Raw genomic sequence first — 56,986 nt, forward strand, 5'->3', positions numbered from 1 at the left:
CGCATCCGTGGTGCTGCCCATCGTCGTCGAGGCGGGCGACGGCCTGCCCGGCCGCGTGCTCGGCACGACGGTGCAGCTCGAGCAGGGCGTCACGCGCGAGCTCGACCTCGCGCGCATCACGTCGGCGCCGAACCCCGACGAGGTCGCGGGGTTCTCCTGGTCGATCGGTGCCGCCCCCGAGGGGTTCTCGGCCACGGTCGACGGCTCGATCCTGCGGCTCGACGTCGCCCCCGACGTGACGCCCGGAACGGTCGGCGACCTCGAGGTGCAGGTCACGGGACCGAGCGGCGATGGCGCCCCGGGCACGCTGCAGCTGCTCACGATCTCGTCGACGAAGCCGCTCGCGCAGCCGCAGCCCGACCGCATCGAGGTCGTCCGCGGCCAGGCGGGCTCCGTCGACCTGCTCGCGAACGACGAGGCGACGAACCCCTTCCCCGGCGACCCGCTGCAGCTCGTCGCGCTCGACGAGGCGTCGGTGCCGCTCGGCGTCGCCGTGACCCGCGCGCCGGGCTCGAGCGTCGTGACCGTGTCGGCGAGCGAGGTCGCCCAGGTGGGCACGACCACCGTGCGGTACCAGGTCGTCGATGCGACGAACGACCCGCGACGCGCGGTGTGGAGCACGTTGACGATCGTGGTGCGCGACGTGCCCGATCGCCCGGCGCCGCCCGTGCAGGCCACGGATGCCCACGTCGACGGCGGGCTCGTCGTGCGGATCGTGCCGCCCGGCGACGGCAACAGCCCCATCCTCGGCTACACGCTCGTCGGCCCGAACGGGTACCGGCACGAGTGCGGCCCTGCGACGACGTGCACGCTCACCGACCTGCCGGTCGGGGAGGACGTGCGGCTGCAGGTCGTCGCACGCAACGCCGTCGGCGCGAGCGCCCCGTCGGCGCCGTCCGAGCCGATGCATGCCGACCGCCTCCCGAGCGCCGTCACGGGCGTCTCGGCGACGCCCACGAGCACGCCGGGCACGAGCGTCGTGCGCTGGGCCGGCGCGTCGACGCCCGCGGGCGCCTCCGCCATCACCGGCTACCTCGTGCGCGTGCAGGGCCCCGGCGTCGACGCGATCCAGCGGCTCGACGCCGCCGCGCGATCCGCGACCGTCGGCGGCCTGCAGCCCGGGCAGGCGTACCGCGTCGACGTCGCGGCGACGAACGACGCGGGCGTCGCCGACGCAGCATGGCGCTGGTCGACGCCCTACGACTTCACCGCGGTCGGCCCTCCCGGCCAGACGACGGTCGTGCTGACGGGGTGGGATGAGACGTCGGGCATCGCCTCGGTCTCGTGGGCCCCGCCCGCCACGGGCGGCGCTGCGCTGCAGTACCGCATCGGCACCGTGCCCGAGGGCCAGCAGCCGCCTGCGTGCGCCGCGGGCGGCGGTGGGCGCGCCGAGACGTCGGGCACGGCCCGCGTGGCGTCGGGGGAGCGCGCGCAGGTCGTCGTGATCGCCGACAACGGCTACTTCTGCTCGTCGTCGGTGAGCCAGGTGGTGTACGGCGTGCCCGGCGCCGTGCCGGGCTCGGCGGTGTCGGTCGGCGTGAGCCAGGACGGTGGCCGCGCGGCACGCGACGTGCGCTTCGACCGCATCGCGCTCGCGCCCGGCATGCGTCTGCAGGTGCTCGTGCCCGGACAGGCGGGTCAGCCCGACGCGTGGGCTGCGGTCGTCGAGGGGCAGTTCGTCACGCCGCAGCCGATCCAGACGACCTACGGCCAGGACACGACGGTGCAGATCCGCCAGTGCGCGGCGAACGGCAACCAGCTGACGTGCGGGCCCGCGTCGTCGACCTCCTCGGTGACGCCGCTGGCGCTCGCCGCGTCCGCGACGCAGTGCTCGTGGGGTGCCGCGCTGCCGCAGCAGCTGCGGGTGTCGCTGCCCGTCAACGGGCCGAGCTGGCGCGCGTCCGCGACGGTGCAGTTCCGCTCGAGCCCCGACCAGGCCTGGTCGACGAGGCCCGAGGTCGAGTACGTCGAGGGGCAGACGCCCGTGCCGTTCGGGTCGACCGAGGTGCGCGTGCAGGGCGAGGTAGCCTCGTCGGGACTGGGCGGCGAACCGTTCGAGCACGCCGCCGGCACCGTCGAGCGATGTGGGATGTAGGAGCGAGATGACCGACGACGTGAGCGCCATCCGCGAGCTGGGCGACCGCATGGCCGAGGCGATCGAGCCCGTGCTCGTCGGCAAGAGCCACGTCGTGCGCCTCGCGCTCGCGGCCATGCTCTCCGGCGGCCACCTGCTCGTCGAGGACAACCCCGGCACGGGCAAGACGTCGCTCGCGCGCGCCCTCGCCGCCTGCATCGACGGCTCGGCCTCGCGCATCCAGTTCACGCCCGACCTGCTGCCCGGCGACATCACGGGCGTGAGCATCTGGGATCAGTCGACGGCGCGCTTCACCTTCCACGAGGGCCCCGTGTTCGCGAACGTCGTGCTCGCCGACGAGATCAACCGCGCGAGCCCCAAGACGCAGTCGGCGATGCTCGAGGTCATGCAGGAGGGGCGGGTCACGATCGACGGCAAGCCCAACGCCGTGCCCTCGCCGTTCATGGTCGTCGCGACGCAGAATCCGATCGAGCAGTCGGGCACGTACCGCCTGCCCGAGGCGCAGCTCGACCGCTTCGCGCTGCGCACGTCGATCGGGTACCCGGACCACGCGTCGACGCTGCGCATCCTCGAGGGATCGGCCGAGCCCGTCGACCCGTCGTCGCTCGCACCCGTGATCGACACGGCGCGACTGCACGAGCTCATCGCCGTCGTCGCGCGCGTGCACGTCGACGCCGCCGTCGCCGACTACGTCGCCCGCATCGTCGAGGCGACGCGGCAGTCTGGCGAGGTGCGCCTCGGCGTGAGCGTGCGCGGCGCGCTGTCGCTCGTGCGCACGGCACGCGCGTACGCAGCGCTCGACGGCCGCGACTACGTCACGCCCGACGACGTGAAGGCGCTCGTCATCCCCGTGCTCGGCCACCGCATCGTGCTCGAGCCCGAGGCCGAGCTCGACGGCATCACGCAGGAGACGATCCTGCAGCAGCTCATGCTCTCGACGCCGCCGCCGCGAGGACGCGACCGCTCGTGATCGAGCGGCTGCGACGCGCGACGCACGTCGTCACCGGCTGGGGATGGACGCTCGTGGGCGTCGCGATCGTCGGCGGACCCGTGGGCGTCGCGCTCGGATGGGTCGAGCTCGTCGTCGCCGCCTCGGCGGCGCTGCTGCTCGTGGTCGCCGCGCTGCCGTGGGTCGTGGGGCAGCGCGACGTCGACGTGCGGCTCGCGCTCTCCACGGAGCGCGTGCCCGTCGGGCAGCCGGCGCACGCGACGCTGTCGGTGCGCAGGCCCGGCCGCATCTTCGCGCCGCGCGCGATCGACGTGCTCGTCGGCGACGTCACGTACCGCGTCGACCTGCCGCGGCTCGAGTCGGGCGACGAGACGACGCAGCAGATCGTGCTCGACACACGCAGACGCGGTCGCGTCGTCGTCGGCCCTGCGACGGTGCTGCGCACCGATCCGTTCGGCATCCTCGAGCGCACGCACGTGCTGACGCTCGCCGCCGAGCTCGTCGTGCACCCCCGCGTCGCCCGCATCCCGGCGGTCGCGGCCGGGCTCGTGCGCGACCTCGAGGGCGAGTCCGCGGCCGAGCTGACGGCCGACGACGTCGCGTTCCACAGCCTCCGCGACTACCACCCGGGCGACGAGCCGAGGCACGTGCACTGGCGGTCGACCGCGCGCACGGGCCAGCTGCTCGTGCGGCAGTTCGAGCCGTCGAAGCGCAGCGACACCCTCGTGTGCGTCTCCACGTGCGGCGACGACTACGGCGCCGACGACTTCGAGCTCGCGCTCGAGATCGTCGCGACCATCGCGACCGGTGCCGTCGCCGAGCGGCGCCGCGTGCGCGTGGTCGAGAGCCCCGCATCCGGCCGCCTCGACCCGGCGCCGATCGACGCCCGCACGCGCGACCGGGTGCTCGACGGCCTCACCGACCTGAGCCTCGACCGCAGGCTCGGCATCGTCGACGTCGTGCGGTCGGTGGCGCTGTCGCCGCAGGCCTCCGTCGCGTGGATCGTCGTCGGCAGCGCCGCGCCGCCGCGCAGGCTGCGGGAGGCCGCGGGCCTGCTGCCGCCGGACGTCGCGCCGATCGTGCTGCGGGCGGATGCGCTCGCGCCGCCCTCGGTCGGCAGGCTCGCGCGCGTGCCGGTGCTGACGATCGGGCTGCTCGAGGACCTCGCCCGCGGCCTGCGCTCGGACGCGCTCGCATGACGCAGTGGCGGCTGGCGGCGCTCACGACGAGCGTCCTCGCGATCCTCGCGGCATGCCTGCCGATGGGCGCGCTGTTCGGCACGACGCGCATCGTGCCGCTCGTCGCGACGGCGCTGCTCGTCGGCACGGGCATCGCGGTGCTCGGCTGGTGGCGTCGCTGGCCCGCGCTGTGGCTCATCCTCGTCGGCCTCGGCGCCTTCCTCGTCGTCGCGCCGCCGCTCGCCGCGCCCGAGACGCTCGCCGGCTTCCTCCCCACCCTCGAGTCGTACGGCGTCGTCCTGCCCGCGGTGTGGCAGTCGTGGCGCGACATCCTCACGATCGCGCCTCCCGTGGGCGCGGGCGGCGGCCTGCTCGTCGCACCGCTCGTGCTCGTGCTCGTGGGCAGCGCCGCGTCGGGCACGATCGTGCTGCGCGTGCATCGGGCGGAGCTCGCGGGCATCGTGCCCGTCGCGATCGCGGCGTGGACGATCCTGTTCGGCCCGCGCGATCCGTGGGCGCCGGTGCTGCACGCGGTGCTCGTCATGTCGCTCGTCGTCGTCCTCGTGTCGATCGTGCGGCAGGCGCGTCGGCGCCGCGCCGCGCCGCGCACGCTCTCGACCCTGTGGCGGCGGTCGGTCGCGTCGCTCACGGTCGCCGCCGCGGCGATCGCGTGCGGCATCGTCGGTGGCGCGGCATCGCTCGGCGAGCGCGCCGTGCTGCGATCCGATCCCGTCGTGCTCGACACGAGCGAGCTCGACAGCCCGCTCTCGGCGTTCCGCGCATCCCACGTGCCCGCGCGCCGCGACGAGACCGTGCTGATCGCGACGGGCATGGCGGCGGGCGACCGCCTCGTCGTCGCCGTGCTCGACGCGTACGACGGCGTCGTCGCGGGCGTGTCGGACTCGGCCTTCGTGCGCATGCCGTCGGTGCCGCCGACGGGCGACGACGTGCTCGGCGTCACGATCGAGGACCTCGACGGCGTGTGGATCCCGCATGTCGGCACGCCGGAGGCCGTCGGATTCGTCGGGCCCCGTGCTGCGGCGCTGCAGTCGACGCTGCACGCCGACGCCGGCACGGGCGACCTCCTCGCGACCGCGGGGCTCGAGCCGGGCGACGCCTACGAGGTGTCGTTCGAGCGCGGCGCGGCGGTCGACGAGCTCGCCGGGCTCAGCCCTGCCGGCTCGCCGCAGCTGGGCGTCGTGCCACCGGCCGACGCGGTCGCCTGGCTGTCCGGCTGGACGCAGGATGCGTCGACGCCCGGCGAGCGGCTCGCGGCGCTCGTCGAGGGCCTCGCGACCGATGGCTATCTCAGCCACGGCGCCGACGACGAGCCGGCGAGCCGCGCAGGCCATTCGCTCGCGCGCATCGACGAGCTGTTCGACGGCGCGATGATCGGCGACGGGGAGCAGTACGCGGTCACGGCGGCGCTGCTCGCCGAGCAGCTCGGCTTCCCCGCGCGCGTCGTCGTCGGCTATGCGCCCACGGTCGCCGACGGCGAGCCGACGACGGTGGTCGCAGGCGACCTCGACGCATGGATCGAGGTGTCGACGCAGGAGGCCGGCTGGGTCGGCATTCCCGTGACCCCCGAGGCGCGACCGGTGCCGGAGGAGGAGGCGACGGCGCCGCAGCCGTCGACGCAGCCGCAGCCGCCCGCGGGTCCCGTGCTCCCGGAGGGCGGGCAGGAGAGCGGCGAGCAGCCGGCGGATCCCGTGCAGCCGCCTGCGCAGGCGATCGAGGACGCGACGCTGCGCGTCGTGCTCACCGCCATCGGGCTCACGCTCCTCGGGTCGCTGATCGTCGCGTCGCCGGTGCTCGCGGTGCTGGGCGCGAAGCTCCTGCGACGCAGGCGGCGACGGCTCGCCTCGTCGCGGGCCGATCGGGTCGACGGGGCGTGGCGCGAGCTCGTCGACGCCGCGGTCGATCGCGGCCGAGCGCCGCAGGCGGGAGCGACGCGACGCGAGTACGCGCGGGGAGACGACGAGCAGGCGTTCGCGCACTCGATCGACGCGACGATGTTCGGTCGGGCCGAGCCGGGCGACGAGGCGGTCGAGCGAGCGTGGGCCACGCGCGGGCGGCTCGTGGAGGCGCTCGACGCGGGCACGTCCCGCCTCGAGCGGATGCGCGCGCGGCTGTCGCTGCGCTCCTTCCGGCGACGCTGAGCCCCGCGGCGTCCGGCCCGCCGGGCCTCCACAGGCGCCCGCGCTCCACAGCTCCGCGGGCCTGTGCCGCGCACGGTCGGTCGCCCACGACATGGTGCTCGCGTGCGCGACCGACTCCAGCTGCCCAGCCCGCCCGCCGATCCGCCTGCGCCGTCGTTCCCGGTGCTCGCGAGCATCGCACCCGTCGTCGGCGCGGGAGCCCTCTGGATCGTCACGCAGCAGCCCACGACGCTGCTGCTCGCCTTCCTCGGGCCCGTGATCGCCGTCGCGAGCCTCGGCGACGGCCGCATCCAGCGTCGGCGGGCGCAGCGGCGCGAGGCCGAGCGGTTCGCGCGCGAGTGCGATGCGCTCGACGAGCGCATCCGCGCCGCGCACGCGCTCGAGGCGCGCGAGCTCGCCGACCGGCACCCGGACGCCCGCGCCTGCGTGCGCGCGCCCGTCAACCATCCGCATCGGTGGCGGCATGCCGACGGCGACGCCGTGCCGGTCGTGCTCGGCGTCGGCGGCGTGCCCTCGGGGTCGGCGCTCGAGGCGTGGGCGCAGCAGCAGCCGGAGGAGGTGCAGCACCGCGCCGACGCGCTGCGGGCGCACGCGGCCACGGTGGAGGCGCCGCTCGTCGTCGACGCGCGGCTCGGCGTCGGCATCGTCGCGGGGCCGGGCATCGGCGACGCGCACGCGCGCAGCCTCGTGCTGCAGGTGCTCGCGACCCTCGCGCCCGAGGCGGCGACGGTGGTGGTCGAGGCGGATGCGTCATGGTCGTGGATCGATGCCGTGCCGCATCGCGTCGACCGCTCGGTCGTCGAGGGGCGCACGCTCGTGCGCGTGCTCTGCGAGGTCGCCGAGGTGACGGTGGCTGCGGCACCGACCGCGACGGGGCTGCCGCGCGACTGCCGCGTCGTCGCGACGGCATCGCTCGCCGAGGTGCGCTCGGGCGAGCGCTCGTGCACGCCCGCGCTCGTGTCGCTGCGCGAGGCCGCCGCCGGGGCCGCGCGGCTCGCGGAGGCCGCGGCCGCCGCCGGGCTCGGCGGGCAGGCGGCGCTGCCGTCGCTCGTGCACCTCGCCGACCTCGCGCAGGAGGCGCCCGGCGTGCTGCCCGCGACGTTCCTCGCGGGGCCCGATCCGCTCACGATCGACCTCGCGGTCGACGGTCCGCACGCCGTCGTCGGCGGCACGACGGGCTCCGGCAAGAGCGAGCTGCTCGTCGCGTGGATCGCGGCGCTCGCGCGCCGCCACGACCCGTCGGAGCTCGCGGTGCTGCTCGTCGACTTCAAGGGCGGCGCGTCGTTCGAGGCGCTCCGCGACCTGCGGCACTGCGTCGGCGTCGTCACCGATCTCGACGAGCACGGCGCCGAGCGCGCCATCGAGAGCCTGCGAGCCGAGATCCGGCACCGGGAGCGCACGCTGCAGTCGCAGGGCGTCCGGTCGATCGAGGAGGCGTCCGGGCTCGGCAGGCTCGTCATCGTCGTCGACGAGTTCGCCGCCATGCTCCACGAGCTGCCCGACCTGCTGCGCCTCTTCGCCGACGTCGCGGCGCGCGGGCGATCGCTCGGCATGCACCTCGTGCTGTGCACGCAGCGGCCTGCGGAGGCCGTGCGCGACGGCGTGCTCGCCAACTGCGGCGTGCGCATCTCGCTGCGCGTGCCCGACGAGGCGGATGCGATCGCGGTCACGGGCGTGCCCGACGCGGCGCACATGCGGCTCGACGAGCGCGGGCGCTGCGTCGTGCGCATCGCGGGGCACGCGACGATGCATGCGCAGGCTGCGCTCGCCGAGCCCGCGCTGCTCGAGCGCGTCGTCGCCGACTCCCACGCGCACCCGGCACCGAGGCGCCCCTGGTGCGACCCGCTGCCCGCGCGCATCCCTGCGGCGTCGCTGCCCGACCTCTCCGACGACGCGGGCGATGCGCTCGTCCTCGGTCTCGTCGATCGGCCGGCGGCGCAGCGCGTCGACCCGCTCGCGTGGCGGCCCGGCGTCGACGGGCCGCTGCTCGCCCTCGGCGCCGCAGCGAGCGGCAAGAGCGCCGTGGCCGACCTGCTCGCCCGCGCGGGCGGCGACCTCGTCCGCGACGAGGAGGCGCTGTGGGATGCCGTGCACGAGCCCATCGCGCCGGGCGTGCTCGTCGTCGACGACGTCGACGCGCTGCTCGCACGCCTCGACGACGAGCACGCGCACGAGGTCGCGGCCCTGCTCGCGCGCCGCATGCGCGAGGGCGCAGGGCTCGGGCACGCCGTGGCGCTCACGGCGCGGCGCGTGACCTCGACCATGGGGCAGCTCGCGCCGCTCGCCGACATGCGCGTGCTCCTCCGGCTCGCGTCGAGGCAGGAGCACGTGCTCGCCGGCGGCGTCAGCGACCGCTACGACGCGACGCTGCCGCCGGGTGCCGGCTGGGTGGCGGGGGAGCGCGTGCAGCTCGGGCTCGCCGACGAGCCCGCCGTGCCACGTCGCGCGCAGCGGTTCGCGCTGCCTGCCGGGCCCGTGGCGATCGTCGTCGCGAGCGGCGACGACGTGCCGCGCGGGCTCGGCGCCACCGGCACGCCGGCCGCACCCGGCGAGGTCACGGTCGGCACGGTCGGCGAGTGGGAGGCGGCGTGGGGCGTGCTCGACCGCCTGCGCCACGACCGCCCCGTCGTCGTGCTCGGCGTCGACGACCGCACCGTGCGCCAGGTGCTCCGCGGCGCACCGCTCTCGCCCGCCCTGCGCGGCGCGCGTCGGTGGATGCTCGAGCGCGGCGTGGCGCGCAGGCTCGCCTAGTGCGTCGCGTCGAGCGGCGCGTGCCGGGCGGGGTCTGCGAAGGGCAGCGCGACGGTCGGCGCGTCGCCGAGCGCGACCTCGGCGAGGTGCTCGCCGATGGCGGCGGCGTGCTTGAAGCCGTGGCCGTTGCACCCGCCGCCGACGAGCAGCCGCGCACCGACGCGGCCGACGACGAACTGGTGATCGTCGGTGCGTCCGTACATGCAGGGCCGCGTCGACACGGGCACCGGATCCACGCCGGGCAGCGCGCTCGCGGCGAGACGCGACACGAGCGCAGCGTCGGCGGGATGCTCGCTGCCGACGAGGGAGTCCGGCTCGACGGGCACGAACGCCGGGTCCTCGGCGGGTCCGAGCTTCACGAGCTCGCCCGGCAGCGCGCCGTGGCCCCACATCCACGCATCGCCGACCGCGGCGACCACGACGCCGAGGGCGTCGGCGGCGAGCGCCGACTCCTCGCCTGCGCGCGGCGCGAACCACGTGACGAGCGTGCGGATCGGCGTCACCCGCAGGTCCGGCACGAGGGCACCCGTCCAGGCGCCTGCCGTCACGACGACCTGGTCGAACCGCTCCTCGCGGCCGTCGACGCGCAGGATGCCGTCGGCCGCGTCCGACGCGTCGACGTGCGCGTGCTCGCGCAGGTCGGCGCCCGACGCCCGCGCCGCCGCAGCCGCGGCGAGCAGCGACGGCTCGGCCGCGAGGATGCCGGCGGCGGGGTCGACCACGCCGACGGCGTCGTCGGCGACGCGCAGCGCCGGCCAGCGCTCGCGCACCTCGGCCGCGTCGAGCACCTCGTGCGGCACGCCCGTCGCCTCGGCGACGGCGAGCGACTCGCGCACGAGCGCCGAGTCGGCGGGCCCGACGGAGACGCCGCCCGTGACGGTCAGGAGGCGCTCGCCCGAGACGGCCTCCAGCTCGCGCCACAGCACCGCCGACCTCTCCGCGAGGGGCACGAGGCCCGGGTGCTCGACGCACAGGCGGCGGTACAGGCGCGTCGCGCCGTGCGACGAGCCGCGATCGTGACCGATGGTGCCGCGCTCGAAGCCCACGACGTCGGCGCCCGCGGCCGCGAGCCGCCACGCCGTCATGGTGCCCCACGCGCCGAGGCCGACGACGGCGACGCGCGTCATGCGGTCACGGTCGCCGGCCACGGCGATGCGGGCGCGTCCGTCACAGGGCCGCGAAGGCCTCGTCGATGACGCCGACGGCGTCGCGCAGCTGCTCGTCGGTGATCGCGAGGCTCGGCAGGAAGCGCAGCACGTTGTAGTCGGTGCCCGCCGTCAGCACGAGCACGCCCTGCTCGCCGGCCGCCTTCGAGATCGGTGCCGTCGGCACCGGGTCGCCCGTGGCGGGGTCGACGAGCTCGATCGCGAGCATCGCGCCGTGGCCGCGCACCTCGGCGATGACGTCGTGCTTGGCCTGCAGCTCCTCGAGCAGCGGGCGCAGCACGGCCTCGACGCGCTGCGCCTTGCCGTTGAGGTCGGCGGACTCGACCTGCTCGAGCACGGCGACGGCCGCAGCGCAGGAGACGGGGTTGCCGCCGAAGGTGCCGCCGATGCCACCCGTGTGCACCGCATCCATGATCTCGGCGCGACCCGTGACGCCTGCGAGGGGCAGGCCGCCCGCGATCCCCTTCGCCGACAGCACGATGTCGGGCACCCAGCCGAAGTGCTCGGACGCGAACGTCCTGCCGGTGCGGCAGACGCCCGACTGCACCTCGTCGGCGATCATGACGACGCCGTGCTCCGTGCACCACTCCTGCATGGCGGGCAGGTAGCCGTCGGCGGGCACGATGAACCCGCCCTCGCCCTGGATGGGCTCGACGACGAGGCACGCGAGGTCCTCGACGCCGACGTGCTTCTCGAGGTACCAGATCGTGCGCTTCGCGGCCGCGGCGCCGTCGAGGCCGTCGCGCAGCGGGTACGAGCCCGGCGCGTGGAAGATGTCCGAGGCGAGCGGCCCCATGCCGGCGGCGTACGGCGCGGGCTTGAAGTTCATCGTCATCGTCAGATTGGTGCGGCCGTGGTAGCCGTGCTCGAGCACGGCGACCGCGCGGCGGCGCGTGGATCGGCGGGCGATCTTCACGCCGTTCTCGACCGCCTCCGAGCCCGAGTTCACGAAGAACGAGCGCTTCTCGAAGTCGCCGGGCGTCAGCTGCGCCAGCAGCTCGGCGACGCGCACGTACGACTCGTACGGGGTCGTGCCGAAGAGCGAGTGCGTGAGGCGCGCCACCTGCTCCTGCACGGCGGCGACGACGGCCTCGTTCGTGTGGCCGACGGTCGTGACGCCGATGCCGCAGCCGAGGTCGATGAAGCGGTTGCCGTCGACGTCGGTGATGATCGCGTCGTGCGCCTCGGCGATGAAGACCGGCAGCTGCGCGGGCACGCCCTGCGGCACGAACCTCGCCTTGCGCGCGAGCAGCTCCTGGCTGCGCGGACCCGGGATGGGGGTCGTGACGGAGCGGGACTGGGATGCGAGCACGTCGGTCATGCGCCAATCGTACGCGCGCTCGCGGCGCGCGAGGGCGTGCCTGGCTAGCCTGGGTGGCATGCGTCACGAGTACCGCGTGGGAGTCGAGTGGACGGGCGCGGGCGACGCCGGCACCGAGGGGTACCGCTCGTACGTGCGCGACCACGTCATCCGCGTCGACGGCCTCCCCGACATCCTCGGCTCCGCCGATCCGACCTTCCGCGGCGACCGCACGCGGCACAATCCCGAGCAGCTGCTCGTCGCCGCGCTCGCGCAGTGCCACATGCTGTCCTATCTGCACCAGGCGGTCACGCGCGGCGTCGTGGTGACGGCGTACGACGACGACGCGCGCGGGTTCATGACGACGTCGGGCACGGGCGGCGCCTTCGACCGCGTGCTGCTGCGTCCGCGCGTGACGGTGCGCGACGCCGCCATGGCGGAGGTCGCGCTCGAGGCGCACCTGCAGGCGTCGAGGGACTGCTTCATCGCGTCGTCGGTCGCCTTCCCCGTCGAGCACGCCCCGACGATCTGGCACGACGGCGAGCTCGTCGCCGGGGAGCCCGCGGCGGACGCCGAGGCGTGAGGCGCATCCTGCTGCTCGGGTCGACGGGCTCGATCGGCACGCAGACCATCGAGCTCGTGCGCGCCCATCCCGAGCGCTTCGAGATCGTGGGGCTCGCGGCGGGGTCCGACGCCGCGGGGCTCGCGGCCCAGGCCGATGCGCTGGGGGTGCGGGCGACGGCGCTCGGGGGTGCGGATGCGGTGCGGCTCGTGGAGGACGTCGCGTGCGACGTCGTCGTCAACGGCATCACGGGCTCCGCTGGTCTCGCGCCGACGCTCGCCGCGCTCGCGGCGGGCCGCACGCTCGCGCTCGCGAACAAGGAGTCGCTCGTCGTCGGCGGCGAGCTCGTCACCGCGTCGGCGGCGCCCGGGCAGATCGTGCCGCTCGACTCCGAGCACTCGGCGATCGCCCAGTGCCTCGCGGCGGGCCGTGCCGACGAGGTGCGACGGCTGGTCCTCACGGCGAGCGGCGGACCGTTCCACGGCTGGAGCCGCGAGCGGCTCGCGTCGGCGACGCCGGCGGACGCGCTCGCGCATCCGACGTGGTCGATGGGGCGCGTCATCTCGACGAACTCGGCGACGCTCGTGAACAAGGGCCTCGAGGTCATCGAGGCGCATCTGCTCTTCCGCGTGCCGCTCGACGACGTCGCCGTCACGGTGCATCGGCAGTCGATCGTGCACTCGATGGTCGAGTTCGTCGACGGCTCCACGATCGCCCAGTGCTCCCCACCCGACATGGCGCTCGCGATCGCGCTCGCCCTCGACTGGCCGACGCGCGTGCCCGGCGCCGTGAGCCCGCTCGACTGGACGCGCGCGTCGACGTGGACGTTCGAGCCCGTCGACGACGACGGCCCGCTCGCGGGCATCCGCCTCGCCAGGGAGGCCGCCGCGCGGGGTGCGACGTCCCCCGCGGTGCTGAACGCCGCGAACGAGCAGGCCGTGCACGCCTTCCTCGAGGGCCGCATCGGCCTCCTCGAGATCCTCGACGTCGTCGAGCGCGTGCTCGACGCCCACGAGCCGCAGGCCGTGACGCTCGACGCGGTGCTGGATGCGGAGCGCTGGGCCCGCGCGGCGGCCGACGCGCGCATCGCGGCCCGCGGCTGACGCGACGGCGCCGCAGCCCGGGCCGGCTGCGCCCGCGCGTCCGCGACGGCGACGCGGCTCAGGCCTGCGAGACCTCGACGTCGATCTGCGCCGCGTCGAGGGCGGCGACGACGGCGACGGCGTCGTCCCAGTAGGGCTCGTAGTGGTACGGATCCTGGTTGACCTGCACGGTGTGCGCCACGATGGTCGGCGCCATGCCGTCGCGCGCCGCGACGTCGTCGAGCGCCTGGTAGAAGAGCACGGCCGAGCCGTAGGCATCCATCCGCACCTCGTAGGCGCCCCAGTTCGTGCGCTGCTGGAACAGCCCGCGCGAGTCGGGTCCGGCGGTGTCGCCGAAGTCGACGACGACGAGGCTCGACTCGCCCATGGCGGTCATGACCGCGATGGTGCGGTCGCGGTCGGACAGCCCGAGATCCTCGCCCGCCTGCAGGATGATCGCGGCGTTCGTCAGCTGCTCGCGATCCCACCCGGCGACGGCTCCGGGCACGTCGCCCGTGACGGTCGCGGTCTGCTCCCACGGCTCGATGCGCGGCTGCAGCGCCCACGCGAGGACGACGATCGCGAGCGTCGCGGCCGCGACGACCGTGGCCGCGACGCCCATCCGCCGACGATCCTGCGCGAGCTCCCGCGCGCGCGCCGCGGCCGCGCGGGCCGACGGGCGGCGGCCGGTCGTCGTGCGACGACGCGGGGTCGTCGGCCGGCGACGCGTCGTGGTCGGCATCCGGCAAGGGTAGGCGGCGAGCCCATGGGCCTGCCATGCGCGGTGCGTGCCACGACCCACAGCATCGGCACGTAGCATCGGCAGACGATGGATTCGGTCCTGCTCTACGCCATCGGCGTCGTCATCCTCGTGATCGGCCTCGCCGTGTCGATCGCGCTGCACGAGGTCGGGCACCTGGTGCCCGCGAAGCGCTTCGGCGTGCGCGTCGGGCAGTACATGATCGGGTTCGGCCCGACGCTCCTCTCGCGCCGTCGCGGCGAGACCGAGTACGGCGTGAAGGCCATCCCGCTCGGCGGCTACATCTCGATGGCGGGCATGTTCCCGCCCAGGCGCGAGGGCGAGGCGGCGCGCACCGCGTCCACGGGCTTCTTCGACACGCTCGTGCAGGATGCGCGCGACGTGTCGGCGGAGTCGGCCGAGGGCGTGGGGGAGGAGCGCACCTTCTACCGGCTGCCGGTGTGGAAGCGCATCGTCATCATGCTCGGCGGGCCGCTCATGAACCTGCTGCTCGCGGTCGTGCTCTACGCGATCGTGCTGTGCGGGTTCGGCGTCGCGCAGCCCGGCACGACCATCGCGTCGCTGTCGGAGTGCGTGATCCCCGCCAGCCAGGAGCGCAGCGACTGCACCGCCTCCGACCCTGCCGCACCGGCAGCCGCCGCGGGCATCGAGCCGGGCGACGTCATCGTGGCGATCGACGGTGCGCCCGTCGAGGGCTGGGCCGACGTGCAGGCGGGCATCCGCGACGACGCGGGGCGGGAGCTCACGTTCACGGTCGAGCGCGACGGCGAGCCGCTCGACCTGCAGGTGACCCCGCTCGCGAGCGAGCGCTACGTGACGGATGCAGACGGCGAGATCGTCGAGGTCGACGGCGAGCCGCAGGTCGAGACCGTCGGGTTCATCGGCATCGGCCCGCAGTACGAGATCGTACGGCAGCCCGTCAGCGAGGTGCCCGTGGCGGTCGCCGACAACGTCGTGCGCGTCGTGCAGGTCATCGCGACGCTGCCCGTGCGCCTCGTCGAGGTGGCGCAGGCCGCGTTCGGCGGCGGCGAGCGCGACCCGGAGGGGCCGATCTCGGTCGTGGGCGTCGGTCGCATCGCCGGCGAGATCGCCTCGCTCGACCAGGTGCCGATCGCCGAGCGCGCGTCGTCGATGCTCAGCATCCTCGCGTCGCTCAACGTGGCGCTGTTCGTCTTCAACCTCGTGCCGCTCATGCCCCTCGACGGCGGGCACGTGCTCGGCGCGCTGCTCGAGGCCCTGCGGCGCGGATTCGCGCGGATGCGCGGCAGGCCGGATCCCGGCCCGATCGACACGGCTCGCTGGGTGCCCGTGACCCTCGCGGTCACGATCGTGCTCGGCCTCATGAGCGCGCTGCTCATCTACGCCGACATCATCAACCCGATCTCGATCCTCCCCTGACCGCTCGCTCGTCGGCCTGACCGGTCGCCCGTCGGACCCGACCGGTCGCTCGTGGGGCCTGACTGGTCGCTCGTGGGGCCTGACGAGCGACCAGTCACCCCGACGAGCGACCAGTCCGGCACCGGGGCCGGGGCCCGCACCGCAGCCGTAGGCTTACGGACATGGCCGCCATCAACCTCGGCACGCCGCAGGCTCGCACGCTCGCGCCGCGCCGCGCCACCAGGCAGATCCGCGTCGGCAGCGTCGCGGTGGGCGGCGACGCACCCGTGTCGGTGCAGTCGATGACGACGACGAGGACGACCGACGTCGACGCGACGCTGCAGCAGATCGCCGAGCTCACCGCGACCGGCTGCGACATCGTGCGCGTCGCGGTGCCGACGCAGGACGACGCGGACGTGCTGCACGTCATCGCGAGGAAGAGCCAGATCCCCGTCGTCGCCGACATCCACTTCCAGCCGAAGTACGTCTACGCGGCGATCGACGCGGGCTGCGCGGCCGTGCGCGTGAACCCCGGCAACATCCGCAGGTTCGACGACCAGGTCGGCGAGATCGCCAGGCGCGCGAAGGCCGCGGGCGTCAGCCTCCGCATCGGCGTCAACGCGGGCAGCCTCGAGCCGAGCCTGCTGCAGAAGCACGGCAAGGCGACGCCGGAGGCGCTCGTCGAGTCGGCCGTGTGGGAGGCGAGCCTCTTCGAGGAGCACGACTTCCACGACTTCAAGATCTCGGTGAAGCACAACGACCCCGTCACGATGGTGCAGGCCTACCGCCTGCTCGCGGAGCGCGGCGACTGGCCGCTGCACCTGGGCGTCACCGAGGCCGGCCCCGCCTTCCAGGGCACGATCAAGTCGGCGACGGCGTTCGGCATCCTGCTCGGCGAGGGCATCGGCGACACGATCCGCGTCTCGCTGTCGGCGCCGCCCGCCGAGGAGGTCAAGGTCGGCCTGCAGATCCTGCAGTCGCTCGGCCTGCGCGAGCGCCGCCTCGAGATCGTGTCGTGCCCGTCGTGCGGCCGCGCGCAGGTCGACGTCTACACGCTCGCCGACGAGGTGACCGAGGGCCTGAAGGACGTCACGGTGCCGTTGCGCGTCGCCGTCATGGGATGCGTCGTCAACGGGCCGGGGGAGGCCCGCGAGGCCGACCTGGGCGTGGCGAGCGGCAACGGCAAGGGCCAGATCTTCGTGCGGGGCGTCGTCGTGAAGACCGTGCCCGAGGCGGAGATCGTCGCGACCCTCATCGAGGAGGCGCGTCGCATCGCAGCCGAGAACCCCGACCTGCCCTCCGGCGAGCCGACCGTCGTCACGGCCGGCTCGTGACGCGGCTGCGCGCCTCGCGCATGCGCGTCGTGCAGCATCCCGCGCAGCGGCGCACGCTCGTCGTGCTGTCGATCGGCCAGGCGCTCGGCGGCGTCGGCAACGGCGTCGCGGTGGGGGTCGGCAGCCTGCTCGTCGAGCAGGTCACGGGCGATGCGGCGTTCGCGGGGCTCGCGGCGACGCTGCTCACGCTCGGCGGCGCCGTCCTCGCCGTGCCGCTCGCGCGGCTCGCCGTGCGCAGGGGGCGCAGGGCCGCGCTCACGTCGGGTGCGCTCATCGGCCTCGCGGGCACCACGACGATCGTGGTGGGCGGCTCGCTGGGCAGCTGGCCCGTCACGCTCGCAGGCTTCCTCGCCCTCGGCGCGTCCATGGCGGTCAACCTGCAGTCGCGCTTCGCGGCGACCGACCTGTCGGTGCGCACGCATCGGGGGCGCGACCTGTCGCTCGTGGTGTGGATGACGACGGTCGGCGTGGTGGTCGGCCCGCAGCTCATCCCGCCTGGCGACGCGATCGGCGTCGCCGTCGGCCTGCCGCACCTCGTGGGCGCCTACGTCATCGTGGGCGTCATGCAGGCGCTGACGGCGGTGGCGCTCGCGGTGGGGCTGCGACCCGACCCGCTCCTCACGGCGCAGGCGATGCGGGCGGGGGATGCGCGGGCGGCGGCGACGAGCGGCGGGGCGGTGTCCGCGGGCGGCCGGCGCCCGGCCGTCTCCGCCCGTCTCCTCGACCATCCGCGCGCCCTGCTCGCGATCGTCGTGGTCGCGAGCGGCCACGCGACGATGGTGGGCATCATGGCGCTCACGCCCGTGCACCTCGAGCACTCCGGCCACTCGCTCGCGGGCGTCGCGATCACGATGAGCGCGCACACGGCGGGCATGTACGCCCTCTCGCCCGTCTTCGGCATCCTCGCCGACCGCGTCGGCAGGCTGCAGACGATCCTCCTCGGGCAGGCGCTGCTCGTCGGCTCGATCGTCGTGAACGTGCTGCTGCCGACCGATCTCGCGCCGCTGTCGCTCGCCCTGCTGGGCCTCGGCTGGAGCGCGGCGACGGTCGCGGGCTCGACCCTCGTGAGCGAGAGCGCGCCCGAGTCGGCGCGTCCGCGCATCCAGGGCCGCTCGGATCTCGTGCAGGGCCTCGCGGGCGCGGCGGCGGGCGCCGTCGCAGGCCCCATCCTCGGCGTCGCGGGCTACTCGGGCCTGTCGCTCGCGATGGCGGCGTTCGTCGTCGCGGGATGCGTGGCGGCGATCGCGGCGTCCCGCACGCCCCGCGCCGAGGACGCGCCGCCGCTCGCGGAGTCGGCCGCCGCCCAGGCGGCACCCAGCGGGCCGCTGCGCGATGCCACTACCGTCGATGACGCACGACGCCGACCTCTGGAGGATCACACGTGAACGCAGTGCCGGGGCGCGCGCCCATCACGAAGGACGAGCTCGCCAGGGGCGGGCAGCTGATCCGGGCCGTGCAGCAGTCGTTCGCGTCGAAGGTCGTCGGCCAGGCCGACCTGCTGCAGTCGCTGCTCGTCGCCGTGCTCGCCAACGGTCACGTGCTCATGGAGTCGGTGCCAGGGCTCGCGAAGACGACGGCGGCGGCGACGCTCGCACGCGCCGTCGACGCGACGTTCCACCGCATCCAGTGCACGCCCGACCTGCTGCCGTCGGACATCGTCGGCACGCAGATCTACGACCAGCACGACGGCACGTTCCGCACCCAGCTCGGCCCCGTGCACGCCAACTTCGTGCTGCTCGACGAGATCAACCGCTCGAGCGCGAAGACGCAGTCGGCGATGCTCGAGGCCATGCAGGAGCGGCAGACGTCGATCGGCGGCGAGTCGCATCCGCTGCCGCGCCCGTTCCTCGTGCTCGCGACGCAGAACCCCATCGAGCAGGAGGGCACGTACACCCTGCCCGAGGCGCAGCTCGACCGCTTCCTGCTGAAGGAGATCCTCACCTATCCGTCGCCGACGGAGGAGGCCGAGATCGTGCGGCGCATCGAGTCGGGCGTCTTCGAGACCGACTCGACCCCCGTGGCCTCCGTCGAGGACGTGCAGTACCTGCAGGAGCTCACGAAGCGCGTCTACGTCGACCAGGCGATCGTGAACTACGTCGTGCAGCTCATGTACGTGACGCGTCACGCGAAGGACTACATCGGCGCGCAGCTCGCGGGCTACATCGAGTACGGCGCGAGCCCGCGAGGCTCGATCGCGTTCACGCAGGCGACGCGTGCGCTCGCGCTCGTGCGCGGCCGCGACTACGTCATCCCGGAGGACGTGAAGACGCTGCGCCATTCGATCCTGCGGCACCGCATCATCCTCGGCTACGAGGCGGAGGCGGATGGCGTGACGAGCGAGCAGGTCGTCGACGCCATCTTCGACGCCGTGCGCACGCCGTAGGGGCTCCCATGCAGCGCAGGCTCCAGAAGGTCAAGACGAAGATGGCGATCCACGCCCATCGTCGGACCTTCGAGCTGCTCGACGGCAACTACCAGTCAATCCATCACGGCCGCAGCCACGACTTCGACGACCTGCGCGAGTACGCGCCGGGCGACGAGGTGAAGGACATCGACTGGAAGGCGACGGCGAGGTCGACGACGCCGCTCGTCAAGCGGTACATCGCGTCGCGGCAGCACAACGTCGTCGTCGTGGTCGACACGGGCCGCAACATGGCGGCGACGGCCGAGAGCGGCGAGTCGAAGGAGGACGTCGCGATCCAGACGATCGGCATCCTCTCCTACCTCGCCGTCAAGCACGGCGACCGCGTCGCGATGTACGCGGGCAACGCCGAGCACACGGGCTTCACGCCCGAGGGCGGCTCGGAGGCGCATCTCGAGCGCATGCTGCGGATGCTCGACGACCAGATCTCGCTCGACGCGCCGGAGAGCGACCTCCAGCACGTGCTCGAGCAGGTGTCGAGGAGCGTGCGACGCCGGTCGCTCGTCGTCATCGTCGCCGACGACCTCGCCTACACGCGCGAGCTCGACCAGATCCTCGGCAGGCTGCACGTGCGCCACGAGGTGCTGTGGATCTCGATCGGCGACGCCGACCTCATGGCGCGCGACGCCAAGGCGCCCGCGATCTTCGGCGTCGCGGGCGACGCGCCGCTGCCCGACTACATCCGCCGCGACAAGAGCCTCATGCGCGCGTTCGACGAGGGCGTCGCGCAGCGCCGACGCACGCTGCAGCAGGAGCTCCTGTCGCTCGGCGTGGCGGCCGAGCGCATCCCCTCGTCGCAGGAGGTCATCCCGGCGCTGTTCCGGCTGCTTGAGAGGCACCGCCGTGTTCGTCGTTGACGCTCCCGACCTCTACGGGCCGTTCGCGTATCAGCCGTGGTGGGTGCTCGGCGTGCTGCTCGTCGTCGCGCTCGGCGGCGCGTACTACGTCGTGTGGCTGTGCACGCGGCCCCGTGGCGTGCTCGTGCCCCCGCCGCCGCCGCCGCGCAAGGTCGACGTGCGCTCGTTGAAGCAGAAGTACATCGCGATGATCGACGAGGTCGCCGACGAGCACGCCGCCGGCGAGCTCGACGCGCGCGCGCTCTCGCAGCGGCTGAGCCTCGTGCTGCGGTTCTTCGCCCACGAGTCGACGGGCGTCGTCGCCGAGGTCATGACGCTCGAGGATCTCGCCGACGCCGACCTGCCCGCCGTGCACGGCGCCGTCGCCCAGTACTACCCGTCGTCGTTCCGCCGCACCGCGCGCCACGATCCGGCTGCGGCGATCGACATCGCCAGGAAGGTGGTGTCGACGTGGATGTAGGGCTGCTGCTGTGGTGGTGGATGCTGCCGGCGCTGCTCGTCGTCGGCGGCGTGGTCGTGGCGCTCGCGCTCGTGCGCCGGCGCAGACGCGAGCGCGGCAAGCCCGTCGCCCACATGGACAGGCTCACGGCGCTGCCGCGCTACCGGCAGGCGTTCGCTCGCTACCGCGCGTGGTCGGCCCTCGGGCTCGTGCTGCTGATCGTCGCGGGCCTCGGCACGGCGTTCGTCGCCGCGCGCCCCGCTGCCGTGAACGCCAACCAGAACGACGACTACAAGCGCGACATCCTGCTGTGCCTCGACGTGTCCGGCTCGATGATCGACGTCGACGCCGAGATCCTCGGCGTGTTCCAGGAGATCGCCGCCGGCCTCGACGGCGAGCGCATCGGCATGCGCATCTGGGATGCGTCGAGCGTCATGGCGTTCCCGCTCACGAGCGACTACGACTACATCATCGACCAGCTGGGGCGCTACCAGCGGGCGTTCCAGGGCACCCTGGGGCCCGACGAGCAGTTCAACTACGCGGCTGGCACCGCGAACGGCAACGGCGCCTCGCTCGTGGGCGACGGCCTCGCGTCGTGCGCCCTCGACTTCGCCGACACCGACGACACCGACCGCCCGCGCTCGATCATCCTCGCGACCGACAACATGGTGAACGGGCAGCAGATCTTCTCGCTCGAGCAGGCGGGCCAGCTCGCGATCGACAACGACGTGCGCGTCTACGCGATCAACCCGTTCGACTGGGGCGGCGACCCGGTCTCGGCGCAGCTGCAGAACGTCGCCGAGACGACGGGTGGGGCGTACTTCGCGCTCGACTTCGCCGACACGGTCTCGAGCATCGTCGAGCGCGTGAACGCCATCGAGGCCGGCTACATCGAGACGCCGCCCGAGGTGCAGATCGTCGATCGCCCGGGCCCGATCCTGCCGCTGCTCATGGTGCTCGTCATCGGCATCTGCATCGTGGCGTGGAGGGTGCGACTGTGACGTTCCTGCCGGACATCCCCGTCGGCGTCCTCGCCGTGGTGGGCCTCGCGCTGCTCGGTCTGTGCGCGTGGCGGCTCGTCGCCGAGCGCGGCAGACGCGTGCACTGGATCCGCCGCACGGCGATGGCGCTGCTCGTCGTCGCGATGGTCGCGCGCCCCGGCGTGCCCGGCGGCGAGGTGCCGACGGGGTCGATCAACGTCAACGTCTTCCTCGTCATCGACACGTCGCAGTCGATCGCCGCGGAGGACTGGGGCCAGGGGGAGGCCCGCATCCAGGGCATCCGCGACGACGTGCGCGACGTCGCGTACGCGTTCGCGGGCTCGAACATCTCGGTCATCACGTTCGACTCCGAGCCGCAGCTGCGGGTGCCGCTCACCGACGACGGCTCGGCCGTCATCGAGCTCGTGAACGCGCTGCGGCCCGAGATCGGCTTCTTCTCGCAGGGCTCGTCGATCTCCGTGGCGCGCGACATGCTGCGGCAGGAGATCGAGCGCGCCGATGCGTCGCATCCCGGTGCGCCGACGCTCGTGTTCTACATGGGCGACGGCGAGCAGACGGCGGATGCGCCGCCCGAGCCGTTCGACGACGTGGCACCGCTCGTCGACACGGGCTTCGTGCTCGGCTACGGCACCGAGCAGGGCGGGCGCATGCAGGTGTCGGCGTTCGAGCAGTCCGACCAGCCCGAGTACGTGCAGGATCCCGCGGGCGGCGAGGCCGTCAGCCGCATCGACGAGGGTGCGCTGCAGGAGATCGCCTCGCAGCTGGGCGTGAGCTACCTGCACCGCACGGCCGACGTCGACCTCGCGCCGTCGCTCGACGCGATGACGTCGCAGCAGGGCGAGGTCGACCTGTCGCAGTACGAGGAGGCGCGCCTCGACCTCTACTGGGTGCTCGCCGTGCCGCTGTTCGCGCTGCTCATGTGGGAGCTGTGGGTGTTCGCGTCGGCGCTGCGCCTGCGGTCGGGGTCGGGCTCGAGGAGGGCATCGTGACGAGCACCGTGGAGCGACCGAGCACGCAGGCCGACGGCCCGCACGTGCCGCCGCCTGCGCGCCCGAGGGGCCGCATGACCGACGCGGGCAGGCGCCGCCTGCGCAGGATCCTCATGCTCGCGCTCGTGCCCGTCGCCATCGCGGGGCTCGTCGTCGCCGGCAAGCTCATAAGTGTGAACGCGTTCGCCGACGCGTCGCAGAACGCGTACGAGCGCCGCGCCTTCCAGGAGGCCGAGGCGCAGGCGCGCGGCCTGCTCTGGTGGAACGTGCTCGAGCCGTGGAAGGCACCGTTCGACGTGGGGGTCGCGCTCGCGATGCAGGGCAGCCCCGAGCAGCTCGAGCAGGCGCGCGCGCTGCTGGAGGAGTCGCTCGCGCTGCACGGGGCCGAGGGGTCGAACGAGGCGTGCATCATCCTCACGAACATCGTCTACGTGGTCGAGAAGCAGGGCGACCAGGCCCGCGAGGCCGACGACGCGCAGACGGCCAACGGCCTGTACCAGGAGGCGCTCGACGTCATCGCGGCGGCGCCCGAGGGATGCTTCGCCGAGCCGACGAGCATCCAGGCCGACACGGGCGAGCAGCTCGAGCAGTCGGTGCCGCGCATCGAGGAGAAGATCGAGGACGAGTCCGGCGGGGGCGGCGACGAGTCCGAGGAGCCGAGCGAGGGCGAGGAGTCCGAGGAGCCGTCCGAGGGCGGCGCGGAGGAGCCGCAGACGCAGCAGGAGCAGCTCGAGGAGCAGAACCAGCAGGCGCAGGAGCAGCAGCAGCAGCAGGACGAGTACGCCGACCAGCAGGGCGAGGGAGGCTCCGGCGGCGTCGAGCGCCCGTGGTGACTCGTAGGATCGTGGGGTGATCCGGCTCTCCCAGCTCTTCCTCACGACCCTTCGCGACGATCCCGCCGAGGCGGACGCCGCGAGCCATCGGCTGCTGCTGCGCGCGGGCTACATCCGCCGAGCGGGCTCGGGCCTCTTCGCCTGGCTGCCGCTCGGTCTGCGCGTGCGACGACGCATCGAGGAGGTCGTGCGCGAGGAGATGACGGCCGCGGGTGCGCAGGAGGTGCTCTTCCCCGGCCTGCTGCCGCGCGAGCCGTACGAGCGCACGGGCCGCTGGACCGAGTACGGCGACGGCATCTTCCGCCTCCAGGACCGCAAGGGCGCCGACCATCTGCTCGCGCCGACGCACGAGGAGGTCTTCACGCTGCTCGTGCAGGACGTCGTGTCGTCGTACAAGCAGCTGCCGCTGACGATCTACCAGATCCAGGACAAGTACCGCGACGAGACGCGGCCTCGCGCCGGCCTGCTGCGCGCGCGCGAGTTCACGATGAAGGACGCCTACTCGTTCGACGTCGACGACGCGGGTCTCGCGGCCTCCTACCAGGCGCAGCGCGACGCGTACGAGCGCATCTTCCGGCGCCTCGGGCTCGAGTACGTCATCGTCGCGGCCGACGCGGGCGCGATGGGCGGCTCGCGCTCGGAGGAGTTCCTGACCCCGACGGCGATCGGCGAGGACGCGTTCGTGCGCTCGGCGGGCGGGTACGCCGCGAACGTCGAGGCGTTCACGACGCTCGCCCCCGAGCCCATCCCGTTCGACGACGCACCCGCGGCCGTCGTGCACGACACGCCGGCGACGCCCACGATCCAGACCCTCGTCGACCACGCGAACGCGCACCAGCCGCGCGAGCGCGCATGGACGGCCGCCGACACGCTGAAGAACGTCGTGCTGCGCCTCACCCACCTCGACGGATCGCGCGAGCTGGTCGTCGTCGGCATCCCCGGCGACCGCGACGTCGACGAGAAGCGCGCGGAGGTGGCGTTCCAGCCCGCGACGGTCGAGGCGGCCACCGAGGCCGACTTCGCCGCGAACCCCGGGCTCGTCAAGGGCTACATCGGGCCCTGGTCGCCTGCGGGCGCCGTGCTGGGGGAGGAGTCCTCCACGGGCATCCGCTACCTGCTCGACCCGCGCGTCGTCGAGGGCACGACGTGGCTCACGGGTGCGAACGAGGACGGCAGGCACGTCTTCGGCCTCGTCGCCGGTCGCGACTTCGCGGGCGACGGATGGGTCGAGGTCGCCTCGGTGCGCGAGGGCGACCCCGCACCGGACGGCTCGGGCCCCGTCTCGATCGAGCGCGGCATGGAGATCGGCCACGTGTTCCAGCTCGGGCGCAAGTACGCGGAGGCGCTCGGGCTGCAGGTGCTCGACGAGGCCGGCAGGCTGCAGACCGTCACGATGGGGTCGTACGGCATCGGCGTCACGCGCAACCTCGCCGCGATCGTCGAGGCGCACCACGACGAGAAGGGCATCGTGTGGCCGCGCGAGATCGCGCCGTTCGACGTCCACGTCGTCGCCACGGGTCGCGACGCCGCGGTGTTCGAGATCGCCGAGCGCGTCGTCGCCGAGATCGAGGCGACGGGCCTCGAGGTGCTGTTCGACGACCGCGCCAAGGTGAGCCCGGGCGTGAAGTTCGGCGACGCCGAGCTCATCGGCGTGCCGCGCGTCGTCGTCGTGGGCAGGAACGCCGCCGAGGGGCTCGGCGAGCTGTGGGACCGCGCGACGGGCGAGCGCGCCGAGGTGCGCCTCGACGAGGTCGTCGCTCGCCTGCGGGACTGAGGCGATCGGGTCGAGGGGCTGGGCGCGCGTCGCTCGGCCCCTCGTCGCATCCGGTACGATCGAAGGTCTGCCCGACCCCACAACTGCATAGCAGGAGGCGCCCCATGGAGATCGATCTCAGCGTGCTGAAGCACCTCGAGCGCGAGCGCGAGGTCCCGTTCGACGAGCTCGTGCGCATCACCGAGCAGGCGATCCTGTCGGCCTACCTGCGCTCGCAGGAGCACCGCGGCGCCGACGCGCCCCGCGTGCGCGTCACGATCGACCGCAAGAGCGGTCTCGTGCAGGTCTTCGAGACCGAGACCGACGAGGACGGCAACGTCATCGGCGAGTCGCCCGTCGCGCAGGAGGACTTCGGCCGCATCGCGGCGTCCGCCGCGAAGCAGGTCATCTTCGAGCGGCTCCGCGCCCACTCCGACGAGTCGATCCTCGGGCAGTTCAAGGACCGCGAGGGCGAGATCGTCGCCGGCGTCGTGCAGCAGGGCCCGAACCCGCGCATGGTCTACGTGCAGATCGGCGAGGTCGAGGCGATCCTGCCGCCCGAGGAGCGCGTGCCCGGTGCCGAGTACCGCCACGGCCAGCGGCTGCGCGTGCTCGTGACGAAGGTGGAGCGCGGCCGTCAGGGTCCCCAGGTCACCGTGTCTCGCACGCACCCCGCGCTCGTGCGCAAGCTGTTCGCCCTCGAGGTGCCCGAGATCGCGAGCGGTCAGGTCGAGATCGTCGCGATCGCTCGCGAGGCGGGCCACCGCTCGAAGATCGCCGTCGTCGCGAAGGCGCCCGGCATCAACGCGAAGGGCGCCGCGATCGGCGAGCTCGGCGCGCGCGTGCGGGCCGTGCAGTCGGAGCTCGGCGACGAGAAGATCGACATCGTCGACTACTCCGACGACCTCGCGACGTTCGTGGCGAACGCGCTGAGCCCCGCGAAGGTGACCGACGCGTTCATGCTCGACGCGAAGCTGAAGGCGGTGCGCGCGCTCGTGCCCGACTTCCAGCTCTCGCTCGCGATCGGCAAGGAGGGCCAGAACGCGCGGCTCGCCGCCAAGCTCACGGGCTCGAAGATCGACATCCAGCCCGACTCCGTCATGGACGACTAGGGAAGCGATCCGCTGCCCTCCGCGTTGGGATAGACTGATGCCCATCCGCATGTGCCTCGGCTGCCGCATGCGCTGCGAGCAGGACGCCCTGGTGCGTCTCGTCGCGGCGAGCGGTCGGGTGGTCGTGGACGAGAGTCGACGGCTCCCTGGCAGGGGCGCGTGGGTGCACTCGGATGCCGCGTGCGTCCAACGGGCGACGAGATCGCTCGGACACGCGCTGCGCTCGAGGGGACTCGACGCGACGCCCATCGTCGAATGGGCGGCACGACTGGCCGGCGACGGCCACGACAGGAAGACAGAAACCACCATGGACAACTGATGAGCGGCTCGAGATGAGACCCGTCAGCTAGACGTCCGTCCCCTGTTCGGGGTCGGACCCGGACAGGAGAACAAGTGGCAAACCCACGTGTGCATGAGATCGCCGCCGAGCTCGGTGTCGAGAGCAAGGTCGCGCTCGCGAAGCTGAAGGAGATGGGGGAGTTCGTCAAGGGCCCCGCATCCGCCGTCGCTCCGCCGGTCGCGCGCAAGCTCAAGGCCGCCCTCGCGGAGGCCGGCGTCGCGAAGCAGCCCGAGGCTGCCTCGGCGCAGGAGAAGCCCGCAGCGAGGCCCGCTGCCAAGCCCGCTGCGAAGCCGTCGGCCGCGACCCCCGCGGCTGCTGCGCCCGTAGCACCCGCCGAGGCGCCCGCCCCGGCTGCCAAGCCCGCGGCCGCGAAGCCCGCGGCCGCGAAGCCCGAGGCCGCGAAGCCCGAGGCGGCGACGCCCGCCGCCGAGCCCGCAGCGCCCGCCGACCCGTCGGCGGCGACCCCCGGCGCGCCCACGCCCGGCGCCCCGACGCCGAACGCCATCCCGCGCCCCATGGCGCGTCCGGGCGCCCCGCGCCCCGGCAACAACCCCTTCGCGTCGTCGCAGGGCATGGGTCGTCCGCGTGGCGGCAACAACCCGTTCACCGCGCGTCCCACCCGTGACTCGCCGCGCCCCGGCGCACCGCGACCCGGCGCACCCCGTCCGGGCGCCCCGCGTCCCGGCTCGCCCCGTCCCGGCGCTCCGCGCGGCGGCCAGGGCGGCCCCGGCGGCGGCCTCGGCTTCCAGCGCCCCGGCGCCGGTCAGCCCGGTCGTGGCGCTCCCGGTCGTGGCGGCCCGGCGTTCGCCGGTCGTCGCGGACGCGGTCCCGGCGGCACCGCCGGCGCGTTCGGCAAGGGCGGCGGCAAGGCCAAGTCGCGCAAGTCGAAGCGCACGAAGCGGCTCGAGTTCGAGATGCGCGAGGCGCCGTCGCTCGGCGGCGTGCGCGTCCGTCGCGGCGAGGGCCAGATCGTCCGCATGCGCCGCGGCGCATCGATCTCGGACTTCGCCGAGAAGATCGACGTGAGCCCCGGCGACCTCGTGCAGGTGCTGTTCCACCTGGGCGAGATGGCCACGGCCACCGAGTCGCTCGACGAGTCGACGTTCGAGATCCTCGGCGAGGAGCTCGGCTACCGCATCCAGATCGTCAGCCCCGAGGACGAGGACAAGGAGCTCCTCGAGGGCTTCGGCCTCGACCTCGAGCAGGAGCTCGAGGACGAGGACGACACCGACCTCGAGTTCCGTGCGCCCGTCGTCACGGTCATGGGTCACGTCGACCACGGCAAGACGCGACTGCTCGACGCGATCCGCAAGTCGAACGTCATCGCGGGCGAGGCCGGCGGCATCACGCAGCACATCGGTGCGTACCAGGTGTACCGCGAGCACGAGGGCATCGACCGCGCGGTGACGTTCATCGACACCCCGGGTCACGAGGCCTTCACGGCCATGCGTGCCCGTGGCGCGCGCGTCACCGACCTCGCGATCCTCGTGGTCGCGGCCGACGACGGCATCATGCCCCAGACGGTCGAGGCGCTGAACCACGCGCAGGCCGCAGGCGTGCCGATCGTGGTCGCGGTCAACAAGGTCGACAAGGAGGGCGCGAACCCCGCCAAGGTGCGGCAGCAGCTCACCGAGTACAACCTCGTGGCCGAGGAGTACGGCGGCGACGTCATGTTCGTCGACGTGTCCGCGCTCACGGGCAAGGGCGTCGACGACCTCATCGAGGCCGTCCTGCTCACGGCCGACGCCGGGCTCGACCTGCGTGCCAACCCCAACAAGGAGGCACGCGGCGTCGCGATCGAGGCTCGCCTCGACAAGGGTCGCGGTGCGGTCACGACCGTGCTCATCCAGTCGGGCACGCTGCGCGTCGGCGACGCGATCGTCGCGGGCACGGCCTACGGCCGCGTGCGCGCCATGACCCTCGACGACGGCACCCCCGTCGACGAGGCATGGCCGTCGATGCCCGTCCAGGTGCAGGGCCTCTCGTCGGTCCCGCGCGCAGGCGACACCTTCCTCGTCACCGAGGAGGACCGCACCGCGCGTCAGATCGCCGAGAAGCGCGAGGCCGTCGAGCGCAACGCGCTGCTGGCGAAGAGCCGCAAGCGCATCTCGCTCGAGGACTTCAAGGCCGCGCTCGACCAGGGCAAGGTCGAGACCCTCAACCTCATCATCAAGGGCGACGTGTCCGGTGCGGTCGAGGCGCTCGAGGAGTCGCTGCTCAAGATCGACATCGACGACTCGGTCGACCTGCGCATCATCCACCGAGGCGTGGGCGCGATCACGGAGTCCGACGTGAACCTCGCGACGGTCGACTCGGCCGTGATCGTGGGCTTCAACGTGCGTCCCGACACGAAGGCGCGCGAGCGCGCCGCTCGCGAGGGCGTCGACGTCCGCTTCTACAACGTCATCTACGCAGCGATCGACGACATCGAGAGCTCGCTGAAGGGCATGCTGAAGCCGGAGTACGAGGAGGTCCAGTCGGGCGTCGCGGAGATCCGGGAGGTGTTCCGCTCGTCGAAGTGGGGCAACATCGCCGGCGTCATCGTGCGCTCGGGCACGATCACCCGAAACGCGAAGGCCCGCGTCATCCGCGATGGCGTCGTGCTCGCCGACGGCCTGGCGATCGAGTCGCTGCGCCGCTTCAAGGACGACGTCACCGAGGTCAAGACCGACTTCGAGTGCGGCATCGGCCTCGGCAGGTTCAACGACATCCAGCTCGGCGACGAGATCGAGACCATCGAGATGGTCGAGAAGCCGCGCGACTGAGTCGAGGACGCGTGTGGATGGGGTGGCTGCGGCCACCCCATCCGTGCATCCGGCCGGAGCCGGACGAGAGGCATCGGCGCCGCAGGGCGCCATGAGGAGAGGAAGCAGCCGTGGCAGAGAACCCCAGGGCCCGCAAGATCGCGGACCGCATCCAGGAGATCACCGCGAAGACGATCGAGCGCGAGATCCGCGACCCGCGGCTCGGGTTCGTCACCATCACCGACGTGCGGGTCACGGGCGACCTGCAGCACGCATCGATCTTCTACACGGTGTACGGCACCGACGAGGAGCGCGCCGACTCCGCCGTGGCGCTGCAGTCGGCGAAGGGCGTCGTGCGCCGCGAGATCGGCAAGGGCATCTCGCTGCGGCTCACGCCGTCGGTCGAGTTCATCCTCGACGCGCTGCCGGACTCGGCGGCCTCGATCGATCATCTGCTCGACGAGGCGCGCACGCGCGACGCCGCGACGGCGCAGCAGCAGTCGACGGCGTCGTACGCCGGCGAGGCCGACCCGTATCGGAAGCCGCGCGAGGACGACGAGGAGGACTGACCCTCCCGTGACGGCGGAGGCGGCACGTGCGTGCCGCCTCCGTCGTCAGATCGCGTCGAGCACGATCGTGCCGTCGGCGACCGACGCGGAGCGCACGCGGACGCGGATGCGCGTCGCGGGCTCGGCGGGCGTGACGACGCGCGCCTCGACCGGCGGGTCGACGAGCTGCACGACGGCCTCGTCGTCGCGTCGCTCGACGACGAGCGCGTCGAGCTCGTCGCCCACGCGTGCCGCGAGGATCCACGCGGCGACCGCCTGCAGCGACTCGCGCTCGAGCTGCGACGCGCGCGACGCCGAGGAGCGCATCGCGTCGGGCACCCCTGCGGCGGCGTCGCGAGCCCACGCGGGCACGTCGCGCCCGTTGGCGATCGCCTCGCAGTGCGCGAGCACGATGCGGTCGACGAGGCGGCGCAGCGGCGCGGTCGCATGCGCGTACGGGGCGCCGATGGCGGCCTGCACCACGGCGTCGGCTCCCGGGGTGGTGCCGTCGAGCACGAGGTAGTCGGCTCCGCGGAAGAGCCTGCGTGCCGCGGCGAGGACGGCGACGGTCGTGGGCTCGGCGCGGTCGAGGCGCCGCAGGAAGGCGCCGTAGTGCTCGTCGGCGCCCCAGGGCACGCCCAGCGCCTCGGTCGCGAGGCGGAACTCGCGGATGGCGTCCCTCGACGGGCGGGGCATGGTGCGCAGCACGCCCTCGCCGGCCGCGAGCTGCAGCCGCGCCGCCTCCATGCCGGTCATGAGGCTGATCTGCGCGTTCCACTGCTCGACGGGCAGGGGTGCACGGCGCTCGATGCGCCAGCCGTGCTCGTCGTGCACGACCTCCTCGTCGGGTGCGTCGAGGCTCGCGCCGTCGCGCGCGGCCTCGAGCACGATGCGGCGCTCGCCCACGGTGCGCAGCATGCCGAGGTGCTCGTCGCCCGCGTCGATGCGTCGTTGTGCCTCGGGGTAGGAGAGCTGCTCGCGGCTGCGCACGCGGGCGCGCTCGAGGCTCGTGTCGCGCACGGCGCCCGAGGCGTCGAGCACGAACGTCCACACGAGCGCCTGTCGCTCGACGTCGGGCAGGAGGCTCGCGGCATCCTCGCTCAGCACGGTCGGATGCAGCGGCACGCGTGCGTCGGGCGCGTAGAGGGTCTGCCCGCGCCTGCGCGCCTCGACGTCGACGGCGCCGCCGGGGGCGACGAACGCGGGCACGTCGGCGATGGCGTAGCGCACGACGTGGCCCTCGCCGTCGGCCTCGATGGCGAGCGCCTGGTCGAGGTCGGTGGAGCCCTCGGGATCGATCGTGACGAACGGCACGTCGGTGCGGTCGGCGCCCTCGAGCGGCTGGCGCGCCGCGCGCGCCGCCTCGGCCTCGACCTCCGGCGGGAATGCCTCGGAGGCGCCGAGGTCGGCGCGGATGGCAGCGAGCGCTGCGTTGAGCTCGGGAGCGTCGGCGCGGAGCCGTTGCTGTCGCAGGGGCACGAGTCGACCCTACTGACGACGTGCGTCAGTGCGGCAGCCGCACCGTCTCGTCCTCCACGACGACGAGGCCGTCGGCCGCGAGGGATGCGAGCGCGCGCGAGAGCTGGTCGGCGTCGGGCCACAGCGGGGCGAGGTCGCCGCGGGCGAGCGGCACGTCGACCTCGCGCAGCGCCCGCAGCACCGTGCCGCGCGCCTGGCGGTCGCTGCCTGCGAACGCCGCCTGACGCGGCGCACGGCGGCCCTCGTAGGGCGGTCGTCCCGCGGCGACCCATGCGCACTCGGCGACGAGCGGGCAGTCGTCGCATCGCGGTGCGCGCGCCGTGCACACGAGCGCACCGAGCTCCATGAGCGCGATCGACACGGTGCCGGCCTCCGCGACGTCGGCGGGCAGCAGCGCCTCGACGCGCGCGAGGTCGGCGCGCGCGGCGGGGCCCGCATCCCCCTGCCCGACGACGGCGCGCGCGACGACGCGGCGCACGTTGGTGTCGACGACGGGATGCCGCTGCCGGAAGTGGAAGACCGCGACCGCTCGCGCCGTGTAGTCGCCGATGCCGGGCAGCGCGAGCAGGGTCGCGACGTCGCTCGGCACGACGCCGCCGTGGCGATCGACGATCGCGCGCGCGGCGTCCTGCAGCCGAAGGGCGCGCCTGGGGTACCCGAGCGTGCCCCACGCGCGCAGCACCTCGTGCGTGGGCGCATCGGCGAGGTCGGCGGGCGTCGGCCAGCGATCCAGCCATGCGACGATCGCCGTGCGCACGCGCGCGACCTGCGTCTGCTGCAGCATGATCTCGCTGACGAGCGTGCCCCACGCGGTGAAGCCGGGCTCGCGCCACGGCAGGTCCCGGCGGTGCTGCGCGTACCAGGGCGCGAGCCTCGCGTGCAGCACGTCCGCGTCCATCGCTCCAGGCTACGGTCGCCTCCGTCGGTCGACGCGCACGGCGTCCGCCGAACGGCGGATGCGGCCCTCGGATGCGGCCCGTACCGTCGGTCGCGTGACCATCCCAGCCACCGCAGCACCCTCGCCCGCCGCCGCCCGCGCCCGCGCCATCGCCCCCGATCTCGCGCGCGGCCTCATGCTGCTCCTCATCGCGCTCGCGAACATGCCGTGGCACCTCTTCGGCCGCGAGACGAGCCTCACCTCGATGCACCACGTCGACGGCTCGACGGGCGATCGCATCTGGCAGGCCATCGCGGTCGTCGCCGTCGACGGTCGCAGCTACCCGCTGTTCGCGTTCCTCTTCGGCTACGGCATGTGGCAGCTGTACCGCAAGCAGCTCGCAGCGGGCGCGACGTCGCTCGAGGCGCGACGGCTGCTGCGACGCAGGCACTGGTGGATGCTCGCGTTCGGTGCCGTGCACGCCGCGCTGCTGTGGGTGGGCGACATCATCGGGGCGTACGGGCTCGTCGGCCTCATCATCGGGGCCATCTTCCTCGAGCGGCGCGACCGCACGATCGCGATCTGGTCGTGGATCCTCGCGGGGCTGCTCGCGCTCGGCGCCGTCTCGTTCGCCGCGATGGGTGCGCTGCTCGGCGCCCTCGACCTGCCGATGGACCTCGAGGCCGGCGACGCCGGCGGCATCCCGAGCGTCGCGGGCATCGAGTCGTACCCGATGTCGATCCTCGCGCGACTGGGCATGTGGGCCGTCGTCGCGCCGACGCAGGGCATCCTCGGGCTCGTCGTGCCGCTCGCCATCCTCCTCGCGATCCTCGCCGCCCGCCACGGCATCCTCGAGGAGCCCGAGCGGCACCGCCGACTCCTCGTCCGCGTCGCGGCCTGGGGCATCGCGATCGGCTGGGCTGGCGGCGCGCTCGCCTACGCCGAGCTCCTCGGCGCGTTCGAGCCGATGCCGTCGTGGACGTTCTCGCTCGTCCACGTCGCGACGGGCCTGCCCGCCGGCGTCGGCTACGCGGCGCTCTTCGCCCTGGTCGCCGCGCGCATGGCGCGCCGGCCCCTCGGCCCCGTCGGCCGTGCGCTCACGGCCGTCGGCAAGCGGTCGATGACGAGCTACCTGCTGCAGTCGGTGCTCTTCGCGCCCGTGCTGTCGGCGTGGGGGCTCGGCCTCGGCGGCGTGCTCACCGAGTGGCAGGGCGCGCTGTACGCCGTCGGGGTGTGGCTCGTGACCGTCGCCGTCGCCGTGGCACTCGACGTCGCCGGGCGGCGAGGGCCTGCCGAGACCCTGCTGCGTCGCCTCGCGTACCCGCGCGACGCGAGGGTGCGCCCGACGAGCATGTCGTCGTCCGGCGAGGCACCGGAGCCGCGGAGCGCGGCCGCTGCGCCCTCGGCGAGCACGGCGCCGCCGCCCGGCGCGCGCGGCTAGCCTGGCTGCATGGCCGATCAGCAGCTCCTCATGCAAGCGGCGTCGTGGACGCCCGAGCAGAAGGCGCTCTACACCGAGGTGGCGCGCGTCGTGCAGGCGCGCAGCCCGCGCGGGCGCCGCATCGTCGCGGTCGACGGTCGCGACGGCGTCGGCAAGACGCACCTCGCCGACGCGCTGCACGTCGCGTTCGCTCGCGCGGGCGTGCAGTCGTTCCGCGCGAGCCTCGACGACTTCCAGCAGCCGCGCGAGCGCCGTCACAGGCAGGGCCGCGACTCGTGGAAGGGGCGGTACGAGGACGCCTTCGACCTCGAGCTCGTCGACCGCGTGCTGCTGCAGCCGTTCCGCATGGGCGGCTCGACGGGCTTCATGACGAGGGCGTTCGACGTCGAGACCGACACCCCGGTCGAGATGGACTGGCGCACCGCCGGTCCCGACGCCGTGCTCATCCTCGACGGCGTCTTCCTGCTGCGCCCGGCCTTCCGGGGCCGGTGGCACTTCGTCGTGCGGCTCGAGGCGTCGGACGCCGAGCGCGGTGCGCGCCTGCAGCGGCGCGACGGCGCGCATCCCCTCGTCTCGCACTCCTCGCACGACCGGGACCGCCTGGCGCACGAGCACTACGAGGCGCTCGCCGACCCGGTGCGCGCTGCCGACATGGTCATCGACACCACCGACGTGCGGGCACCCAGGCAGGTCTTCCAGGACCGCTGCTGAGCGATGCCCGGCGACGATGAGGCTGCCGGCTCCGAGCGGGGCCGATCGGCGCGCCCCTCGCGTCGTCGGCGCATCGCGCGCCGCATCGGCATCGCGCTCGGCGTCGTCGTCGCGCTCGCGGTCGTCGCCGGGCTCGTGTGGGCGAGCACGCCGCATCCGGCCGATGCCGACGGGCTCGCCGCCGTCGAGTCGGACGAGAGGGTGTCGGTCGACGAGCGCGACGGGCTCATCGTGGTGCTGCCGACGGACGCCGCCGCCGAGACGCTCGCCGGGCAGGGGGTCGTCGTGCTCGCAGGCGCCCGCGTCGACCCGCGGGCCTACGTCAGGACGTTCCGCGACGTCGCCGCAGAGGGTGCGGCGGTCGTGATCGTGCGCTCGCCGCTCACCCTCGCGATCCTCGAGCAGCGGCCGCTGTCCGACGTCACGGCTGCGGTGCCGGGCATCGACGAGTGGTCGGTCGCCGGGCACAGCATGGGCGGCGTGCGCGCGTGCACGTACGCCGAGGACGACGCCGTGGATGCGCTCGTGCTCCTCGCCTCGTACTGCTCGCTCGGCGACCTGAGCGGTCGCGACGACCTCACGGTCCTGTCGATCACGGGCTCGCGCGACGACGTGCTGAACCAGGAGGCGGCGCTCGACGCTCGGTCGCTGCTGCCGGACGACGCGGCGTTCGTCGAGCTCGACGGCGTCTCGCACGCGCAGTTCGGCGACTACGGCGACCAGCCGGGTGACGGCGAGCCCGCCGTGAGCGACGACGATGCGCACGCGGCGATCGCGGCAGCGATCGTCGACGCGTTGCGCGGCTGACGCGCGCGACTAGGGGAGCGGAGCGAGCGCCGCGACCCGCTCCCGCGGCGCGAAGGCGCCCGTGCGCTCGACCTCGTGCACGAGCGCCACGAGCCCTGCGTTGACCGGGGCCGCGAGGCCGAGCCGCGTCGACGCGTCCACGATCGCTCCGGCGAGGTCGTCGACCTCGGTCGGCTGGCCCCTGCGGATGCTCTGCTGCGTGGAGCCGAGGTTCGGCACGTCGCCGAAGGAGGCGGCCATCCGCAGCGGCACGGCCGTCGCCTCCTCGATCGACGCGGCGAGCGCGCCGACCGTCTCGGGTCCGACGGCGCCGACCCGCTCGAGCGCGACGCCCGAGGCGAGCGCGGCGAGCGCCGCCTCGCGCATCGCCGCGGCGGTGACGCGCAGCAGCGCGGGATCCGCGGCGACGTCCTGCATGCTGCGGCCGACGGCGGCGGGCACCGCGTTGGCCGCGTTGACGCACAGCTTGGCCCACTGCGCGCCCTCGATGCTCGTGGCGATGCGCACGTCGGGCATCGCAGCGGCGAGCAGCGCCGCGAAGCGCTCGCCCTCCGGGCCGCCGACGACGGTCTCGCCCGCCGCCGTGACGCGCACGACGCCCGGCTCGAGGGCGTTCGCGGCCCACGTGCCGAGCCCGGCGGCGACGCGGTCGTGGCCGAGGATGCGCGCGGCCCGGCCGTGGGCGTCGAGGCCGTTCTGCACGGCGAGCACCGGCACGCCGGCGAGCGCCGTGCGTGCGGGGGAGAGGGCGTCCGCGGAGTCGATGGTCTTCGTCGCGAGGATCGCGGCATCGGGCGGCGTCGTCAGCGCATCCTCGACCTCGGGCCGTGCGAGATGCTCCCCGAAGGCGCCCTCGAGCCGGATGCCGCGCTCGCGCAGCACGGGCGCCGACGAGCGGGCGACGACGACGACGTCATGCCCCGCGGCGTCGAGCAGCGCGGCGAGGCAGCCGCCGATGGCACCAGCCCCGAGCACCGCGATCCGCATCGCCCCAGGCTACGACTACGCTCGATGCCTGATGACTGCTCCGAACGGCGTGCTGCTCGTCGACAAGCCCGCCGGCGTCACGAGCCACACGGTCGTCGCCATGGCCAGGCGCCAGCTCGGCACCCGCAAGGTCGGGCACGCGGGCACCCTCGACCCCATGGCGACGGGTCTCCTCGTGCTCGGCGTCGGCCCCGCGACGAGGCTGCTGACGTTCCTCGTCGGCCTCGACAAGACGTACGAGGCGACGATCGCGCTCGGCGCGTCGACCATCACCGACGACGCCGAGGGCGACGTCGTCGACACGGCGGACGCGTCGGCGCTCACGCAGGATGTCGTCGCGGCGGCGGCGGCGCGGCTCACGGGCGACATCGAGCAGGTGCCGAGCGCCGTCTCGGCCATCAAGGTCGACGGCAAGCGCTCGTACGCCCGCGTCCGCGCCGGCGAGGACGTCGCGCTCGCAGCACGCCCCGTCACGGTGTCGCGCTTCGCGCTCGGTGCGCTGCGGCACGGCGAGACCGCCTCGATCGACGCGACCGTCGACTGCACGTCGGGCACGTACGTGCGTGCGCTCGCTCGCGACCTCGGCGCCGACCTCGGCGTCGGCGGGCACCTCACGGCGCTGCGTCGCACGCACGTCGGCCCCTTCTCGCTCGCACAGGCCGTCGCCGCCGACGCGATCGTCCCCGAGGGGCTGCTGCGGCCGGTCGACGTCGCGTCGCGCGTGCTGCCCGTCGTGCTCCTGGGCGACGAGGATGCGCGACTCCTCGCGAACGGGCGCCGGCCGCGCACCGACGCCGTCGGCATCGTCGCCGCCGTGCACGACGGCGAGCTCGTCGGCATCGCGCGCGGCGAGGGCGGCAGGCTGCATCCGGTGGCGAACCTCGGCGTGGCCGCCGCCGACGCCGCGGCCAAGGCTCAGGGCGGGGGAGCGGCGTGATCTCGTGGCTCATGCTCGCGCAGGCGACCGTCGTCGGGGTGCTCGGCGCGGGCGTCGCGATCGCGGGCGTCGCGAAGGCGCGGATGAACGACCTCGTGCTCGGCGCGGCCGCGCTCGCGATGCTGAGCCTCGTCGTGCAGGTCGTCGCGTCGATCGTCGCGCCCATCGTCGGCGCCGGCCCCACGGGCGACCTGCTCGAGTACTGGGTGTACCTCGTCACGGCCCTGCTCATCCCGCCCGCGGCGGTGCTGTGGGCGTTCGCCGACAAGGGTCGCTGGAGCGTGCTCGTCGTGGGCGTCGGCCTCCTGGCGGTCGCGGTCATGGTCTACCGGATGCACCAGATCTGGTTCGTGCAGGTCGTCTGAGGGCTCCGCGCCGCGGGCGTAGGATCGTCCGGTGCCCTCCTCCCGCCGCTCCGGCTTCGGCCGTGTGCTCATCGCGGTGTACGCGATCCTCGCCCTCGCGGCGACGGGTCGCTCGGCGTACCAGATCCTCAGCCGCTTCGACGAGGCCCCCGTCGCGTACGCGCTGAGCGCCGTCGCCGCCGTCGTGTACGTCGTGGCGACGGTGGCGCTCGCGATGCGCGGCGCCGCGTGGACGCGCGTCGCGACCGCGACGATCGGCTTCGAGCTGCTCGGCGTGCTCGTGGTCGGCACGCTCTCGCTCACGACCCCTGCGCTCTTCGGCCACGCGAGCGTGTGGAGCTGGTACGGCATGGGCTACCTGTTCATCCCCGCCGTGCTCCCCGTCGTCGGCCTGTGGTGGATCCGCCGCACCGAGCGTGCGGGCGCCGACCGGACGGTCGCGGCGTGAGCTGGATCGACGACCTCGTCGCGCGTCCGTCGGCCGTGACGATCGGCAAGTTCGACGGCGTGCACCTCGGGCACCGCGAGCTGCTCGAGGGTGCGCTGCGGATGGCGCAGCGGCGCGGGCTGCGCCCCGTCGTCGTGACGTTCGACCGCCATCCGCTCGCGACGCTGCGCCCCACGCATGCGCCGCGCCTCATCCTGTCGCCGGCGCAGCAGCGCGAGGCGCTCGAGGCGCTCGGCTGCGAGGTCGTCACGATCCCGTTCGACGCCGAGACGGCTGCGATGGATCCGACCGACTTCGTCGAGCGCGTGCTCCTCGACGGCCTCGGTGCGCGCTTCATCGTCGTCGGCAGCGACTTCCGCTACGGCCGCGGTGGCACGGGCGACCCTGCGCTGCTGCAGCGGCTCGCGGCGGCGCGGGGCGTCGAGGTGCTCGTCGTCGACGACGTCGTCGACGACGGCGGCACGCGCGTGTCGTCGACCGAGATCCGTCGAGCGCTCGAGGAGGGCCGCATCCCGCACGCCACCGAGCAGCTCGGCAGGCATCCGCGTCTGCGCGGCACCGTGGTGCGCGGGTTCCAGCGCGGTCGCGAGCTCGGATTCCCGACCGCGAACCTCGGGCCCGACACGGAGGGGTTCGTGCCCGGCCACGGCGTGTACGCCGCGTGGGCGACGGTCGACGCCGGCCGCTTCCCCGCGGCCGTGTCCATCGGCGACAATCCCACGTTCGACGGCGTGCGCACGACGGTCGAGGCGTACCTGCTCGACGTCGACCTCGACCTGTACCACCGACCCATCGAGCTCGAGCTCGTCGACCACGTGCGCCCCATGGTGCGCTTCGACGGCATCGAGCCGCTCATCGCGCAGATGCACGCCGACGTGGCGAGGGTGCGCGAGATCCTGCAGCCCGACGAGGGGCGCGTGGATGCGCCCGAGGAGGAGACGCCATGACCGAGTCGATCGCGACCATCGTCGATCACACGCTGCTGAAGCCCGAGGCCACGGCGGCCGACGTCGAGGCCACGATCGCGGAGGCCGCCGAGCTCGGCGCCTTCAGCGTGTGCCTGTCGCCGAGCGTGCTGCCGGTCGAGGTGCCGGAGGGCCTCGCGACGGCGGTCGTCGTCGGATTCCCGAGCGGCCGCCACCACTCGGAGGTCAAGGCCGCCGAGGCGCGGCTCGCCGCGTCGCAGGGCGCCGACGAGCTCGACATGGTCATCGACGTGGGTGCGGCGATCGACGGCCGCTTCGACGCCGTCGAGGCCGACGTGCGCGCCGTGCGCGACGCGGCGCCCGACGTGCTGCTGAAGGTCATCATCGAGTCGGCCGCCCTCACCGACGAGCAGATCGTCGCGACGTGCCAGGCGGCGGAGCGCGCGGGCGCCGACTTCGTGAAGACGTCGACCGGGTTCCACCCGGCCGGCGGTGCGACCGAGCACGCCGTCGCCCTCATGCGGCAGACCGTCGGCGACCGCCTCGGCGTCAAGGCGTCGGGCGGCATCCGCACGCGCGAGGCCGCGGAGGCCATGATCCGCGCCGGGGCGACGCGCCTCGGCCTGTCGTCGACGCGCGCGATCGTCGAGGGCGCGCCCTCGACCGGCACCTACTAGCCGACGGCGCGAGCCGTCAGCAGCGCTCGAGCAGCGCGCGGTACCACCGCACGCCGCGCTCGAGCTCCGCGACGGGGATGCGCTCGTCGCGCGCGTGGAGGCAGGCGCGCAGGTCGCTCGTCAGCAGGAACGGCGTGAAGCGCAGCACCCGGTCGGCGATGAGGTGCGCGTGCCGCGAGTCGGTGCCGCCGAGCATGTCGTACGGGGTGAGCACCGCGTCCGGGAACTCCTGCGCGGTCGCCGCGGCGATCGCATCCCAGCCGCGTCCGTCGGTGGGCGACGTCGGCGAGGCCTCGTGGCCGCGCACGACCTCGACGCGCACGCGGTCGTCGCGGATGGCGCGGCGCAGCACGCGCACGGCATCGGCGATGGTCGTGCCCTGCGCGAGCCGCACGCTCACGGTCGCCTCCGCGCGCTCCGCGATGGCGTTGGCGGCGGTGCCGGCGCGCAGGCCGGTGACGGTCGCGCTCGTGGTGATGGTGGCGCGCGTCTCGTCGTTCGCGGCGAGGATGCGGCGCAGCACGGGCGAGAGCGCCTGCGCGCGCACGAGGAGCGATCGGTAGGGCTCGCGTGCGTGCGCGCCGAGCGTCTGCAGCATCCGCAGCGTCGTCGGCGTGATGCGCTCGGGGAAGCGTGCCCGCGTCACGCGCGTCACGGCGCGCGCGAGCACGGCGGTCGCGGGCGTGCGCGGCGGCGTGGAGGAGTGGCCGCCGTGCTCGTCGACCGCGAGCCGCAGCACGAGCATGCCCTTCTCGCTCACCCCGACCATGGCGGCGGGCACGGAGACGCCGGGCACGGGCGGGTCGACGACGGCGCCGCCCTCGTCGAGCACGAACGCCGGCCGCACGCCGCGGTCGCGCAGCGTCTCGATCGCGCGCAGCGCTCCGGTGCCGAACGTCTCCTCGTCGTGGCCGAGCACGAGCCACACGTCTCGGGCGGGCGCACGACCCTCGGCCGCGAGCGCGTCGATCGCCTCCAGCATCGCGACGAGGGATCCCTTGTCGTCGATCGCGCCTCGGCCCCACAGCACGCCGTCGACGATCTCGCCGGCGAAGGGCGGATGCGCCCAGCCCTCGCCGGGCGGCACGACGTCCTGGTGGGCCATGAGCAGCGCGGGTCCTGCGGCGGAGGCCCCGGGCCAGCGGGCGAGGATCGTGTGCTCCGCGACGAGCTCGACCTCGAGCGCGGCGAAGGCGTGCGGGTACAGGGTCGCGAGCAGCTCACGCAGCGCCGTGAGGCCTGCGGCGTCTGGCTCGGCGCCCGTGGCGTGGGTGGGCACGCGCAGCACGCGTGCGAGGCGGTCGGCTGCACCGGTCGTCGAGGACATCACGGCGATGCTAGTCGCGGCCGCCGGCGGGCCGAGGGCGTGGGGGCGGCATGGATGCCGGGCGGCTACCCTGACGCCGTGCAGTGGAGTCGGGCTCGGATCGCGGTCGCGGCGCTCGTGGCCGTCGCCGGCGTGGGCGCCGTCGTGGGGCTCTCCGGCGGGCTGCAGGAGCGCGACGACGAGCGCATCCCGGTCGCCGACGTGGGCGAGCGGCTCGAGACGAGTCGAGCCGACGTCACGATCGAGGGCGCCGAGATGCTCGAGGAGGGCGACGTCGCCGTCACGGTCACGATCACGAACCACCTGGCGGTGCCGCTGTTCAACGACGACGTCATGGAGCTCGCCGACGAGCAGGGCACCCTCGCCCAGTGGGGCTACGGCACGAGCGACGGCGTGTCCGCGAACGCGTCGCAGCCGGGCGTCACCGACACGTTCGTCGTCGAGTTCGTGCTCGACCGCGAGCCGGTGGGGGCGCTGCACGTCGAGGTGCTCGACGCGACGTGGACGCCGCGCGACGAGACGGCGTTCGGCATCGGGGCGAACATGTACGACGAGCACGTGGCCGCGATCGTGAGGCTGCCGTGAGCGGCCCCGCGGGCCTGCGACGCCTCGTCACCCGGCGCAGCGTCGTCGCGGCGCTCGCCGTGGCGGTGCTCGCGGCGGCGACGGTCGGCGTCGAGGCCCTCGTCCCCGGCCAGACGGCGCGCTGGGCGCCGTTCTCGACGAGCGGCTCCGGGGTCGTCACGTCGGGACCGCTCACGGTCGAGGTGCACGGGGCGACGCTCGCGGCGGCGATCGAGCTCGACGGCGAGATCCGTGCGACGACGGGCGTGTTCGTGGTGGTCGACGCGACGATCGCGACGACGGGCGTCGAGGCGTTCGTCGCACGCGACCTGCGCATCGACGGGCGCGTGTACGACGCGTCGGCGAAGGGTCCCACCAGCGTCGAGGAGAGCGAGCCGGCAGCGGGCTTCCCCGTCCGCGGCGACCTCGTGTTCGAGGTCGACGACGCCCTGCTGGAGGATGGCGGGGTCGCCGACCTCGTCCTCGCGCCCGGCAGGGATGCCGAGGGCGACCTGCAGACGCAGGTGGTCGTGCGGTTCGAGGTCGGGGCGACCGTCGAGCCGATGCTCGAGGTGACGGCGGCGCAGCGATGAGGCGGTCGAGGATCGTCGCGGCGCTCGCGATCGGGCCGCTCGCCCTCGCGCTCGCCTGGCTCGTCGCGAACGAGCCGCTGCTGCGCTGGCTCGAGCGCGAGCCGGTGGTGGTCGTCGCCGGCGCGCCCGGCACCCCGCACGCCGTCGGCGGGCCGATCTTCACGGTCGACGGTGCGAGCATCGCGGCGCCCGGCAGCGATGCGGCGGGCTACGCCGATGCGCCCGCCGGGTCGCAGGTCGTCGTGGTCGACGTGCGCGTCGACGACGCGACCGATGCCACGGCGTGGTGCACGTATCGGCTCGAGGCGACGGTCGACGGCCGGCGGATGCAGTGGACGGCCGACTACGGCGCGAGCGACGTCACGGGCTGCTACGCCGAGGAGGGGTCGCTCGAGGGCGTCGTCGGCTTCGTCGTCCCCGACGGATCCATCGACGACGCACGGCTGCTCGTCGGCGGCTCGACGCTCTGGATCGGCGTGCCGCTCGGGCTCTGAGCGTCGGCGACGTCACTGGGAGCCGGCGCCCCCGAGCCTGCGCGCGACGCTCCGAGCCGCAGCGCGTCGAGCGCGGCGACGACGACCACGAGCCCGAGCACCGCCCCGACGACGTCGCCGAGCGTGCCGCCCACGTTCGCGACGGCCTCCGCGACCTGGATGGGCTGCGGGCCGAGCGCATGCGTGAGGGCGACCGTGAGCCAGCCGGTCGCGACCCGGACGACGTACCAGGCGAGCACGGCGGCGGCGAGGGGCACGAGGCCTGCGGCCCAGACCTGCCGCACGGTGGCGACGACGGGCACCCACCGGTCGTGCAGGTCGTCGGTGACCTCCTGCAGCACGTCGTCGAGCGGCGACGGCAGCGCGTCGAGCAGCCGCAGCCACCAGCGCGCTGGGCGCGGCGGTGCGGCGGGCTCGGGCACGAGCTCCGGCCGAGCCCCGAGCAGCACGATGCCGACGAGGGTGAGCCACACGAGCGGCAGCGTCAGCGTGTGCCAGACGTCGCCCGCGAGCTCCCACGTGCCGAGCAGCCATCCGCCGACGACGCCGTCGATCGCCGCGCGCACCTGGTCGATGCCGCTCGCGATGCGGGTGGTCGCGAACCACTCGCCCGCCATGCCCAGCACACGGCCGAGGATCGAGACGGCCAGGAAGGTCCACAGCCCCTCGAGCACGAGGGTCGCCACCGAGACGCTGCGTCGCGTGCCGCGTCGCTCGAACCTGCGCAGCACGCCGCGCAGCACGAGGCAGCCGACGAGCAGCCCGATCGACAGCACGTCGATCGGCACGTCGGTGACGGCACCGACGCCCGCATCCTCCTCGAACCAGTCGATGGCGGCGAGGGCCGTGAGCGCGTACTCGCGCAGATCCTCGACGAAGAGCCCCCATGCCGTGAGGAGCAGGAAGGCGGGCAGCACGGATGCGGCGAGTCCCGAGAGCGCCGCCTGCACGCGCGCCGAGCCCGTCGGCGGCGGCGGCGTCGACCGCATCGCGCGCAGCAGGACCAGGATCTGCAGGATGATCGCCACGAGGCGCACCAGGGCGGTGATGGCGGTGAGGGCCAGCCCGCCGACGGCGCTCGTCGCACCCACCGCGCCCGAGAGCGCCACGAGGTACGACCCGACGATGCGCGCGGCCAGCTCGATCGCGAGCACCTCCGGCAGCCCGCGTGCCGCGATGCGGCGCATGGCGACGGCGAGGTCGACGACGAAGCGGCGCAGCTCGCCGAGCACCTCCGTCGCGGCGTGCATCAGCCGACCAGGTCGCGCCCGGAGACGGCGGCGCGGCGCTCGTGCTCGCCCGCCTCGCTCGCGCGGCAGCCGCACGAGGGCTCGACGCCGACGGGCGCGTCGTCGAGGGCGTGGCGGGCGGGTGACGAGCTCGCACGGCCGGCCGGCGACCGGCTCGCCGTGGGGGACGCGCTCGCGTGGGGCTCGCCATCGTGCGCGCAGCGGCCGCGCGCGACCGCGGGCGCCGGGGCGGCGGGGCCGACGAGATGGGCGCGCATGGGGTGAGCATACGAGGGCCGCCTCGAGCGCCGCCGCTAGGCTCGGGAGATCCCACCGGATGCGATGGCGCATCCGGGCTGCCCGCTCGAGGAGACGCTGGAGCCGATGACCGACACGCCCGCATACAAGCTCGAGCCCGCGCCGGTCGGGGAGCACGTCGTCGACGGACCGGTGCGCATCGAGCGCGACTCGCTCGGCGAGAAGCCGGTGCCGATCGACGCGTACTGGGGCATCCACACCGAGCGCGCGCTCGAGAACTTCCCCATCACGGGGCGGTCCATCTCGGTCTACTCCGACCTCGTCGACGCGCTCGCGGTCGTCAAGCAGGCGGCGGCGCGCGCGAACCGCGACATCGGGGTGCTGAGCGCCGAGAAGGCCGACCTCATCGACCGCGTGTGCGACCGCATCCGCGCCGGCGAGCTGCACGACCAGTTCAAGGTGGGCGTCATCCAGGGCGGCGCGGGCACGTCGACGAACATGAACACGAACGAGGTCATCGCGAACGCCTGCCTCGTCGAGCTGGGCCACGCGAAGGGCGACTACCAGCACCTCCACCCCATCGACGACGTCAATCGCTCGCAGTCGACGAACGACACCTACCCGACGTCGATCAAGGTGGCGATGTCGTTCACGCTGCGTCGCATGCTCGCCGAGCTGCGTCTGCTCATCGGCGCGTTCGACGCGAAGGGCGTCGAGTTCCAGGACGTCCTCAAGGTGGGCCGCACGCAGCTGCAGGACGCCGTGCCCATGACGCTCGGGCAGGAGTTCCGCGGCTTCGCGGTCACGCTGCAGGAGGATCACGACCGGCTCGAGGAGACCATCCGCCTCCTCGGGGAGGTCAACCTGGGGGCCACCGCGATCGGCACGGGCATCACGGCCGATCCGCGCTACGCCGAGGCCGCAGGTCGCCATCTCGCGGCCCTCACGGGCCTGCCGATCGTCACGGCGGCCGACCTCATCGAGGCCACGAGCGACACGGGCGTGTTCATGTCGGTGTCGGCGGCGCTCAAGCGCTGCGCCGTGAAGCTCTCGAAGATCTGCAACGACCTGCGGCTGCTGTCGTCGGGTCCGCAGGCCGGCTTCGGCGAGATCCTGCTGCCGCCGAAGCAGGCGGGGTCGTCGATCATGCCCGGCAAGGTCAACCCCGTCATCCCCGAGGTCGTGAACCAGGTGGCGTTCGCGGTCATCGGCTCCGACGCCACGGTGACGGCGGCGTCCGAGGCGGGGCAGCTGCAGCTCAACGCCTTCGAGCCCGTGATCGCCCACTCCATCCTGCAGAGCCTGCACTGGATGACGCAGGCATGCATGACGCTGCGCGTCAACTGCATCGACGGCATCCAGCCCAACCGCGAGCGCCTGGATGCGATGGTCGGCTCGTCGGTCGGCGTCGTCACGGCGCTCACGCCCTACATCGGCTACACGGCGTCGGCGTCGCTCGCCCACGAGGCGCTCACGTCGCACAAGTCGATCGCCGACCTCGTCGTCGACGCCGGGCTCATGGATCGGGAGCGCGTCACGAAGCTGCTCGAGCCCGCGCGGCTGTCGGGCCTGCACCCGGCGACGCAGACGATGCCGGTCATCACGCCCGAGATGCTCGCGGAGCACGAGCGGGGCTGAGCCTCGCGCGCGACGCGCGTGCGACTCCCGGCGAACGGGCGGGATCGTGCGCCTAGCATGGCGGCATGACGCTCGCGCAGCCGCCGCACACGCCTCAGCCAGGTCCGCCCCAGCAGGGGTTCGCGCCGGGCGCGCCCGCGATGCCGCAGCTGTCGAAGCCCTCGTCGACGGGCCTCGTGCTCGGCATCGTCGGCATCGTGGGGCTCGGCCTCGCGAGCATCTTCGTGCTGCTGTTCTTCGTGCTGCAGTTCGGGCTGTCGCCCATCGTGCTCGTCGCGGGCTTCCTCGGGCTCTTCCCGCTCGCGTTCGTCGTGTGGGCGCTGCTCGCCCTCGACCGGTGGGAGCCCGAGCCGCGCATCGCGCTGTGGCTCTCGGTGCTGTGGGGCGGCATCATGGCGGTGCTGCTGACGCTGCTCTTCAACACCTACGTGTTGGAGCCGGCATTCGCCGTCCCGTTCTTCTCGACGCCGGCGTTCGCCGACCCGCTCTACGCGATCCTCGTGCCGCTCTTCCCGGCGCTCGGCGACCTCGTCGCACAGGGTGCATCGCCCGGGCAGGCACTCTTCCAGTTCTACGGGCCCGTCATCCAGGCGCCGTTCACCGAGGAGCTCTTCAAGGCGGTGCCGGTCGTCGTGATGTTCCTCTTCGTGCGCAGGCACTTCGACGGCCCGATCGACGGCTTCGTCATCGCGGGCTTCTCGGCCGCGGGCTTCGCCTACACCGAGAACATCCTCTACTTCGGTCGCCAGCTCGCCGAGGTGGGCGACGCGTCGTTCATCTTCTTCCTGCGCGGCGTGATGAGCCCGCTCGCGCACGTCATCTTCACCGCGGTGGGCGTCGGGCTCGCGATGGGCTTCGCCGCGCGTCGCTCGTCGCGCCTGTGGGGACTCGTGGCGCTGCCCGTGGGCCTCGCCGTCTCGATGCTCCTGCACGCGCTGTGGAACAGCGCGAGCTTCTGGGTCCCGGCCGGCATGCTCGGCTTCTTCATCTACTACGCGCTCGTGCAGGTGCCGATCGCCGTCGGCGCGCTGCTGCTCGTCGTCATGCTGCGCCGGTTCGAGGCGCGGCTCACGAGGCTGCGGCTCGACGAGTACGCCCAGGCCGGATGGTTCAGCCACGAGGAGGCGCAGCTGCTGTCGTCCTCCGACGGGCGCCTGGGCCTCGCGCAGTGGGCGAAGCCCCGCGGCCTCGGCAAGGCCATGCAGGCGTACATCCGCATCACGACGCGGCTCGCGGCGAACCGGCAGCGCGCGATCATCGGGCGCGAGAAGCTGGGTCCCGTCGCCGACGAGGCGCGCCTGCTCGGCGACGTGTCCACGCTGCGCACGCACATGGCGAGCGTGGGCGCCGGCGCCCCGGTCGTGATCGGCCAGGGGCAGCGACTGCCCGAGCCGATGCAGGGCTCGACGCCGCAGACGCAGCGCTTCGCGCCGGCACCGGGCGCGGCGCAGCCGTGGCAGCAGGGCTGGCAGTACGCGATGGTGCAGGGCGGGCACGGCCCCGCGCGGGAGAGCGGCGGCGCGTCGAGCCCGCTCGCAGGCGCCGCGCCGCAGCAGCCGCAGGGTGCCGTCGCGGATCCGGCGCCTCCCGCTGCGCAGCAGCAGCCCCCGCGCCCGGCGCCTCCGCAGCAGCAGGGCGGCCAGCAGGGCTGGTGATCGCTGCGCGCGACGCCGGGCAGCCTTCGGGTCGCTGCTACACTCGACAGGTTGCCGTCGATCGGCCGCGGAACCAGAGAGCTCGCGCATCCCGCGCTGGGCGCCGCGCTGCGACAGGAGAGAGGAGACCGAATGAGCCTTGCCTCTGAGGTCAAGCAGGCGATCATCGCCGAGTACGCCACCCACGAGGGTGACACGGGAAGCCCCGAGGTGCAGGTCGCGATCCTCTCGCGCCGCATCAAGGACCTGACCGAGCACCTCAAGGAGCACAAGCACGACCACCACTCGCGTCGTGGCCTCCTGCTCCTCGTCGGTCAGCGCCGTCGTCTCCTGGGCTACCTCCAGGACATCGACATCGCGCGCTACCGCTCGCTGATCGAGCGTCTCGGACTGCGTCGCTAGCAGACCCGAGCAGGACGTATCTGCGCGAGGCCCCGCATCCGGACGGATGCGGGGCCTCGTCGCGTCCGCCCCGCCGTGGTCAGGATGCGCTGCTGGCCACGTCGAGCACGGCGTCGACGCGCGCATCGCGGAGCGCGCGTCGCACGAGCGCGAGTCGCAGGGAGCGCCCGAGCGGCTCGTCCGACGGCAGGGGAGCCCAGTGGTGCGCGCGCACGGCTGCGGCAGCGGCACGCAGCGTCGGAGCGACGTGGATGCGGATGCCGTCGACGGCGTCGAGCCATGCCTCGTCGTCGGCACGCCAGGCGCGGTCGACGCGGCGGGTGAGCAGCGCGCGCCGGCCGACGAGCTCGAGCTCCATGTCCGGCGCGTGCTCCTCGATGGCGGCGAGCACGGCGGGGTCGACGATCGCCGCAGCGCGTGCCGCGTCGGGCTCGGTCGTCCACGCGCGCCACGGGGTGGGCGTCGCGGGCACGAGCTCGAGCGCGCCGACCGCATCCGGGTCGACCGACCAGGGGCGCGGCGATCGCTCGTCGGCGAGCAGCGCATGGGGCACGGATGCGGGCAGCGCGACGTCGACGAAGGCGAGCACCGCCCGGCCGTCGCCCGCGAGGCGACGTCCGCCGCCGGCGAGGATCGTCGTCGTGCCCCACGAGACGCCGTCGGGGCCGTGCAGCACGTCGAGGTCGTGCTGGGAGACGTGCACGGCGAGCGACCGCGAGGCCTCGACGCGTCGGGGCTGCCACGCGGTGAGCTCGAGGCCGTCGCGCTCGGCGAGCGCCAGCAGGGCGGGGCCGGCGCTCGGGCGCCTGCCGACGACCGCGAGCACCGCTGCGACGACGAGCAGGGCCGAGCCGCCGATCGCCACGGCGAGCGCGCTGGTGCGGCGGTCGGCGTCGTCGGCCGTCGCCGCGACCACGAAGGCCACGGGCGGCACGGCGACGAGCGCGGCGGCGGCGACGCCGACCACGACGAGCGCGATGCGCTGGGCCGGCGTGCGCGACGCTCGCCCCTGCTCGCGCAGCAGGCGGCGATGGGCTCGTGCGTGCGCGCGCGACGGACGAGCTCCGAGGTCGGTGCGGTCGAGGGGGGCTGGTGCGGCGATGTCCTCGATCCTGCGGCATGCCGCCTGCGCATCCAGGCCTCGCGGAGATGCCGCCTGGTAGGCTCGTGGCGGCTGCAGGACTGCGGCCGCGTGCGCTGTCGCGACCGGAAGGCTGGTCGTTGGTGGTGGATGCCGAGGCGCGTCTCGACCTCCTCCACTGATGACCACTCCGACGGGCGTCGCAGCGTGCGACCTGTCTGTCGTGCCCGCGGATCGGGCACAGGAGGAGAGAGACCTTGGAAGGTCCTGAGATCACGTTCGCCGAGACGGTCATCGACAATGGCAAGTTCGGCACCCGCACCATCCGCTTCGAGACCGGCCGCCTCGCGCAGCAGGCGCAGGGCTCTGCCGCTGCGTACATCGACGGCGAGACCATGCTGCTGAGCGCGACGAGCGTCAGCAAGCACCCGAAGGACAACTTCGACTTCTTCCCGCTCACGATCGACGTCGAGGAGCGGATGTACGCCGCGGGCCGCATCCCCGGCTCGTTCTTCCGTCGCGAGGGCCGCCCCTCGACCGACGCGATCCTCACGTGCCGTCTCATCGACCGGCCGCTGCGCCCGACCTTCGTCGAGGGCCTGCGCAACGAGGTCCAGGTCGTCATCACGGTGCTCGCCATCGAGCCCGACGAGCTGTACGACGTGCTGGCGATCAACGCGGCGTCGATGTCGACCCAGCTGTCGGGCCTGCCGTTCTCCGGCCCGATCGGTGGCGTGCGCGTCGCGCTCATCGACGGCCAGTGGGTCGCATTCCCGAAGCACTCGCAGCTCGAGCAGGCCGTGTTCAACATGGTCGTCGCGGGCCGCGTCACCGACGACGGCGACGTCGCGATCATGATGGTCGAGGCCGAGGCCACCGACGAGTCGTGGCACCTCATCCAGGGCGGCCAGCAGGCCCCCACCGAGGAGGTCGTCGCCGAGGGTCTCGAGGCGTCGAAGCCCTTCATCAAGCAGCTCGTCGAGGCGCAGCAGCAGGTCGCGAAGACCGCCGCGAAGCCGACGCGCGACTACCCGCTGTTCCCGCCGTACTCGCCGGAGGCCCTCGAGGCCGTGTCGGCGGTCGCCGAGGCCGAGGTCGGAGGCGTCTACCAGATCGCCGACAAGATCGAGCGGCAGGACGCCGACGACGCGCTCAAGGAGCGCGTCAAGGAGCAGGTCAACGCGAAGATCGCCGCAGGCGAGCTCGACGCGTCGATCGCACCGCAGGTCTCCGCTGCGTACAAGGCGGTCTCGAAGAAGGCCATGCGCGCCCGCGTCCTGAAGGACGGCGTGCGCATCGACGGCCGTGGGCTCGCGGACATCCGCGCGCTCGACGCCGAGGTCGACATCGTGCCTCGCGTGCACGGCTCGGCGATCTTCCAGCGCGGCGAGACGCAGATCATGGGCATCACGACGCTCAACATGCTGAAGCTCGAGCAGCAGATCGACTCGCTGTCGCCCGTGACGTCGAAGCGCTACATGCACAACTACAACTTCCCGCCGTACTCGACGGGCGAGACGGGCCGCGTCGGCAGCCCGAAGCGCCGCGAGATCGGTCACGGCGCCCTGGCCGAGCGTGCGCTCGTGCCCGTGCTGCCCAGCCGCGAGGAGTTCCCCTACGCCATCCGCCAGGTCTCCGAGGCGCTGTCGTCGAACGGCTCGACCTCGATGGGCTCGGTGTGCGCCTCGACGCTCTCGCTGCTCAACGCGGGCGTGCCGCTGCGCGCTCCCGTCGCGGGCATCGCGATGGGCCTCATCTCGGACGAGGTCGACGGCGAGACCCGCTACGCGGCGCTCACCGACATCCTCGGAGCCGAGGACGCCCTCGGCGACATGGACTTCAAGGTCGCGGGCACGCCCGAGTTCGTCACGGCGATCCAGCTCGACACGAAGCTCGACGGCATCCCCGCCTCGGTCCTCGCCGGCGCGCTGACGCAGGCGAAGGAGGCGCGCACGAAGATCCTCGACGTGCTCAACCAGGCGATCGACGCGCCCGACGAGATGGCGCCGACGGCGCCGCGCGTCATCAGCGTCAACATCCCGGTCGACAAGATCGGCGAGGTCATCGGCCCCAAGGGCAAGGTCATCAACCAGATCCAGGACGACACGGGCGCCCAGATCTCGATCGAGGACAACGGCACCGTCTACATCGGCGCCGTCGACGGCCCGTCGGCGGAGGCCGCTCGGGCCGCGATCAACGCGATCGCGAACCCGACGAACCCCGAGGTCGGCGAGCGCTACCTCGGCACGGTCGTGAAGATCGCGTCGTTCGGCGCGTTCGTCTCGCTGCTGCCGGGCCGCGACGGTCTGCTGCACGTGACGGCGATGCGTCCGCTCAACGAGGGCAAGCGCATCGAGGCCGTCGAGGACGTCGTGTCGGTCGGCCAGAAGCTCCAGGTCACGATCACGAAGGTCGACGACCGCGGCAAGCTGTCGCTCGAGCTCGTCGAGGACGAGTCGGCTGCCGCAGCGGCACCGGCCGAGGACGCTCCCGCCGCGGAGTAGTCCGGTCCTGGTCGAAGGGGGTGCGCGAGAGCGCACCCCCTTCGTCGTGCCCGACGACGTGGCGGTGGGTGCGCGCCTAGGCTCGTCACCGTGAGCGGAGTCCTCGTCGTCGGCAGCATCAACGTGGACGTCACGGTCGTCGCCGACCGCATGGCCGCCGCCGGCGAGACGATCACGGGGTCGGCGCTCGAGACGGGGCTCGGCGGCAAGGGCGCGAACCAGGCGGCTGCCGCATCCCTCGCGGGCGCGACGACGGCGATGATCGGCTGCGTCGGGTCCGACGCCTTCGCCGACGTGGCCCTCGGCGGGCTGCGCGCTGCGGGCGTCGACGTCGACGGCGTCCGCACCGTCGACGGCGGCACGGGCATCGCGCATATCCGCGTCGCGGGCGGCGAGAACTCGATCGTCGTCGTGCCGCTCGCGAACGCGCAGCTCGACGTCGCCCAGGCGCAGGCTGCGGTCGACGCCGCCGACGCCGACGTGCTCCTCCTGCAGCTCGAGATCGCGCAGGACGTCGTGCTCGCCGCCGCCGAGCGCGCGCATGCGCGCGGCATGCGCGTCGTGCTCGACCCGGCACCCGCAGCGCCGCTGCCCGAGGAGATCTGGCAGCACGTCGCGCTCGTGAAGCCCAACGAGCACGAGGCGGGCCTGCTGACGGGCGTCGACGTGACGGACGCCGCGAGCGCAGAGCGTGCCGCGCGCTGGTTCCTCGGCCGCGGCGTCGGCGCGGCGATCGTGACGCTCGGACGGGCGGGTGCGGTGCTCGTGGATGCGAGCGGTGCGCGCACGCTCGACGCCCACGTCGTCGACGCGGTCGACTCGACCGCAGCCGGCGACACGTTCTCGGGCTACCTCGCCGCGGCGCTCGCCGCCGGCGAGGGCCTCGACGCAGCCGCACGCCGCGCCATGGCGGCCGCAGCCATCTCGGTGACGCGCGTGGGCGCCACGGCGTCCATCCCGTCGGCCGACGAGGTCGACGCGTTCCTCGCCTAGCGAACCCGAGCGCGGACCGGCCGGAGCACGCGCGACGCGGAAGTAGGCTCGGAGGCATGTCTGCGCCCGTGCCGCTGCCGCTCGAGACCCCCGACACCACGATCGCCGCGGCGGGTGGTGCGCTCGTGCGGCGCACCGTGCTGCCGACGGGCCTGCGGGTGCTCAGCGAGCACGTGCCGGGGGCCTCGAGCGTCACGGTGGGCTTCTGGGTGCCGGTGGGCTCGCGCGACGAGCAGCCGGTGACCTTCGGCTCGACCCACTTCCTCGAGCATCTGCTCTTCAAGGGCACGCAGCGCCGCACGGCGTTCGACATCGCCGTCGCGTTCGACGCCGTCGGCGGCGAGCACAATGCGCTCACCGCCAAGGAGCACACCTGCTACTACGCGAAGGTGCGCGACCGCGACCTCCCGATGGCGGTCGAGGTCATCGCCGACATGGTGACGTCGTCGCTGCTCGACGAGGATGAGTTCGAGTCCGAGCGCGGCGTCATCCTCGAGGAGCTCGCGATGGCCGACGACGACCCGGGCGACGTCGCCGGCGAGCTGCTCGCGCGCCTCGTCTACGGCGAGCACGAGCTGGGCCGACCCATCGGGGGCACGAAGGAGACCATCCGTGCGGTCTCTCGCGACGACGTCGCCGCGCACTACCGCGAGCACTACCGCGCGCGCGACCTCGTCGTGACGGTCGCCGGCGCCGTCGACCACGACGAGCTCGTCGCCGCCGTGCAGCGGGCGCTCGCCGAGTGCGGATGGGACGACGCGCCGTCGGCACCGCGTGCGCGGCGCACGACCGACGCCGCCGACATCTCGGGAGGCGCGCTCGAGGTGATCGAGCGCCCGCTCGAGCAGGTGAACCTCATGCTCGGCATGCCCGGCCTCCTCGCGAGCGACCGCCGTCGCACCCACATGTCCGTCATGAACACCGTGCTGGGCGCCGGCATGTCGTCGCGCCTCTTCCAGGAGGTCCGCGAGCGCCGCGGCCTCGCGTACTCGGTGTACTCCTTCTCGTCGCTGTACTCGGATGCGGGCTCGTTCGGCATGTACGCGGGCTGCACGCCCGCGAAGGCGGGAGAGGTGGCGCGCATCATGCTCGGCGAGCTCGACCGGCTCGCCTCCGACGGGGTCACCGACGAGGAGCTGGTGCGCGCGAAGGGGCAGATCGCCGGTGCGAGCGCGCTCGCGCTCGAGGACTCCGACGCGCGCATGTCCCGGCTCGGCCGCGCCGAGCTCACGATGGGCGAGTTCTCCGACCTCGACACGGCGCTCGCCGCCGTCGAGCGCGTCACGGCCGACGAGGTCCGTGCGATCGCCGCCGAGCTCGCCGGTGGTCGCCGCTCGATCGCCGCCGTGGGCCCCGTGCGCGCCGAGGCGTTCGCCGGCCTCGTCTGACGCCCGCCGCCCGTCGGCGGCGGCTCGCAGCGCGACCGCCTGCGACCGACGTCCACGAAACCCAGGGCGGGCACCACGGGTCGGCCGAGTAGGGTGTGCTGGGCCGTTCGCGCGAAGGCGCGCGAGCCCACCGAGAGAGGATCGACGTGCCGCATCATCTGTACCTCGTCCGCCATGGCGAGCAGCAGGATGCCGAGCATGGCGTCGACGACGGCCCGCTGTCCGCGCGCGGCGCGCGCCAGGCCGACCTCATCGCCGATCGTCTCAGCGGCGTCGCCTTCACCGAGGCGTACCACTCGCCGCTCGCACGCGGCGAGGACACGGCGCGCGTCATGCGCGAGCGGCTGCCCGCCACGCCGTTCGAGCCGCATGCGCTGCTCATGGACTGCATCCCGTCGGGCGTCGAGCCCGAGATGCCGCACGCCTACCAGTCGTTCTTCTCGGGCGTCACCGACGCGGAGGTCGACGCGGGCAAGGCGCAGATGGCCGATGCCGTCGAGCAGTGGCTCACGCCGCGCGGCGACCGCAGCGACGTGCTGCTCGTCACCCACAACTTCGTGATCGGCTGGTTCGTGCGCCACGTGCTCGAGGCCCCCGACTGGAAGTGGATGACGCTCAACCAGGCCAACGGTGGCCTCACCGTCATCCACATGCGTCCGGGGCGGCCCCCGCAGCTGTTGTGCCACAACGACCTCGGGCACCTGCCGGTCGAGCTGCGCACCGGCATGCCGACGGCGCTCCCCGTCTGACGCCCGGGGCCACCCAGGGCTCGGCGAGCGTCAGCGCGCGACGCGCTTGGCGTACCAGGCGTTGGCGTTGGGGTTGTCGTTGAACGGCTCGACCGACGCGAAGCCCGCGGCGGCGTAGAGCCCGCCCGCCGCGGCGAGCGACGAGTTCGTGTCGAGCACGACGTCGGTCGCGCCGAGCTCGATGGCGCGCTGCTCGAGCGCGGCGAGCAGGGCCTTGCCGACGCTGTGCCCGCGCGCGGCCTGCGTCGCGAACAGGTGCTTGACCTCGAACCACGCGCCCTCGTCGGAGGGGATGCGGCGCACGCCGCCGACGCCGACGGCGACGCCGTCGAGGCGCGCGACGAGCAGGGCGCCGTTCGGGGGCGTCAGCTGCTCGGTCGGTGCCGTCTTCGGCTGGTAGGGCCGGTCGTCGTCGGCCCACGTCGCGACGCGGTCGGCGATGTACGCATCGAGGAGGGCGCGGGCGTCGGCGTCGTCGGGGGAGGCGTCGTGGAGCGTGAGCACCCGGCCACGCTAGCGCCGCGAGCGGCTCGTCGCGCGCCGGTAGGCTCGAGGCCATGCTGCGCGTGGGGGTCCTGGGCGCGACGGGTCGGCTCGGCGCCGCCGCCGTCGCCGCGATCGACTCGGCCGACGACCTCGACGCCGTCGCGCTCGATCCGCGCGGCGCCCTCGACATGGCCAGCGTCGACGTCGCGTTCGACGCGACGATCCTCGCCGCATCCGAGCGCATCGTCGACGCCGCCGTCGCGCAGTGCGTGCCGATCGTCGTCGGCACGAGCGGCTGGGGGGCCGCACGCGTGGAGGCGCTGCGAGGCCGCGGCGCGACGGGCGTGCGCATCGTGCCGAACTTCTCGATCGGCTCGGTGGTGGGCACGCACCTCGCGACGATCGCGGCGCGCCATCTGGGTGCCGTCGAGATCGTCGAGACGCACCATGAGCGCAAGGTCGACGCACCGAGCGGCACGGCCGTGCGCACCGCCGAGGCCATCGCCGCCGTGCGCGCTGTCGACGCGCCGACGCCCGACGAGCCGGGCCGGGGCGTGCTGGTGGCCGGCATCCCCGTCCACGCGCTGCGCCTCCCCGGTGTGAGCGCACGCCAGGAGGTCGTGCTCGGCGGCACGGGCGAGACGCTCACGATCCGCCACGACACGCTCGGCCACGAGGCGTACGCCGCCGGCATCCTGCTCGCCCTGCGCGCGAGCCGACCCGCGCACGTCGTCGTCGGGCTCGACGACCTCCTCGGCCTGCAGGACCTCGCATGAGCCGCGCGCTCGCCTGGCTCATGGGCGCCGTGCTCGCCCTCTACATCGGGCTCGCCGGCAGCTGGGCGGTGCAGCTCGTCGGCAGCGGCGAGCCCGCCGGCATCGGTCTCGGCGTCGCCCTCGTCGTGCTCGCGGGCATCGGCGCGTGGGCGCTCGCGACCGAGCTCGTCTTCGGGGTGCGCCTCGACCGCCTCGTGCGGCGACTGGATGCAGCGGGCGGCATGCCCACGCCGCTGCCGAAGGCGCCGAGCGGCCGCGCCGACAAGGACGCCGCCGACGACGCGTTCCCCGTGGCGAGGGCCGACGTCGAGGCGAACCCGGAGTCGTGGGAGTCGTGGCTGCGGCTGTCGATGGCGTACGACGCCGCCCGGGACCGTCGCCGGGCGCGGCGCGCCGCGCGCGAGGCCATCCGGCTCAGCCGCGTCTAGGTGCAGACTGGAGGCATCATGAGCCAGCCCTACGAGACCCTCCTCGCCGACGTCCTCGCGAACGGCGTCGCGAAGGGCGATCGCACCGGCACGGGCACGCGCAGCGTGTTCGGCCGGCAGCTCCGCTACGACCTGTCGGAGGGCTTCCCGCTCGTCACGACGAAGCGCGTGCACTTCCGGTCGATCGCCCTCGAGCTGCTGTGGTTCCTGCGCGGCGACTCGAACGTGCGGTGGCTGCAGGAGCGCGGCGTGACGATCTGGGACGAGTGGGCCGACGCGGAGGGCGACCTCGGCCCCGTCTACGGCGTGCAGTGGCGCTCGTGGCCGACGCCGTCGGGCGAGTCGATCGACCAGCTCTCGCAGCTCGTCGAGCAGATCCGCTCGAACCCGGACTCGCGCAGGCTCATCGTGTCGGCGTGGAACCCCGCGGACATCCCGAGCATGGCGCTCGCGCCGTGCCACGCGTTCTTCCAGGTCTTCGTCGCCGACGGTCGGCTGTCGCTGCAGATCTACCAGCGCTCGGCCGACATGTTCCTCGGCGTGCCCTTCAACATCGCGTCGTACGCGCTGCTCACGCACATGCTCGCGCAGCAGACGGGCCTCGAGGTCGGCGAGCTCGTCTGGACGGGCGGCGACTGCCACATCTACGACAACCACGTCGAGCAGGTCGAGCGCCAGCTGGCGCGCGAGCCGTTCCCGCTGCCGACGCTGCGCCTCGCGCGCACGCCCGACAGCATCCTCGACTACGAGTACGACGACCTCGAGGTCGTCGGCTACGAGCACCACCCGGGCATCAAGGCGCCCGTGGCCGTCTGAGCAGCATCGTGACCCAGCGCATCGGGCTCATCTGGGCGGAGGCCCACGACCACGTCATCGGCGCGGGCGGCGACATGCCGTGGCGACTGCCGGAGGACATGCGGCGCTTCCAGCGCATCACGATGGGCTCGCCCGTCGTCATGGGCCGTCGCACGTGGGAGTCGTTCGGCTCCCCGCCGAGGCCGCTGCGGGGGCGCAC

At 73.8% G+C, this 56,986-nt stretch carries 53 protein-coding genes (2 of these 53 running past the window's edge); 42 read left to right on the plus strand and 11 right to left on the minus strand.

All coding sequences use genetic code 11. The features are described from left to right. The 5 genes from ACFQPP_RS13850 to ACFQPP_RS13870 all read left to right on the plus strand — a co-directional run. Positions 1-2,095 carry the 3' portion of an Ig-like domain-containing protein gene (locus tag ACFQPP_RS13850; RefSeq protein WP_376917227.1) on the plus strand. 3,644 nt of this gene lie to the left of the window's left edge, so only the last 2,095 of its 5,739 coding nucleotides appear in the window; the start codon falls outside the window, past its left edge; its stop codon occupies positions 2,093-2,095. Between the two features lie 7 nt (positions 2,096-2,102). After that, a complete protein-coding gene (locus ACFQPP_RS13855; RefSeq protein WP_376917228.1) occupies positions 2,103-3,065 on the plus strand; it encodes an AAA family ATPase in 963 nt (320 codons plus the stop codon). Next, complete coding sequence (locus ACFQPP_RS13860; RefSeq protein WP_376917229.1) at positions 3,062-4,243, plus strand: DUF58 domain-containing protein; 1,182 nt, start codon at positions 3,062-3,064, stop codon at positions 4,241-4,243. The genes ACFQPP_RS13855 and ACFQPP_RS13860 overlap by 4 nt, the downstream gene beginning before the upstream one ends. After that, positions 4,240-6,381 (plus strand): transglutaminase family protein, encoded by a 2,142-nt coding sequence (locus ACFQPP_RS13865; RefSeq protein ID WP_376917230.1) that lies wholly within the window; start codon positions 4,240-4,242, stop codon positions 6,379-6,381. Before ACFQPP_RS13860 ends, ACFQPP_RS13865 begins: the two co-directional genes overlap by 4 nt. Positions 6,382-6,483: 102 nt before the next feature. Beyond that, positions 6,484-9,132, plus strand: a complete 2,649-nt coding sequence (locus ACFQPP_RS13870) for an FtsK/SpoIIIE domain-containing protein (protein ID WP_376917231.1) — start codon at positions 6,484-6,486, stop codon at positions 9,130-9,132. Here the strand turns inward: ACFQPP_RS13870 and solA are convergent. Then, positions 9,129-10,259 (minus strand): N-methyl-L-tryptophan oxidase, encoded by a 1,131-nt coding sequence (gene solA / locus ACFQPP_RS13875; protein WP_376917232.1) that lies wholly within the window; start codon positions 10,257-10,259, stop codon positions 9,129-9,131. The two genes, ACFQPP_RS13870 and solA, sit on opposite strands and share 4 nt — an antisense overlap. A 40-nt stretch (positions 10,260-10,299) precedes the next feature. Next, on the minus strand, positions 10,300-11,619 hold the full coding sequence (locus ACFQPP_RS13880) for an aminotransferase class III-fold pyridoxal phosphate-dependent enzyme (RefSeq protein WP_376917233.1): 1,320 nt from the start codon (positions 11,617-11,619) through the stop codon (positions 10,300-10,302). Positions 11,620-11,677: 58 nt separating this feature from the next. On the opposite strand from ACFQPP_RS13880, the gene ACFQPP_RS13885 reads away from it, so the two are divergent. Further along, entirely contained in the window at positions 11,678-12,181 is a 504-nt protein-coding gene (locus tag ACFQPP_RS13885) for an OsmC family protein (RefSeq protein WP_376917234.1), read from the plus strand. After that, the gene (dxr, locus tag ACFQPP_RS13890) at positions 12,178-13,263 is read left to right on the plus strand and encodes a 1-deoxy-D-xylulose-5-phosphate reductoisomerase (RefSeq protein ID WP_376917235.1); all 1,086 of its coding nucleotides are present in this window, start codon (positions 12,178-12,180) and stop codon (positions 13,261-13,263) included. The genes ACFQPP_RS13885 and dxr overlap by 4 nt, the downstream gene beginning before the upstream one ends. 58 nt (positions 13,264-13,321) lie before the next feature. Here dxr and ACFQPP_RS13895 read toward each other — a convergent pair whose 3' ends face one another. Next, positions 13,322-13,984 (minus strand): peptidase M23, encoded by a 663-nt coding sequence (locus ACFQPP_RS13895; protein ID WP_376917236.1) that lies wholly within the window; start codon positions 13,982-13,984, stop codon positions 13,322-13,324. 87 nt (positions 13,985-14,071) lie between these two features. Here ACFQPP_RS13895 and ACFQPP_RS13900 point away from each other — a divergent pair, with 87 nt between their 5' ends. The 14 genes from ACFQPP_RS13900 to rbfA all read left to right on the plus strand — a co-directional run bounded on the left by ACFQPP_RS13900 (position 14,072) and on the right by rbfA (position 29,772). Further along, entirely contained in the window at positions 14,072-15,400 is a 1,329-nt protein-coding gene (locus tag ACFQPP_RS13900; RefSeq protein ID WP_376917237.1) for a M50 family metallopeptidase, read from the plus strand. Positions 15,401-15,561: 161 nt separating this feature from the next. Next, the gene (ispG, locus tag ACFQPP_RS13905; RefSeq protein WP_376917238.1) at positions 15,562-16,713 is read left to right on the plus strand and encodes a flavodoxin-dependent (E)-4-hydroxy-3-methylbut-2-enyl-diphosphate synthase; all 1,152 of its coding nucleotides are present in this window, start codon (positions 15,562-15,564) and stop codon (positions 16,711-16,713) included. After that, on the plus strand, positions 16,710-18,098 hold the full coding sequence (locus tag ACFQPP_RS13910) for an MFS transporter (RefSeq protein WP_376917239.1): 1,389 nt from the start codon (positions 16,710-16,712) through the stop codon (positions 18,096-18,098). The genes ispG and ACFQPP_RS13910 overlap by 4 nt, the downstream gene beginning before the upstream one ends. Next, positions 18,095-19,096 carry an AAA family ATPase gene (locus tag ACFQPP_RS13915; RefSeq protein WP_376917240.1) on the plus strand — a complete coding sequence of 334 codons (1,002 nt, stop codon included), beginning with the start codon at positions 18,095-18,097 and terminating at the stop codon, positions 19,094-19,096. Before ACFQPP_RS13910 ends, ACFQPP_RS13915 begins: the two co-directional genes overlap by 4 nt. 8 nt (positions 19,097-19,104) lie before the next feature. Continuing rightward, a complete protein-coding gene (locus ACFQPP_RS13920; protein ID WP_376917241.1) occupies positions 19,105-19,992 on the plus strand; it encodes a DUF58 domain-containing protein in 888 nt (295 codons plus the stop codon). Continuing rightward, complete coding sequence (locus tag ACFQPP_RS13925) at positions 19,979-20,452, plus strand: hypothetical protein (RefSeq protein ID WP_376917242.1); 474 nt, start codon at positions 19,979-19,981, stop codon at positions 20,450-20,452. Before ACFQPP_RS13920 ends, ACFQPP_RS13925 begins: the two co-directional genes overlap by 14 nt. Continuing rightward, a complete protein-coding gene (locus tag ACFQPP_RS13930) occupies positions 20,443-21,432 on the plus strand; it encodes a hypothetical protein (RefSeq protein ID WP_376917243.1) in 990 nt (329 codons plus the stop codon). The genes ACFQPP_RS13925 and ACFQPP_RS13930 overlap by 10 nt, the downstream gene beginning before the upstream one ends. Further along, positions 21,429-22,421 carry a VWA domain-containing protein gene (locus tag ACFQPP_RS13935; protein ID WP_376917244.1) on the plus strand — a complete coding sequence of 331 codons (993 nt, stop codon included), beginning with the start codon at positions 21,429-21,431 and terminating at the stop codon, positions 22,419-22,421. The genes ACFQPP_RS13930 and ACFQPP_RS13935 overlap by 4 nt, the downstream gene beginning before the upstream one ends. After that, the gene (locus tag ACFQPP_RS13940) at positions 22,418-23,254 is read left to right on the plus strand and encodes a hypothetical protein (RefSeq protein WP_376917245.1); all 837 of its coding nucleotides are present in this window, start codon (positions 22,418-22,420) and stop codon (positions 23,252-23,254) included. Before ACFQPP_RS13935 ends, ACFQPP_RS13940 begins: the two co-directional genes overlap by 4 nt. A 16-nt stretch (positions 23,255-23,270) precedes the next feature. Continuing rightward, a complete protein-coding gene (locus ACFQPP_RS13945; RefSeq protein WP_376917246.1) occupies positions 23,271-25,028 on the plus strand; it encodes a proline--tRNA ligase in 1,758 nt (585 codons plus the stop codon). Positions 25,029-25,132: 104 nt separating this feature from the next. Then, the gene (gene nusA / locus ACFQPP_RS13950) at positions 25,133-26,119 is read left to right on the plus strand and encodes a transcription termination factor NusA (RefSeq protein ID WP_376917247.1); all 987 of its coding nucleotides are present in this window, start codon (positions 25,133-25,135) and stop codon (positions 26,117-26,119) included. Between the two features lie 37 nt (positions 26,120-26,156). Continuing rightward, the gene (locus tag ACFQPP_RS13955) at positions 26,157-26,438 is read left to right on the plus strand and encodes a YlxR family protein (RefSeq protein ID WP_376917248.1); all 282 of its coding nucleotides are present in this window, start codon (positions 26,157-26,159) and stop codon (positions 26,436-26,438) included. A 74-nt stretch (positions 26,439-26,512) separates the two neighbouring features. After that, positions 26,513-29,224, plus strand: a complete 2,712-nt coding sequence (gene infB / locus ACFQPP_RS13960) for a translation initiation factor IF-2 (RefSeq protein WP_376917249.1) — start codon at positions 26,513-26,515, stop codon at positions 29,222-29,224. 110 nt (positions 29,225-29,334) lie between these two features. After that, entirely contained in the window at positions 29,335-29,772 is a 438-nt protein-coding gene (gene rbfA / locus ACFQPP_RS13965; protein WP_376917250.1) for a 30S ribosome-binding factor RbfA, read from the plus strand. Between the two features lie 45 nt (positions 29,773-29,817). On the opposite strand, the gene ACFQPP_RS13970 is transcribed toward rbfA, so the two are convergent. Both ACFQPP_RS13970 and ACFQPP_RS13975 read right to left on the minus strand, forming a co-directional pair. Continuing rightward, positions 29,818-31,230 carry an RNB domain-containing ribonuclease gene (locus ACFQPP_RS13970; protein WP_376917251.1) on the minus strand — a complete coding sequence of 471 codons (1,413 nt, stop codon included), beginning with the start codon at positions 31,228-31,230 and terminating at the stop codon, positions 29,818-29,820. Positions 31,231-31,255: 25 nt separating this feature from the next. After that, positions 31,256-32,128 carry an A/G-specific adenine glycosylase gene (locus ACFQPP_RS13975; protein ID WP_376917252.1) on the minus strand — a complete coding sequence of 291 codons (873 nt, stop codon included), beginning with the start codon at positions 32,126-32,128 and terminating at the stop codon, positions 31,256-31,258. Positions 32,129-32,222: 94 nt separating this feature from the next. On the opposite strand from ACFQPP_RS13975, the gene ACFQPP_RS13980 reads away from it, so the two are divergent. From ACFQPP_RS13980 to ACFQPP_RS13990, 3 genes are read left to right on the plus strand one after another with little or no spacing between them, the layout of a single operon-like run. Beyond that, a complete protein-coding gene (locus ACFQPP_RS13980) occupies positions 32,223-33,548 on the plus strand; it encodes a DUF418 domain-containing protein (protein ID WP_376917253.1) in 1,326 nt (441 codons plus the stop codon). A 9-nt stretch (positions 33,549-33,557) separates the two neighbouring features. After that, complete coding sequence (locus tag ACFQPP_RS13985; protein ID WP_376917254.1) at positions 33,558-34,259, plus strand: ATP-binding protein; 702 nt, start codon at positions 33,558-33,560, stop codon at positions 34,257-34,259. A 3-nt stretch (positions 34,260-34,262) separates the two neighbouring features. Next, positions 34,263-35,066 (plus strand): alpha/beta hydrolase, encoded by an 804-nt coding sequence (locus ACFQPP_RS13990; protein WP_376917255.1) that lies wholly within the window; start codon positions 34,263-34,265, stop codon positions 35,064-35,066. Between the two features lie 9 nt (positions 35,067-35,075). Here ACFQPP_RS13990 and ACFQPP_RS13995 read toward each other — a convergent pair whose 3' ends face one another. Further along, a complete protein-coding gene (locus tag ACFQPP_RS13995) occupies positions 35,076-36,053 on the minus strand; it encodes a ketopantoate reductase family protein (RefSeq protein WP_376917256.1) in 978 nt (325 codons plus the stop codon). Positions 36,054-36,084: 31 nt separating this feature from the next. Between ACFQPP_RS13995 and truB the strand changes: the two genes are divergently transcribed. The 5 genes from truB to deoC are packed head-to-tail and all read left to right on the plus strand — an operon-like array spanning position 36,085 to position 39,406. Beyond that, the gene (truB, locus tag ACFQPP_RS14000; protein WP_376917257.1) at positions 36,085-36,990 is read left to right on the plus strand and encodes a tRNA pseudouridine(55) synthase TruB; all 906 of its coding nucleotides are present in this window, start codon (positions 36,085-36,087) and stop codon (positions 36,988-36,990) included. Beyond that, a complete protein-coding gene (locus ACFQPP_RS14005; RefSeq protein ID WP_376917258.1) occupies positions 36,987-37,355 on the plus strand; it encodes a hypothetical protein in 369 nt (122 codons plus the stop codon). Before truB ends, ACFQPP_RS14005 begins: the two co-directional genes overlap by 4 nt. 31 nt (positions 37,356-37,386) lie before the next feature. Continuing rightward, the gene (locus tag ACFQPP_RS14010; protein ID WP_376917259.1) at positions 37,387-37,803 is read left to right on the plus strand and encodes a hypothetical protein; all 417 of its coding nucleotides are present in this window, start codon (positions 37,387-37,389) and stop codon (positions 37,801-37,803) included. Next, positions 37,800-38,750 carry a bifunctional riboflavin kinase/FAD synthetase gene (locus ACFQPP_RS14015; protein ID WP_376917260.1) on the plus strand — a complete coding sequence of 317 codons (951 nt, stop codon included), beginning with the start codon at positions 37,800-37,802 and terminating at the stop codon, positions 38,748-38,750. The genes ACFQPP_RS14010 and ACFQPP_RS14015 overlap by 4 nt, the downstream gene beginning before the upstream one ends. Further along, entirely contained in the window at positions 38,747-39,406 is a 660-nt protein-coding gene (gene deoC, locus ACFQPP_RS14020) for a deoxyribose-phosphate aldolase (RefSeq protein ID WP_376917261.1), read from the plus strand. The genes ACFQPP_RS14015 and deoC overlap by 4 nt, the downstream gene beginning before the upstream one ends. A gap of 16 nt (positions 39,407-39,422) precedes the next feature. On the opposite strand, the gene ACFQPP_RS14025 is transcribed toward deoC, so the two are convergent. Next, positions 39,423-40,733, minus strand: a complete 1,311-nt coding sequence (locus ACFQPP_RS14025; protein ID WP_376917262.1) for a M20/M25/M40 family metallo-hydrolase — start codon at positions 40,731-40,733, stop codon at positions 39,423-39,425. Between the two features lie 78 nt (positions 40,734-40,811). Between ACFQPP_RS14025 and ACFQPP_RS14030 the strand changes: the two genes are divergently transcribed. Together ACFQPP_RS14030 and ACFQPP_RS14035 are read left to right on the plus strand one after the other, a co-directional pair. Beyond that, positions 40,812-41,318 carry a hypothetical protein gene (locus tag ACFQPP_RS14030; protein WP_376917263.1) on the plus strand — a complete coding sequence of 169 codons (507 nt, stop codon included), beginning with the start codon at positions 40,812-40,814 and terminating at the stop codon, positions 41,316-41,318. Next, complete coding sequence (locus ACFQPP_RS14035) at positions 41,315-41,890, plus strand: hypothetical protein (protein WP_376917264.1); 576 nt, start codon at positions 41,315-41,317, stop codon at positions 41,888-41,890. The genes ACFQPP_RS14030 and ACFQPP_RS14035 overlap by 4 nt, the downstream gene beginning before the upstream one ends. Positions 41,891-42,260: 370 nt before the next feature. Here the strand turns inward: ACFQPP_RS14035 and ACFQPP_RS14040 are convergent, their stop codons facing one another. Further along, a complete protein-coding gene (locus ACFQPP_RS14040; protein ID WP_376917265.1) occupies positions 42,261-43,634 on the minus strand; it encodes a hypothetical protein in 1,374 nt (457 codons plus the stop codon). Then, positions 43,634-43,891, minus strand: a complete 258-nt coding sequence (locus ACFQPP_RS14045) for a hypothetical protein (RefSeq protein WP_376917266.1) — start codon at positions 43,889-43,891, stop codon at positions 43,634-43,636. The genes ACFQPP_RS14040 and ACFQPP_RS14045 overlap by 1 nt, the downstream gene beginning before the upstream one ends. 106 nt (positions 43,892-43,997) lie before the next feature. Between ACFQPP_RS14045 and ACFQPP_RS14050 the strand changes: the two genes are divergently transcribed. The 3 genes from ACFQPP_RS14050 to rpsO all read left to right on the plus strand — a co-directional run bounded on the left by ACFQPP_RS14050 (position 43,998) and on the right by rpsO (position 47,566). Continuing rightward, positions 43,998-45,509, plus strand: coding sequence for an aspartate ammonia-lyase (locus ACFQPP_RS14050; protein ID WP_376917267.1), 1,512 nt, complete (start codon positions 43,998-44,000; stop codon positions 45,507-45,509). A gap of 65 nt (positions 45,510-45,574) precedes the next feature. Next, positions 45,575-47,164 carry a PrsW family glutamic-type intramembrane protease gene (locus ACFQPP_RS14055; protein ID WP_376917268.1) on the plus strand — a complete coding sequence of 530 codons (1,590 nt, stop codon included), beginning with the start codon at positions 45,575-45,577 and terminating at the stop codon, positions 47,162-47,164. A gap of 132 nt (positions 47,165-47,296) precedes the next feature. After that, complete coding sequence (rpsO, locus tag ACFQPP_RS14060) at positions 47,297-47,566, plus strand: 30S ribosomal protein S15 (RefSeq protein WP_376917269.1); 270 nt, start codon at positions 47,297-47,299, stop codon at positions 47,564-47,566. Positions 47,567-47,645: 79 nt separating this feature from the next. Here the strand turns inward: rpsO and ACFQPP_RS14065 are convergent, their stop codons facing one another. Beyond that, positions 47,646-48,533 carry a hypothetical protein gene (locus ACFQPP_RS14065; RefSeq protein WP_376917270.1) on the minus strand — a complete coding sequence of 296 codons (888 nt, stop codon included), beginning with the start codon at positions 48,531-48,533 and terminating at the stop codon, positions 47,646-47,648. A gap of 371 nt (positions 48,534-48,904) precedes the next feature. Between ACFQPP_RS14065 and ACFQPP_RS14070 the strand changes: the two genes are divergently transcribed. The 4 genes from ACFQPP_RS14070 to ACFQPP_RS14085 all read left to right on the plus strand — a co-directional run bounded on the left by ACFQPP_RS14070 (position 48,905) and on the right by ACFQPP_RS14085 (position 54,281). Then, the gene (locus ACFQPP_RS14070; RefSeq protein ID WP_376917271.1) at positions 48,905-51,151 is read left to right on the plus strand and encodes a polyribonucleotide nucleotidyltransferase; all 2,247 of its coding nucleotides are present in this window, start codon (positions 48,905-48,907) and stop codon (positions 51,149-51,151) included. 90 nt (positions 51,152-51,241) lie between these two features. Beyond that, positions 51,242-52,144, plus strand: a complete 903-nt coding sequence (locus ACFQPP_RS14075; RefSeq protein WP_376917272.1) for a ribokinase — start codon at positions 51,242-51,244, stop codon at positions 52,142-52,144. Between the two features lie 56 nt (positions 52,145-52,200). Then, on the plus strand, positions 52,201-53,532 hold the full coding sequence (locus ACFQPP_RS14080) for a M16 family metallopeptidase (RefSeq protein WP_376917273.1): 1,332 nt from the start codon (positions 52,201-52,203) through the stop codon (positions 53,530-53,532). Positions 53,533-53,678: 146 nt separating this feature from the next. Then, positions 53,679-54,281, plus strand: coding sequence for a histidine phosphatase family protein (locus tag ACFQPP_RS14085; RefSeq protein ID WP_376917274.1), 603 nt, complete (start codon positions 53,679-53,681; stop codon positions 54,279-54,281). A 30-nt stretch (positions 54,282-54,311) separates the two neighbouring features. Here ACFQPP_RS14085 and ACFQPP_RS14090 read toward each other — a convergent pair whose 3' ends face one another. Further along, the gene (locus ACFQPP_RS14090; RefSeq protein ID WP_376917275.1) at positions 54,312-54,785 is read right to left on the minus strand and encodes a GNAT family N-acetyltransferase; all 474 of its coding nucleotides are present in this window, start codon (positions 54,783-54,785) and stop codon (positions 54,312-54,314) included. A gap of 53 nt (positions 54,786-54,838) precedes the next feature. Between ACFQPP_RS14090 and ACFQPP_RS14095 the strand changes: the two genes are divergently transcribed. The 4 genes in view from ACFQPP_RS14095 to ACFQPP_RS14110 are tightly spaced (at most 18 nt apart) and all read left to right on the plus strand, a layout consistent with a single transcriptional unit that may run on beyond the window. Next, positions 54,839-55,543, plus strand: coding sequence for a 4-hydroxy-tetrahydrodipicolinate reductase (locus ACFQPP_RS14095; RefSeq protein WP_376917276.1), 705 nt, complete (start codon positions 54,839-54,841; stop codon positions 55,541-55,543). Further along, positions 55,540-55,971: a hypothetical protein gene (locus ACFQPP_RS14100; protein WP_376917277.1), complete on the plus strand. Its 432-nt coding sequence runs from the start codon at positions 55,540-55,542 to the stop codon at positions 55,969-55,971. Before ACFQPP_RS14095 ends, ACFQPP_RS14100 begins: the two co-directional genes overlap by 4 nt. An 18-nt stretch (positions 55,972-55,989) precedes the next feature. After that, positions 55,990-56,787: a thymidylate synthase gene (locus tag ACFQPP_RS14105; protein ID WP_376917278.1), complete on the plus strand. Its 798-nt coding sequence runs from the start codon at positions 55,990-55,992 to the stop codon at positions 56,785-56,787. 8 nt (positions 56,788-56,795) lie between these two features. Further along, on the plus strand, positions 56,796-56,986 hold the 5' end (the start) of the coding sequence (locus ACFQPP_RS14110) for a dihydrofolate reductase (RefSeq protein ID WP_376917279.1). 340 nt of this gene lie beyond the right edge of the window; 191 of the gene's 531 nt are visible here — the first part of the coding sequence; the start codon lies at positions 56,796-56,798; the stop codon falls past the right edge of the window.

It is taken from the genome of Agrococcus sp. GCM10030265 (genome assembly GCF_042666675.1).
In the GTDB taxonomy this organism is placed as follows: domain Bacteria; phylum Actinomycetota; class Actinomycetes; order Actinomycetales; family Microbacteriaceae; genus Agrococcus.

Bases quoted from the DNA above. Each gene is read 5' to 3' on its own strand.
- ACFQPP_RS13985 (WP_376917254.1), top strand. From the start codon at position 33,558: ATGGCCGATCAGCAGCTCCTCATGCAAGCGGCGTCGTGGACGCCCGAG.
- ACFQPP_RS14095 (WP_376917276.1), top strand. From the start codon at position 54,839: ATGCTGCGCGTGGGGGTCCTGGGCGCGACGGGTCGGCTCGGCGCCGCC.
- ACFQPP_RS13880 (WP_376917233.1), bottom strand. From the start codon at position 11,619: ATGACCGACGTGCTCGCATCCCAGTCCCGCTCCGTCACGACCCCCATC.
- ACFQPP_RS13895 (WP_376917236.1), bottom strand. From the start codon at position 13,984: ATGCCGACCACGACGCGTCGCCGGCCGACGACCCCGCGTCGTCGCACG.
- rpsO (WP_376917269.1), top strand. From the start codon at position 47,297: ATGAGCCTTGCCTCTGAGGTCAAGCAGGCGATCATCGCCGAGTACGCC.
- ACFQPP_RS13920 (WP_376917241.1), top strand. From the start codon at position 19,105: ATGCAGCGCAGGCTCCAGAAGGTCAAGACGAAGATGGCGATCCACGCC.
- deoC (WP_376917261.1), top strand. From the start codon at position 38,747: ATGACCGAGTCGATCGCGACCATCGTCGATCACACGCTGCTGAAGCCC.
- ACFQPP_RS13955 (WP_376917248.1), top strand. From the start codon at position 26,157: ATGCCCATCCGCATGTGCCTCGGCTGCCGCATGCGCTGCGAGCAGGAC.
- ACFQPP_RS14100 (WP_376917277.1), top strand. From the start codon at position 55,540: ATGAGCCGCGCGCTCGCCTGGCTCATGGGCGCCGTGCTCGCCCTCTAC.
- ACFQPP_RS13900 (WP_376917237.1), top strand. From the start codon at position 14,072: ATGGATTCGGTCCTGCTCTACGCCATCGGCGTCGTCATCCTCGTGATC.
- ACFQPP_RS14080 (WP_376917273.1), top strand. From the start codon at position 52,201: ATGTCTGCGCCCGTGCCGCTGCCGCTCGAGACCCCCGACACCACGATC.
- ACFQPP_RS13885 (WP_376917234.1), top strand. From the start codon at position 11,678: ATGCGTCACGAGTACCGCGTGGGAGTCGAGTGGACGGGCGCGGGCGAC.
- truB (WP_376917257.1), top strand. From the start codon at position 36,085: ATGACTGCTCCGAACGGCGTGCTGCTCGTCGACAAGCCCGCCGGCGTC.
- nusA (WP_376917247.1), top strand. From the start codon at position 25,133: ATGGAGATCGATCTCAGCGTGCTGAAGCACCTCGAGCGCGAGCGCGAG.
- solA (WP_376917232.1), bottom strand. From the start codon at position 10,259: ATGACGCGCGTCGCCGTCGTCGGCCTCGGCGCGTGGGGCACCATGACG.
- ACFQPP_RS14105 (WP_376917278.1), top strand. From the start codon at position 55,990: ATGAGCCAGCCCTACGAGACCCTCCTCGCCGACGTCCTCGCGAACGGC.
- ACFQPP_RS13990 (WP_376917255.1), top strand. From the start codon at position 34,263: ATGCCCGGCGACGATGAGGCTGCCGGCTCCGAGCGGGGCCGATCGGCG.
- ACFQPP_RS14050 (WP_376917267.1), top strand. From the start codon at position 43,998: ATGACCGACACGCCCGCATACAAGCTCGAGCCCGCGCCGGTCGGGGAG.
- ACFQPP_RS13855 (WP_376917228.1), top strand. From the start codon at position 2,103: ATGACCGACGACGTGAGCGCCATCCGCGAGCTGGGCGACCGCATGGCC.
- ACFQPP_RS14040 (WP_376917265.1), bottom strand. From the start codon at position 43,634: ATGCACGCCGCGACGGAGGTGCTCGGCGAGCTGCGCCGCTTCGTCGTC.
- ACFQPP_RS14055 (WP_376917268.1), top strand. From the start codon at position 45,575: ATGACGCTCGCGCAGCCGCCGCACACGCCTCAGCCAGGTCCGCCCCAG.
- ACFQPP_RS13865 (WP_376917230.1), top strand. From the start codon at position 4,240: ATGACGCAGTGGCGGCTGGCGGCGCTCACGACGAGCGTCCTCGCGATC.
- ACFQPP_RS14025 (WP_376917262.1), bottom strand. From the start codon at position 40,733: ATGTCCTCGACGACCGGTGCAGCCGACCGCCTCGCACGCGTGCTGCGC.
- ispG (WP_376917238.1), top strand. From the start codon at position 15,562: ATGGCCGCCATCAACCTCGGCACGCCGCAGGCTCGCACGCTCGCGCCG.
- ACFQPP_RS13995 (WP_376917256.1), bottom strand. From the start codon at position 36,053: ATGCGGATCGCGGTGCTCGGGGCTGGTGCCATCGGCGGCTGCCTCGCC.
- ACFQPP_RS13975 (WP_376917252.1), bottom strand. From the start codon at position 32,128: ATGGACGCGGACGTGCTGCACGCGAGGCTCGCGCCCTGGTACGCGCAG.
- ACFQPP_RS14045 (WP_376917266.1), bottom strand. From the start codon at position 43,891: ATGCGCGCCCATCTCGTCGGCCCCGCCGCCCCGGCGCCCGCGGTCGCG.